54 protein-coding genes (2 of these 54 cut by a window edge) are annotated in these 57,671 nt (G+C 65.6%); 22 read left to right on the top strand and 32 right to left on the bottom strand.

The features are described 5' to 3' along the window. The first annotated feature begins 382 nt into the window (after positions 1-382). From ACH49N_RS28030 to ACH49N_RS28015, 4 genes are all read left to right on the top strand, one after another. Positions 383-1,360: a hypothetical protein gene (locus tag ACH49N_RS28030; RefSeq protein ID WP_358275877.1), complete on the top strand. Its 978-nt coding sequence runs from the start codon at positions 383-385 to the stop codon at positions 1,358-1,360. Further along, positions 1,357-2,523 carry a phosphotransferase family protein gene (locus ACH49N_RS28025; protein WP_358275875.1) on the top strand — a complete coding sequence of 389 codons (1,167 nt, stop codon included), beginning with the start codon at positions 1,357-1,359 and terminating at the stop codon, positions 2,521-2,523. Before ACH49N_RS28030 ends, ACH49N_RS28025 begins: the two co-directional genes overlap by 4 nt. Before the next feature lie 3 nt (positions 2,524-2,526). Next, positions 2,527-3,060, top strand: a complete 534-nt coding sequence (locus ACH49N_RS28020; RefSeq protein ID WP_358275873.1) for a hypothetical protein — start codon at positions 2,527-2,529, stop codon at positions 3,058-3,060. A gap of 121 nt (positions 3,061-3,181) precedes the next feature. Beyond that, on the top strand, positions 3,182-4,267 hold the full coding sequence (locus ACH49N_RS28015) for a phosphotransferase (protein WP_358275871.1): 1,086 nt from the start codon (positions 3,182-3,184) through the stop codon (positions 4,265-4,267). On the opposite strand, the gene ACH49N_RS28010 is transcribed toward ACH49N_RS28015, so the two are convergent. From ACH49N_RS28010 to ACH49N_RS27995, 4 genes are read right to left on the bottom strand one after another with little or no spacing between them, the layout of a single operon-like run. After that, positions 4,264-4,626 carry a hypothetical protein gene (locus ACH49N_RS28010; RefSeq protein WP_358275869.1) on the bottom strand — a complete coding sequence of 121 codons (363 nt, stop codon included), beginning with the start codon at positions 4,624-4,626 and terminating at the stop codon, positions 4,264-4,266. The two genes, ACH49N_RS28015 and ACH49N_RS28010, sit on opposite strands and share 4 nt — an antisense overlap. Then, positions 4,616-6,769 (bottom strand): integrase, encoded by a 2,154-nt coding sequence (locus ACH49N_RS28005; RefSeq protein ID WP_358275867.1) that lies wholly within the window; start codon positions 6,767-6,769, stop codon positions 4,616-4,618. The genes ACH49N_RS28010 and ACH49N_RS28005 overlap by 11 nt, the downstream gene beginning before the upstream one ends. Beyond that, a complete protein-coding gene (locus ACH49N_RS28000) occupies positions 6,766-8,532 on the bottom strand; it encodes a hypothetical protein (RefSeq protein WP_358275865.1) in 1,767 nt (588 codons plus the stop codon). Before ACH49N_RS28000 ends, ACH49N_RS28005 begins: the two co-directional genes overlap by 4 nt. A 1-nt stretch (position 8,533) precedes the next feature. Then, positions 8,534-10,057, bottom strand: a complete 1,524-nt coding sequence (locus ACH49N_RS27995) for a site-specific integrase (protein ID WP_358275863.1) — start codon at positions 10,055-10,057, stop codon at positions 8,534-8,536. Positions 10,058-10,167: 110 nt separating this feature from the next. On the opposite strand from ACH49N_RS27995, the gene ACH49N_RS27990 reads away from it, so the two are divergent. Genes ACH49N_RS27990 through ACH49N_RS27980 form a run of 3 tightly spaced genes read left to right on the top strand, consistent with a single transcriptional unit; the run spans position 10,168 to position 13,731 of the window. Beyond that, on the top strand, positions 10,168-10,587 hold the full coding sequence (locus ACH49N_RS27990) for a hypothetical protein (RefSeq protein ID WP_358275861.1): 420 nt from the start codon (positions 10,168-10,170) through the stop codon (positions 10,585-10,587). Beyond that, positions 10,520-11,644, top strand: coding sequence for a tyrosine-type recombinase/integrase (locus ACH49N_RS27985; protein WP_358275859.1), 1,125 nt, complete (start codon positions 10,520-10,522; stop codon positions 11,642-11,644). Before ACH49N_RS27990 ends, ACH49N_RS27985 begins: the two co-directional genes overlap by 68 nt. Next, a complete protein-coding gene (locus tag ACH49N_RS27980) occupies positions 11,641-13,731 on the top strand; it encodes a tyrosine-type recombinase/integrase (RefSeq protein WP_358275857.1) in 2,091 nt (696 codons plus the stop codon). The genes ACH49N_RS27985 and ACH49N_RS27980 overlap by 4 nt, the downstream gene beginning before the upstream one ends. A 6-nt stretch (positions 13,732-13,737) precedes the next feature. Here ACH49N_RS27980 and ACH49N_RS27975 read toward each other — a convergent pair whose 3' ends face one another. Then, positions 13,738-14,700: a recombinase family protein gene (locus ACH49N_RS27975; RefSeq protein ID WP_358275856.1), complete on the bottom strand. Its 963-nt coding sequence runs from the start codon at positions 14,698-14,700 to the stop codon at positions 13,738-13,740. 2,067 nt (positions 14,701-16,767) lie between these two features. On the opposite strand from ACH49N_RS27975, the gene ACH49N_RS27970 reads away from it, so the two are divergent. From ACH49N_RS27970 to ACH49N_RS27935, 8 genes are all read left to right on the top strand, one after another. Further along, a complete protein-coding gene (locus tag ACH49N_RS27970; RefSeq protein ID WP_358275855.1) occupies positions 16,768-17,763 on the top strand; it encodes a hypothetical protein in 996 nt (331 codons plus the stop codon). A gap of 243 nt (positions 17,764-18,006) precedes the next feature. Continuing rightward, positions 18,007-18,483 carry a hypothetical protein gene (locus ACH49N_RS27965; RefSeq protein WP_358275853.1) on the top strand — a complete coding sequence of 159 codons (477 nt, stop codon included), beginning with the start codon at positions 18,007-18,009 and terminating at the stop codon, positions 18,481-18,483. A gap of 40 nt (positions 18,484-18,523) precedes the next feature. Beyond that, complete coding sequence (locus ACH49N_RS27960; protein ID WP_358275852.1) at positions 18,524-18,955, top strand: hypothetical protein; 432 nt, start codon at positions 18,524-18,526, stop codon at positions 18,953-18,955. Positions 18,956-19,451: 496 nt separating this feature from the next. Then, the gene (gene nrdH, locus ACH49N_RS27955; RefSeq protein ID WP_358275851.1) at positions 19,452-19,685 is read left to right on the top strand and encodes a glutaredoxin-like protein NrdH; all 234 of its coding nucleotides are present in this window, start codon (positions 19,452-19,454) and stop codon (positions 19,683-19,685) included. 58 nt (positions 19,686-19,743) lie between these two features. Further along, positions 19,744-20,298 (top strand): DnaB-like helicase N-terminal domain-containing protein, encoded by a 555-nt coding sequence (locus tag ACH49N_RS27950; protein ID WP_358275849.1) that lies wholly within the window; start codon positions 19,744-19,746, stop codon positions 20,296-20,298. Beyond that, complete coding sequence (locus tag ACH49N_RS27945; protein ID WP_358275847.1) at positions 20,295-20,483, top strand: hypothetical protein; 189 nt, start codon at positions 20,295-20,297, stop codon at positions 20,481-20,483. Before ACH49N_RS27950 ends, ACH49N_RS27945 begins: the two co-directional genes overlap by 4 nt. Positions 20,484-20,615: 132 nt before the next feature. Then, entirely contained in the window at positions 20,616-20,774 is a 159-nt protein-coding gene (locus tag ACH49N_RS27940) for a hypothetical protein (protein ID WP_358275846.1), read from the top strand. A 348-nt stretch (positions 20,775-21,122) separates the two neighbouring features. After that, entirely contained in the window at positions 21,123-21,455 is a 333-nt protein-coding gene (locus ACH49N_RS27935) for a hypothetical protein (protein WP_358275845.1), read from the top strand. A gap of 124 nt (positions 21,456-21,579) precedes the next feature. Here ACH49N_RS27935 and ACH49N_RS27930 read toward each other — a convergent pair whose 3' ends face one another. After that, a complete protein-coding gene (locus ACH49N_RS27930) occupies positions 21,580-21,810 on the bottom strand; it encodes a cold shock domain-containing protein (protein WP_358275843.1) in 231 nt (76 codons plus the stop codon). Positions 21,811-22,011: 201 nt separating this feature from the next. Next, complete coding sequence (locus ACH49N_RS27925) at positions 22,012-22,494, bottom strand: DUF4429 domain-containing protein (protein ID WP_358275842.1); 483 nt, start codon at positions 22,492-22,494, stop codon at positions 22,012-22,014. Between the two features lie 268 nt (positions 22,495-22,762). Here ACH49N_RS27925 and ACH49N_RS27920 point away from each other — a divergent pair, with 268 nt between their 5' ends. Further along, positions 22,763-23,440, top strand: coding sequence for a hypothetical protein (locus ACH49N_RS27920; protein WP_358275841.1), 678 nt, complete (start codon positions 22,763-22,765; stop codon positions 23,438-23,440). Positions 23,441-24,012: 572 nt separating this feature from the next. Beyond that, on the top strand, positions 24,013-25,014 hold the full coding sequence (locus ACH49N_RS27915; protein WP_358275839.1) for a DUF4192 domain-containing protein: 1,002 nt from the start codon (positions 24,013-24,015) through the stop codon (positions 25,012-25,014). Positions 25,015-25,192: 178 nt separating this feature from the next. Here ACH49N_RS27915 and ACH49N_RS27910 read toward each other — a convergent pair whose 3' ends face one another. From ACH49N_RS27910 to ACH49N_RS27900, 3 genes are all read right to left on the bottom strand, one after another. Further along, entirely contained in the window at positions 25,193-25,372 is a 180-nt protein-coding gene (locus ACH49N_RS27910; protein ID WP_358275838.1) for a hypothetical protein, read from the bottom strand. Between the two features lie 42 nt (positions 25,373-25,414). Continuing rightward, positions 25,415-25,924, bottom strand: a complete 510-nt coding sequence (locus tag ACH49N_RS27905; RefSeq protein WP_358275836.1) for a hypothetical protein — start codon at positions 25,922-25,924, stop codon at positions 25,415-25,417. Between the two features lie 210 nt (positions 25,925-26,134). Continuing rightward, positions 26,135-26,617 carry a hypothetical protein gene (locus ACH49N_RS27900; protein ID WP_358275835.1) on the bottom strand — a complete coding sequence of 161 codons (483 nt, stop codon included), beginning with the start codon at positions 26,615-26,617 and terminating at the stop codon, positions 26,135-26,137. A gap of 316 nt (positions 26,618-26,933) precedes the next feature. Here ACH49N_RS27900 and mobF point away from each other — a divergent pair, with 316 nt between their 5' ends. Continuing rightward, positions 26,934-31,631 carry a MobF family relaxase gene (gene mobF / locus ACH49N_RS27895; RefSeq protein ID WP_358275917.1) on the top strand — a complete coding sequence of 1,566 codons (4,698 nt, stop codon included), beginning with the start codon at positions 26,934-26,936 and terminating at the stop codon, positions 31,629-31,631. Positions 31,632-31,755: 124 nt separating this feature from the next. On the opposite strand, the gene ACH49N_RS27890 is transcribed toward mobF, so the two are convergent. Then, entirely contained in the window at positions 31,756-34,812 is a 3,057-nt protein-coding gene (locus tag ACH49N_RS27890) for a Helicase associated domain protein (RefSeq protein WP_358275833.1), read from the bottom strand. Between ACH49N_RS27890 and ACH49N_RS27885 the strand changes: the two genes are divergently transcribed. Beyond that, positions 34,811-35,041 (top strand): hypothetical protein, encoded by a 231-nt coding sequence (locus tag ACH49N_RS27885; protein ID WP_358275832.1) that lies wholly within the window; start codon positions 34,811-34,813, stop codon positions 35,039-35,041. The genes ACH49N_RS27890 and ACH49N_RS27885 overlap by 2 nt on opposite strands. 11 nt (positions 35,042-35,052) lie before the next feature. Here ACH49N_RS27885 and ACH49N_RS27880 read toward each other — a convergent pair whose 3' ends face one another. The 20 genes from ACH49N_RS27880 to ACH49N_RS27785 all read right to left on the bottom strand — a co-directional run bounded on the left by ACH49N_RS27880 (position 35,053) and on the right by ACH49N_RS27785 (position 54,597). Then, a complete protein-coding gene (locus tag ACH49N_RS27880) occupies positions 35,053-35,859 on the bottom strand; it encodes a Fic family protein (protein ID WP_358275831.1) in 807 nt (268 codons plus the stop codon). 7 nt (positions 35,860-35,866) lie between these two features. Further along, complete coding sequence (locus tag ACH49N_RS27875; RefSeq protein ID WP_159928264.1) at positions 35,867-36,064, bottom strand: antitoxin VbhA family protein; 198 nt, start codon at positions 36,062-36,064, stop codon at positions 35,867-35,869. Between the two features lie 100 nt (positions 36,065-36,164). After that, positions 36,165-36,602 carry a DUF4913 domain-containing protein gene (locus ACH49N_RS27870; protein WP_358275829.1) on the bottom strand — a complete coding sequence of 146 codons (438 nt, stop codon included), beginning with the start codon at positions 36,600-36,602 and terminating at the stop codon, positions 36,165-36,167. 91 nt (positions 36,603-36,693) lie between these two features. After that, positions 36,694-37,440 carry a hypothetical protein gene (locus ACH49N_RS27865; RefSeq protein ID WP_358275828.1) on the bottom strand — a complete coding sequence of 249 codons (747 nt, stop codon included), beginning with the start codon at positions 37,438-37,440 and terminating at the stop codon, positions 36,694-36,696. A gap of 52 nt (positions 37,441-37,492) precedes the next feature. Next, on the bottom strand, positions 37,493-39,301 hold the full coding sequence (locus ACH49N_RS27860) for a TraM recognition domain-containing protein (RefSeq protein WP_358275827.1): 1,809 nt from the start codon (positions 39,299-39,301) through the stop codon (positions 37,493-37,495). Positions 39,302-39,364: 63 nt separating this feature from the next. Beyond that, a complete protein-coding gene (locus ACH49N_RS27855; protein WP_358275826.1) occupies positions 39,365-39,943 on the bottom strand; it encodes a hypothetical protein in 579 nt (192 codons plus the stop codon). Positions 39,944-39,953: 10 nt separating this feature from the next. Next, complete coding sequence (locus ACH49N_RS27850) at positions 39,954-41,594, bottom strand: peptidoglycan DD-metalloendopeptidase family protein (protein WP_358275824.1); 1,641 nt, start codon at positions 41,592-41,594, stop codon at positions 39,954-39,956. Further along, positions 41,591-41,890, bottom strand: coding sequence for a transposase (locus tag ACH49N_RS27845; protein WP_109336454.1), 300 nt, complete (start codon positions 41,888-41,890; stop codon positions 41,591-41,593). Before ACH49N_RS27845 ends, ACH49N_RS27850 begins: the two co-directional genes overlap by 4 nt. Then, complete coding sequence (locus ACH49N_RS27840) at positions 41,887-43,713, bottom strand: ATP/GTP-binding protein (RefSeq protein ID WP_358275822.1); 1,827 nt, start codon at positions 43,711-43,713, stop codon at positions 41,887-41,889. Before ACH49N_RS27840 ends, ACH49N_RS27845 begins: the two co-directional genes overlap by 4 nt. A 16-nt stretch (positions 43,714-43,729) precedes the next feature. Further along, entirely contained in the window at positions 43,730-45,232 is a 1,503-nt protein-coding gene (locus ACH49N_RS27835; RefSeq protein ID WP_358275820.1) for an SCO6880 family protein, read from the bottom strand. Continuing rightward, positions 45,229-45,972 (bottom strand): hypothetical protein, encoded by a 744-nt coding sequence (locus ACH49N_RS27830; RefSeq protein ID WP_358275818.1) that lies wholly within the window; start codon positions 45,970-45,972, stop codon positions 45,229-45,231. Before ACH49N_RS27830 ends, ACH49N_RS27835 begins: the two co-directional genes overlap by 4 nt. A gap of 60 nt (positions 45,973-46,032) precedes the next feature. Continuing rightward, entirely contained in the window at positions 46,033-47,571 is a 1,539-nt protein-coding gene (locus tag ACH49N_RS27825) for a hypothetical protein (protein WP_358275817.1), read from the bottom strand. Next, on the bottom strand, positions 47,568-48,380 hold the full coding sequence (locus ACH49N_RS27820) for a hypothetical protein (protein WP_358275815.1): 813 nt from the start codon (positions 48,378-48,380) through the stop codon (positions 47,568-47,570). The genes ACH49N_RS27825 and ACH49N_RS27820 overlap by 4 nt, the downstream gene beginning before the upstream one ends. Next, positions 48,380-49,018: a hypothetical protein gene (locus ACH49N_RS27815; protein ID WP_358275813.1), complete on the bottom strand. Its 639-nt coding sequence runs from the start codon at positions 49,016-49,018 to the stop codon at positions 48,380-48,382. Before ACH49N_RS27815 ends, ACH49N_RS27820 begins: the two co-directional genes overlap by 1 nt. 17 nt (positions 49,019-49,035) lie before the next feature. Beyond that, on the bottom strand, positions 49,036-49,305 hold the full coding sequence (locus ACH49N_RS27810) for a hypothetical protein (protein WP_358275811.1): 270 nt from the start codon (positions 49,303-49,305) through the stop codon (positions 49,036-49,038). A gap of 5 nt (positions 49,306-49,310) precedes the next feature. Next, positions 49,311-49,616: a hypothetical protein gene (locus ACH49N_RS27805; protein WP_358275810.1), complete on the bottom strand. Its 306-nt coding sequence runs from the start codon at positions 49,614-49,616 to the stop codon at positions 49,311-49,313. A gap of 49 nt (positions 49,617-49,665) precedes the next feature. After that, a complete protein-coding gene (locus tag ACH49N_RS27800) occupies positions 49,666-50,325 on the bottom strand; it encodes a hypothetical protein (protein WP_358275808.1) in 660 nt (219 codons plus the stop codon). A 91-nt stretch (positions 50,326-50,416) separates the two neighbouring features. Further along, positions 50,417-52,117: a cutinase family protein gene (locus tag ACH49N_RS27795; protein ID WP_358275806.1), complete on the bottom strand. Its 1,701-nt coding sequence runs from the start codon at positions 52,115-52,117 to the stop codon at positions 50,417-50,419. A gap of 70 nt (positions 52,118-52,187) precedes the next feature. After that, positions 52,188-53,171, bottom strand: coding sequence for a hypothetical protein (locus ACH49N_RS27790; RefSeq protein WP_358275804.1), 984 nt, complete (start codon positions 53,169-53,171; stop codon positions 52,188-52,190). 85 nt (positions 53,172-53,256) lie between these two features. After that, entirely contained in the window at positions 53,257-54,597 is a 1,341-nt protein-coding gene (locus ACH49N_RS27785) for a hypothetical protein (protein ID WP_397504805.1), read from the bottom strand. A gap of 388 nt (positions 54,598-54,985) precedes the next feature. Between ACH49N_RS27785 and ACH49N_RS27780 the strand changes: the two genes are divergently transcribed. The 3 genes from ACH49N_RS27780 to ACH49N_RS27770 all read left to right on the top strand — a co-directional run. After that, a complete protein-coding gene (locus tag ACH49N_RS27780; protein WP_159928230.1) occupies positions 54,986-55,696 on the top strand; it encodes a helix-turn-helix domain-containing protein in 711 nt (236 codons plus the stop codon). Positions 55,697-55,702: 6 nt separating this feature from the next. Further along, a complete protein-coding gene (locus tag ACH49N_RS27775; RefSeq protein ID WP_358275800.1) occupies positions 55,703-56,137 on the top strand; it encodes a hypothetical protein in 435 nt (144 codons plus the stop codon). Between the two features lie 571 nt (positions 56,138-56,708). Then, positions 56,709-57,671, top strand: partial view of a hypothetical protein gene (locus ACH49N_RS27770; RefSeq protein ID WP_358275799.1) — the 5' portion only. 21 nt of this gene lie beyond the right edge of the window; 963 of the gene's 984 nt are visible here — the first part of the coding sequence; the start codon lies at positions 56,709-56,711; the stop codon falls past the right edge of the window. Beyond that, positions 57,670-57,671, bottom strand: a 2-nt sliver of a protein-coding gene (locus ACH49N_RS27765) for an SAM-dependent methyltransferase (protein WP_159928222.1). The gene runs 850 nt beyond the window's last position; just 2 of its 852 coding nucleotides fall inside the window; the start codon falls outside the window, past its right edge; its stop codon straddles the right edge of the window (only 2 of its three bases are visible, at positions 57,670-57,671). The two genes, ACH49N_RS27770 and ACH49N_RS27765, sit on opposite strands and share 23 nt — an antisense overlap.

Here is a 57,671-nt window from a genome sequence, read left to right as displayed (position 1 = left end):
CGCGTGGATACCGCCGACGGCACGGAATGGGTCGCCGATGCCGAACCCACCGCACAGTCGCCGGACCGAATCCACCGTCGAGCCAACCTCGAGGTGTGTACTCGGGGCACGGTGCGCTGATTCAGCGGGATCCGTTCGCCGACCCCGCGAACGTTGAAAGCATCTCGGTCCGACGCCGCGTGCCAAGGAGCCACCTCGCAGCTCCCGAGTACGGTGTCAGCAAGCCCACTGATGTGGTTAAGGTCACTTCACCCTATGTATAGAGAGCTATCGCACATCGGTGTGATGTGGATCATCTTCCCTCTTGGCACGCTGACAAGACGTTCATTCGGAACGTTCCTTACGAGCGCAAATTGGCGCAAGCACGTCTGAAGGAGATGCAGTGATAGCCGCGGAAGATGTTCAATTCCACACCCCTGCTGACGTTAAACACGATTGGGCCGAAACCAATTGGTTCTCGGTGTACCTTCCGGAGCCGAACATTGCTGCGTGGGTATACACCATCGCCCGCCCTGGCGTCGGCGCGATGGTGTGCGACATCGAGGCGTTCGATCGGATCGGCGACAGCCCACTCGATGCCCTCTACTACGATTTTCAACAGCATTTGCCACTTCCCGACAAGCTACAGAGTTACTCTCTGCCCAACGGACTCTCGTTGGAAACCTCCAATGAGCCTCGCGACTACTACATCCGCTACATCGGTCACGATGACACCGAATTCGATTGGCACGTCCACGGGATCATGGAGCCCTACGACATCCAGGACCCCAGCATGGATCCGCTCGCCACCGGCGACCGATCTCAAAGCGGTTTCGGAATGGCCTATGCCAACCATTTCGACATGACCGTGCACGTCACCGGCACCGCGAAGATTCGTGGACGGACCTTCCCGGTCGACTGTGTGACGGTGATGGATCACAGCTGGGGTCCGCGCAACGAGCAGCTCATGGGCAGCATGGGGTGGATCAACGCCGCGTTCGGTCAGGACTACTCCATCAACACCATATGGTCGCGGGATCTGAGCAAGGAAGGCTGGGACGGGTTCACCTTCGCTCACGGGTACGCCCTCGTCGACGGTCGCGTCCGCGGACTCAAATCTGGCCGGCTCCGCGCAACTCGCGGCCGGTTCCAGATGCCGGTGAGCTACGAGCTGCAGGTCGTAGACGTCGACGACCGCGAGCACGTGCTGGTCGGCACTCCTGTCGGACAGCATCCATGGACCCCGTACAGCAACAGCTACGTGCCGCACAGCAGCGTGCGCTGGCACGCCGGCGACCGGGTGGGCTTCGGGCTTGCCCAGGAAAATTGCCCGCTCGACCGAATCACGAGCGGCCCGTATGTGCCGAGGAGCGGGTCGTGACCGCGGCCGAGAAGGTCAGCGACATCCGTCGGCAAACCAATCTACTCGAGCCCCGTGTGGCCGAACTGCTCGGTGCCAAGATCGCACGGCGTGAACAGGGGCCGTACCAACCCTTGACCGCCCTCGACGTGGTTGAACGGGTGACAGCGTTGGTGCAAGCGTCGGGGATTACCGAGTTCGATCTGGACGGCGTTCAGCGGATGCCCGGCGGCGCTTCGAAGGAGCAGTTTTCCTTCATCATGACGGTGCCCGGCCATGCACCAGAGCAGTTGGTGTTGCGCCTGGATCCACCCGAGAGCATCGTCGAGACCTGCCGCTACCGTGAGGACGAGGCGTTTCGAGCGCTCGCCGGGGTCGTGCCCACTCCCACCACTCGCTTCCTCGATGGTGACGGAACCTATCTCGGCCAACCGGGCATTATTACCAGCTTCGTCGACGGCGTGACCAAGCCCCCGTCGGATGCGATGGTGGTCTCGGGTGTCGGTACGTCCTTCACGCCGCAGTGGCGGGCCCGGCTGGTACCGCAGTTCATCGACAATCTCACCAAGATCCACGCGGTCCGCTGGCAGGAAGCGCAACTGCCTCACTTCCAGGCCCCCACCGGACACCCCGGCGAGGCTGCGCTCTGGCAGGTCAACTGGTGGAGCCGAGTGTGGCACGACGACTGCGTCGACCCGTATCCGCTGATCACCCTCGCTGAGCAATGGATGCGGGACCGGCTACCCGATACCGATGAACTAGTCCTGCTACATGGCGACTTTCGCACCGGAAACTTCATGTTCGATGTCGAATCCGGGCAGTTCACCGCAGTACTCGACTGGGAACTCGCGCACATCGGCGACTACCACGAAGACCTCGGCTGGATTGTTCAACGACTCTTTGCCGGCGCATCGCAGGACGGTGAGATACTCGTCTGCAACCTGCTGACCAGGGACGAGCTCATCCGCCGGTACGAAGCAGCGACAGGGCGCCAAGTCGACCAGCAGAAATTGACCTTCTACGAGATGCTCGCCGCCTACAAATGCGCCGTCATGAACCTCGGGACCGGCTGTTCGGCCGCCATCCGCGGGCACAACCACCAAGACGTTCTGCTGTCCTGGATGGCTCCAGTCGCGCATACCTTCCTCGGCGAAATCGCCCGCATTCTCGAACAGGAGGGCTGATCCATGACAACCCCAAGTATGGGAATCCGGTTAGCCACCGTCGCCCGCGCGCTGGAGCAGGTGATCATTCCGGCACTGCCCCCCGAAGAAGTGCTCGCACGTGAACAGGCCACGCTCGCCATCGTTCACCTCACCACGATGGCGGAACAGTACCGGTACATGGCCGAATACGAGCTGGGAAGCCTTGCCGACATGTCGGCCCTGGCCAATGACCTGCTGGCGGCCACCGAGGGCGGGCCCGTAACCACTGCCGCAGCAAAGGCCCTTCGCCAGATCCAGGACGAGGTCAGTACGTCGACATCCCCGTCGACCGCACACGAGAGGCGCAACACAATTGCCGGCGGCATCGACGCGCTGGTGCGGGCCAGCGCCGAGGACGGCCATCTCAGCTCCCGGACCATGCAGCACCGGTTGATCGTGGACCACGGCAGCCGTCAAGCGACCCGAGACAGGGCATGGTTCCGCGGCCACGGCACCGATCCGGACGCCGCCACATTGCCAAGCATTCCGGAATTGATCTCCAGCGCAACACGCTGACCCACCATCGGCATCTCAAGCGCCGAAGACAGCGGGCGGGCGGACTGACAGCCGTCCGCCCGCCCGAGCGAAACCCACCATCCGTGCCTCACGTAACGTCCAGAACACCGAAGGAACTCCTGTGACACCCTTCGCACCAGTGGTCCCCGTCGACGCCATCAGCCCTGAATGGCTCACCCACATGCTTTCGTCCGCCGGCGTACTGCAGTCCGGTCGGGTCGTCGTCGTCGACCGCCAGCCCTGTGGGACCGGCCAATTGGCCGACAGCTACCGCTTCACACTCACCTACGACCCCGTCGCCTCAGGCCCCGCAACGGTGGTAGGCAAATTCCCCTCAGCCGACGCAACAAGCCGTGAATATGGCAGACAATCGGGTTTCTACCGGAGTGAGATCCGGTTTTACCAGGAACTTGCTCCGGACCTGCCGATCGCCCGCCCTCACCCCTTCCACGCTGCCCTCGCTGACAACGACACCGACTTTGTGTTGATGATGGAGGATCTGGCCCCAGCTCGCACGGTGGATCAACTGGTCGGATGCACCGCCGACGAGGCTAGCCTCGTTCTAGAACAGGCAGCGAGGCTGCATGCCGCGTCCTGGAAGAATCCCGGCCTGACCAGCAAACCCTGGCTTCAAGCAACCGTCGATCAGTTCGTCAAAGCGACCGACGGGTTTCCCTTCATCGTCTCAGCCTTCCCTGAGGAAGTCGGCGACCTGGCATCGGAGGCTGATCTGCAAGAGGCAGCCAAGCTCAACGACCACATCGAGACATGGAAAGAGGTCTTCTCCGAGCCCCGTTGCCTCTGGCACAACGACTTCCGCGCCGACAACATGCTCTTCGCCGTCAAGAGCGACGCGCGTCCGGTGACCGTTCTGGACTGGCAGGGCGTCGGTGTCGGTTGCGGCACCATCGATATTGCGTACTTCCTCGGGGGCAGTCTGACCACTGAACAACGACGCATCCATGAGCATGATCTCGTTCGTCACTACCACGAGAATCTCGTCGCGTTCGGAATCACCGACTACACCCTCGAGCAATGCTGGGATGACTACCGAGTACTGGCCATCCACGGTCTCCAAGTCGGGGTCTACGGCGCGGGTGCAGTCAAACGCACCCCCCGAGGAGACGAGATGTGGCGCACCTGGATCAGACGACACGCAACGCAAACACGGGATCTCGACAGCTTCACTGCCCTCGCCAGACGCTAATGTGAGTCGCGGCGGAGATTGTCGTTCTCGATGGTCAGCACGTGCATCGCGCGAGCGAACGTTTCGCTGGTCAGGCGGTAGCGATCTCGTTCGTCTTTCAGCGACTGGTTGGTCCTCTGTAGGGCGGTAATCTGCTCGCGGAGTTTGACCTCGTTGTCGGGGACGCCGTCGCGGGTTCGCCGCTGCGCGTAGAAGAGATCCTTGAGGTCGGTGTGCTTGTGGATCAGCTTGTTTCGTTTCACCCCGGCTTCTTGCGCGAGGGTGACGATGTCGAGCTTGCCCGACGAGCACAGCGGTGTTCCGGCGAATAGTCGTTGCATGGCCGCGGTGATGGCACGCCGGTCGTCGTCATCGGTCAACGTCGGTCTCCTTGCAGTGCGTGATGCGGGTCTGCTCGTGCTGCTCGACGAGCTTGTGCAGGTGGGCTGCTCGTTGGCCTAGGCGTTCCCGCAGCGGCATCGGGGTGGCTGGCTCGACGATTTCTTCGCGGAGCCGGGCGATCTCGGTGCGCAGTGCGGCGATGTGGGTGTCGGTGCGCGCGATGTTCGCGCAGGCCGGGTCGCACCGGTCGATCGCGGGGGATGTCGATCGCCCGGTTGGATGGGTGCGGTCCGGGTGGCACAGCGCCTTGGCTGGATCGTAGTTGCAGGTGAGGAACGCTTCGGGGTTGTCATAGACGTGGAATTTCGGGACGGCGAGCAGTGCGCGCGCCTGCTTGGGTGTAAGGAACATGCCCTCGAATCGGAGCTGGGCTCCGGTGGCGGCGCCGATCAGGCGGCGGGCGGCGGGTCCGGAGACGTGTTCGCCGCGGTGGAGGCGATCGGCGACGGTGTCGAGGTAGTCGGCCATGGCTCGTGCGGTTTCGATGTCGAGGATCCGGCGTAGTCCGTCGCGGGCTCGTCCGGCGTAGCCGTCGGTGACCGTGGAGGCGCGCAGGTGCCCGTACTGCACGGCGAGCGCGACGCGGCCACCAGGCAGGCGGGCGATGTGCCAGGCGAGGGTGCGCCGGAAGCGGTTGACGTGAACCGGGCCGTGCGGATCGTCGGGGATGCGTTCGTCGGGGCGGGTGCGGGCCGCGTAGTCGTTCAGCCAGTCGGTGAAGGCCGCGATCCGACTGTTGGCGCCCTGACAGGTCAGGGCCTCCCCGCGCCGCTTCCGGGAGCCCGTCGTGGTCGCGGCCCAGGCCGTTTTCACGGGGAACAGCAACGGCCCGTCCGCCATTCGCTCGAGTACGCGTACCGCGCGGACCACCGGCGCGATCGCGGTCCAGGGTGTGTCCCGGGGAAGTCCACCGATCACGTGCTTGCCGGCGTCGTCTCGGGCGCCCTTGAAGTAGTTGCCGTGGATCTGGTGGCCGTGGGGGCGCGGGTCGTCGGGTCCGGGTTCCGGGCAACACCCGACGCGCAGTTCGAGCGCTTCTCCGGGCCTCATCCCGGTCAGGTACAAGAGGACGATCAGGCAGGCCGTGGACAGTCGGTGCATGAGCCGCGGGGCCTCGTGGAAGGTGATGTACTCGAGCCACGCTCGCCCGGCCAGGCGCCCCCGAATGAGGCTGCTCAGCGGTGCGTCCTCCGCCACGGGCAGGTGCGGTCCGTAGGCCCGGACGGCGTGGCTGGCCTGCTCCTTGCTGGCATTGGCGCGGCCCGCGAGGTAGGAGATCGCGAGCATCGGGCGCCCGTTGTGGATGCAACCGGGCAGCGGCCGATTCTCGGCGGCGTACTGTTCGACCAGGTCCCGCATGGCCGCGGACGCCGCGGGGTCGGCGTGCGGCCGGATCCGGCCGGTCAGCGTTTGGTGTTCCTGCCAGGCAGCGAGGATGTCGTCGGCGAAATCGTCGACGAAACGCATCGCCCAGATCAGCAGTGGCGACATCACCGCCGGGTGGATCGGGGAGATGCCGTTCTCATTGGTGGTATCGGAGCGCCGCAGGTAGTCCCGTAGGCCTTCGGCGTGCCAGGTCGGCATCGGAATGCGGTCGCCGGGCGACAGGCGCGGGGCGAACCCCCACAGCAGAGTGACGGCGGCGAGGCGATTGCCCGCCGTCGTGGTGGAGATCCCGAGACGTCCGACCTCGACGGCGTAGTCGGCAAGGTCGTCCACGGTCAGCGCACCGAGTTCGGTGATATCGCGGGCGAGCAGCCACTCCGCGAGTTGGCACCATTGGCCGACGACGTTGCGCATCGAAGCCGGGTGCAGCCATTTGCGTCGGTGAGCATTGCGACTTTCCAGTAGCACCTCGGGGGTCGGGAGGTTGACCAACGCCCACCCGGCGCGTCGGAACGACGCCCGTAGCGGCAGCGGAAACAGCTGCCAGTTCAGGCAATCGTGCACCTGGTGGTCGTTGGTGTTCAGCGGGGACAGATCCCACCGCAGGTCACCGAACCGGGACACGGCCCCGGCGTCGTAGGTGTCGGGCAGTCGATGCGGATCGAGGAAGGGATCGGCGTCGTGTACCAGCCGGTGTCCGTCGACGCCGGGATTCGATGCGCCCGCGGTGGTCATGCGTCGAAGGTCCTGCGGAGCAACCGGTCGATGGTCGTTCGGTCCGCATCGGTGACCCGGGCGCGGGCGTCGGATCGTTCGGCTGCGGTGGTGTGGGTGTCCAACAGCACGGAAACCCGCTCGAAGTGCTGCTGCCACTGCCGGCCCCACACGGTGGTGTCCAGCACGGCGTGTAGTTCGGTCATCCCGTCGTGCAGGTGGACCAGGCGCGGCAGATGCCGTCGGGTGGCGACCGCGTTCGGGCAGGCCAAGCACAGCAGGAACGACGCGGTGCACGGCAGGCCCGGGTCGTTGTGCGGGCTGTGGGTGAAATCGGTGCAGGCCGCGGTGGCGGTGTCGAGGTCGCCTCGTTGGATGGCGGCGGCGAGCTCGGGATCGTCGGACAGCTCGACCAACGTCTCGGCGTCGCCGCCGAGGACCAGCCGCATCGCTCCGATGAGGTGGGCGTGCTCGGCGGCGTCGGTGAGTCCTCGGGCGATCGTCTCGCCGGCGGCGGCGCGGCCGGCGGGATCTCGCAGCATGTAGACGGTGTCGTGGACCTGTGGGGTGTTCTGGGCGGGTTCCTTGCGGATCAGCACCTGCACGGTGCGCCGCAGCCGGCGCAGGCTCACCGATTCAGTCCCGACCGTCAGGCTCTTGGCGATGCCGAACGCGAATTCCTGCCCGCAGCGAGACGGACACGCGGTGCGGTAGACCAGCAGCCGGTCAGTGGGCCGGCCCAGCACCGCCAGGGTCTCCCGGGCCGGGTCGGTGGCCTCGATGACGTGGCGCAGCAGCCGTCCCGCACTGCTCGGGCCGCTGTCGAGGAGGTTGGCGCTGGTGTGTCGCAGCCGCACCGGTCGGCGGGGCTTGTCGAGGTGCACGGTGAAGACGTCGACGTCATCGGCGACGGCTGGGGCGTGATCCGGGATCCGCATCCGGTGCAGCACGGATTTGTTCCACGATTCGCTGGCCACCAGCAGGATCGCCGCCGCGAATACTTCGCGGCGACTGAGGAACAGACGGCCCCAGGTCTGCTGCGGTGCACGACCCCCGAGGGCGCCCAGATGCCGGCGCGACGGCCGTCGCCCGCAGTCCGGCCGGGCCGCGAGCAACGGCACGTCACCCCTGCGGGCCACACAATCCAGCGCCTCACCGAGCAACCAGTCGCTGCTCGCCGCCCGGAACTCGCCGGCCCGCCAGCGGCGCAGATGTTCGCGGTTGTCCCGGATCCGGATCAGGGCGCTGTTGAAGACGGTCGCCGCGGCTGAGCGGATGCGCAGAAATTCCTGGTAGGTGTAGGCGATCTCCGTCGATGCCGGCGCGGGATCGATGCGCCGATCGACGATCTCGAGTGTCTCGGACGGAAGCTCGCGCGCCTGAGACAGCAAGGCCCGGAGGGAGACCAGATGGTGGCGGGTTCCAGGGGTCGGGGGAAGCGACATCCGCCAGGAAATCCACACGGCGGGGGTGATCTGCGCCATCGTCTCCGGCGGCCGCTCCAAGGCGGCCAACCCGCGCAGCAGCAACCGCACACTCTGATAGCCGCAGTAGCAGGTGCCCCACGCACGCCACGGGCCGTCCGGCCCGATCTGGCGATCGAACGCAGCCGCGAACTGTTGCCGGAGCACCAGAGTGCCCGGCAGTGAGGTGAAGTCGAAAACACCTTCGGCGACCCCGTTTTCGGACCACAGGGTCACCACCAGGCCGGTGCTGTCCAACGAGGCCGGACGTCGATACTCCGCGGCGGGCAACACCGCCCTGCTCCGATGTCGGCTCGGCACGCTAGGCTCCCCCGTCGGGTGCGATATCGACGACCCGGCCGGTGGAGGCGGAGACCCGCGCGAGGACCGCGCTGAGGTCGTCGCTGCCGTCCAGGATCATTCCGAGGCGCAGACCGTTGAGCGGTTCGAGGTAAATTTCCCGGGTCGTCTGTTCGCTCCGGTGTCCCAGTAGGTCTTTGACCAGTGTGAATGCATTCCCGTAGACGTTGCGCAGGTGGTCTCGCTCCGCCTCGTCCAGGCCGGACCGGGCATCGAGCCCACGCTGCAGGGTGACCAGCATCTTCAGCGCGAAGGAATGTCGGCAGCTGTGCGGAGTGATGCCGATCGGTTTCCCGAACCGTAGGCACCGGGCGTTGGCCGCGGCGAACACCGCCTCCCAGGATCGGTAGTCCATCGGCAGACCGGCATCGGTGAGCCACAACTGCAGCGGCTCGAGCCCCGCCTCGCCCTCGACGAACAGTCGACGCCGCTGACGCTCATCGATCGCGGTGACGGGGAACTCGCCGCGGCGCCCCAACCCGTCTTCCCAGGACAGTCGGCGCTGACCTGCCGACGCCTTGGTGACGATCAGCTTCCCCGCCAGCCGGTCGTATCGGCCCGCCCGCTGCGCACGCCGAACCGCGTCACGCCGGGTCGTAGCGACGTAGCCGGCGATCCCGCTCAGCGTCTCGACCGGGACGTAAAAGCAGCGTTCCCGGCGCTTCGCGGTCGCGGCCGCCACCGGGCCCTCGCAGTAGCCCTGGCCGGCCATCGGGACGGGAACCTCGACGGTGAGCAAGCAGCCGCCCTCCCGCAGGCGCAGTCCGGTATCGAACAACAGATCCGCGAAGGCTGCGTTGCGGCCGTCGTTGCGGCCCCGCCAACCCGGCTCCGGCACACCGTCGCCCGAGTAGCCGCGCAACCCGATGTCGCGCCACAGCCGATAGGTTCGAGGGGTCACCCACTTGACGTTGGCGACCCGCACGTCCTTCGGTCGGCTGTCGGCCACCTCGACCACGGCGCCGTCTCGCCGGCGGACCGTGTGTGTCGCCACCGGGCTACGCTGCACCGCTCCGGTGGCCACCGCCCAGTCGAACAGCAATTTGAAGGCGGCCAACTCCCGAGCCCACTTTGCTCCACCGACCCGCCGCGGGTTGTCCGTCGACCGGCGTCGCCACGCCTCGTAGTCGCCGGCGTCGTCGTAATCGGCCTGATTCCAGTACTTTCCGCGACGCCACAGGAAGCTGAAGAACAGGCGGTAATCCTTCACATACGACTGCCGTGTTCCCTCGGCGAGAAACGCGAACCTCGACCGACGGAAGAACTTCGCCAGTCGCGGGTCGATCCGACCGACCGGGTCGATCAGGATCGGCGTAGCCTCGTCGACGCCCAGCGCCCGCTCGCGGGCATCGATGTCCACCCACCCGTCCAGTACATCGTCGAACCCGACGGGCACCTCGACACCACGAGTGGTCCAGTACAACATCCACTCAGCGCCATCGGGCCAGTCCGAATTACTTCCGGAAACAGCGTCCGCTGTGGGCACCCTGCGAACGTAACTCCGTCAAACCTGATCTCGGCTGCAACACGCCCAGACCTTCGAGGGAACGCGTCCTCGCCGCGCGCCAGGCCGCCCTCGCTTCCATCCCGGTACTCGTGCGCCCCGACCGGGCAGCCGACGACAAGACGCGCGAGTTCGAGCGGATCAGTCACCAGGTCGTCGCGAACGATCAGCGCGAGGACTTGACCGCCGGTGACCGTGCCGCCGCCGTCGCGGACATGCTCGAGCTCGGATTCTCCGTCACCAAGGTCGCCAAAGCGGTATCCATGCCCCGCGAGCAGGTCAAAGCGAACGGGGTCATCGGCAAATCGGAAAAGGCCCGCGCGGCATTCGAAGCCGGACAACTCGACATGGAAAAGGCCGCGATCCTCGCCGAGTTCTTTCTTATGTGGACAACTCACGGCGAGTCGGCACAGCGATCGGATCAACTGGTGGTGGGCTGGGGTCATGCACGTGCAGACCGTGAAGACGGGCGGGATCGTGTCCTCGGTGGTCCTGGTCGGAGCCGATGGTGAGCCGGTGCCGCCGGTGACCCGATTCCTGCGGTACGTACTGGATTCCGGCCGGAGCCCGAACACGGCGCTGGCGTACGGATACGACTTGCGGCTGGTGTTCGAGTTCTTCGCCGAACGCGGAATCGACTGGCCTGAGTTCCGACCCGCGCTGGCCTTGGAACTGCTCGGGTGGCTGCGTCACCGTCCGGTGCGCGGACCGGCCCAGCGGTTGGGTCTGGCACCTGTCGGGTCCGGCGGGCGTCTGTTGGCGCCGGCGAGCGTGGCGCGGGTGCTGGCCGCGGTATCGAGCTTCTACGACTGGGCAATCGTCGCCGAACTCGTCACCGGCGAGAATCCGATGCGCCGCCGCCGCGATGTCGCGTTGGCGATGGTCGCCGAACGCCACCGCCCGTTCACCGGGAACGCGAGTCGGCAGCAGCCGGTCAGCCGGGAGGTGCGGGTCCGACTGCCGCGCCGCTTGCCTCGGCCGCTGAGCGAGTCCGAGGTGACCGCATTGCTCGAGAGCATGACCTGTTTGCGGGATCTGGCGATGATGCTGTTGATGCTCGACGGTGGCCTGCGTCCGGGAGAGGTTCTCGGGCTTCAGCTCGTCGACATCGCTTACGGCCGACGGCGGGTCACGATCCGCAAACGCGACGACCATCCGCGAGGCGTACGTGCGAAGTCGCGCCAAGAACGGATCGTCGACCTGCTCGAGCCGCGCACGCTGGATGCGGTGAATCGGTATGTGCTCCATGAACGTCCGGTCGATGCATCGAGTCCGTTCGTCTTCCTGGTCGGCGGCCGCGGTGCCCGCTGCTGCGAGCCGCTCTCGTACGACGCGTTGGTACGGATGTTCGCCCGGCGGCTCGACACGCTCGGACTACGTACGGCCGACAAGACCCCGCACGCCCTGCGACACACTCATGCGACCGCGATGTGGGAGGCGGGCATGCGGGAGTTGGCGTTGCAGCGTCGTCTCGGGCACGCCTCCCCGGAGTCGACCCGGATCTATACCCGGGTTTCCGATCAGCAGGTGCGGGACGAGTACTCGATCGCATTACGGGATCGCCGTTGACCAGGCCGGCGACTGCCCGGACGGCATCGGTCCCGCCTCCGCGGCGGCACGTCGACGAAGGCGAATACCAGGCGTGGGTGGACGCCCACGTGCCCCAACTTCCGGCCAGGTGGGAGCGGATGGGTGCCTACCGTCGGTTCGTCGAGCGCTGGCCGGACCTCGAAACATGGTTCACCGAACCGCTGCTGGTGCGGCTCGGTTTCGTCGGCGAGGGCATGCGCTCGAACGGGCGGACCGACTCACATCGCGCCAGCGGCTACCTGGTGTATCTATCCATGGTGCAGGGAGTCGGCCTGGACTTCGAGTTCCTCCTCGCCCGTAAGTACGCCCGTTTGCTCGACAAGCGTGGTGGGGGAACCGGCCTCGGCGTCGATCTCGCACTGCTCGAGCAGTGGGTCGGGCGGCTGACCGAACTGGGCCATTCCTCGGTCAAGGCGCGTAACAGCCTGATCTGGTGTCTGGGCCGGCTCATGCTCCACCGCGGCGACCCCGATCTGACCGCGGTCACCTCGGCAGATCTGTTCGCGTTCGGGTCGGCCATCCGCGCCTTCGCGGCACGTGAGGATTTCAATATTCTCCGCCGGACGCTGTTCGCGAACGGCCAGTTCCGCGACGACCCCGATGCCAATCTCGTTTTCCTCCGCAACCACCTCGCGAATCTCCACGGCACCCATGTGTTGCTGTACAACGTCGGCCAGGTCACCACCGCGCCGCGCATCGGCACGCGCACGATCGCGAACTGGACCGACCGACTGCTCCCCGAGCCGTGCCCGCCCAAGATCCGGGCGGTCATCGAGCGGTACTTACAACTGCGGCTCGACGCCAAGCTGGATCGCCCGCAGACGGTGCTCCACGTCCGGCAGGCGCTGCGCCGGTTCGTCAACTGGCTCGGCGTCCACCATCCCGAGATCACGAGCCTCGCGCAGGTCGATCGCGCGACCATCGAGGAATACATGCGGTGGCTGCCGACCTGTCCGAGCCAACACACCGGCCAGCCGCTGGCGACGACCACGGTCAAGCACGAACTCAACGGGATCGCCGGGTTCTGCCGCGACACGGCGGTCTGGGAGTGGGACGAGGTTCCCGGCCGGCCGTTGCTTACCTCCCGTGACACACCCCGGCGCCCGGAGTCGATTCCCCGGTATCTTCCTCAACACGAACTCGACGCGATCATGACCGCGATCGACGAACTGGCCGACCCGCTGCAACGGGCTGCACTTTTGTTGCTGCGCTGGTCCGGGGCCCGTCGCGACGAGATCCGTCGACTGACTTGGGATTGCCTCGACACCTATCCGGGCGGACATCCACGGCTGCGGATCCCGGTCGGAAAGGGACACAGCGAACGAATCGTCCCGCTGCACCCGGACGCGGCCGCTGCCCTCGAACATGCCATCGACCTGGCCCGGGCCCAACGCCCAATATCCCGGATCGACGAGGTCACCGGCCGCCGGGTCGATTACGTCTTCGTCCGTCGCGGCAAGCTGCTCTCGGTCAAAACTCTCTTCGACGAGGCGTTCCGGACCGTGTGTGGCGCTACGGGTCTGGTCGATGACCGCGGATCTCCGACCGTCAGCGCCCATCGGTTGCGGCACACCCTCGGCACCCAACTCGCCGAGGGCGGCGCCCGCATCCAGACCATCATGGCGATACTCGGACATCGCAGCGCGACCATGTCCATGATTTACAGCCGCATTTCCGATCCCGAGATCCGGCGCCAGTACGAGAGTGCGCTCGCGGACGGGCACCGGATCGCCGGCCCGGCCGCCGACGCTCTCCTGCACGACGCCCTCGACGACGCAACCGTGGACTGGTTGAAGACGAACTTCCTCAAGACCGAGCTCGAACTGGGGCACTGCCTGCGGCTACCCGCGGAAGGACCGTGCGAGTGCGACCTGATTCTCACCTGTCCAAAGTTCCTCACCACCAGCGAATATGCGCCGCGGATCAGGGCCCGCCTCGCGACCGAACAGGTGCTGATCGACGACGCCCGTTCGCGCGGTTGGGACCGGGAAGTCGAACGGCACGAAGCGACCTGCCGGCGGCTGCAGCACCTGCTCGACGATCTCGACGACGACGGCGAGGCATGATGATGTTCAGGAATGGTTGGGGCACAAGAGGTCCGGTACCACCGACCAGTCGTGGTGTTCGAGCCAGTCCCGGACCGGCCTGGGAACCTCGTCGGTGTCGGGATCGGTGCCGGTGACCAGCGGCCCGTCCCCGCACCGGGAGCAACTGATCACCAGGACGTGGCTGTGCGGCTGACAGTGGGCGCAATGGCGCGCCTCACGAGGATGGCCGAGGTCGTCGAGGTGTAGCCAGACGGTGGCGAGGTCGGCGCGATGCGGAATGAGGTCGCGGCGCGTGGTGGGCTGGTATCCGCAGGTCGGACATGCAAGGGGGTGGGCGGCCGACGGCAGCGTCACCGGAACCGTTGACGTCGAAGACCTCTCCTCTGCCTGCGCGGTTTCGGCGGTAGTCGTCTCCGACGGGCGGGGTGGCAGATGTCGGTAGAGGGTGGAGCGGGTCAGTCCGGTCTTGTCGGTGATTTCGGCGATGGTGGCGCCACCGTCCCGGAGTTGGGTGGCGTAGGCGAGTTGGGCGTCGGTGACCACGCTGGGTCGGCCGGTGCGGCGGCCTTTCTCGGTGGCCACGGTGCGGGCGTGGGCGGCCCGCTCGACCGCGTAGGTGCGTTCCATCTGCCCGAACAGGGCCAGTAGCACCACCGCCAACTGGCCCATCGGGTCGTCCGGACTGGTGGAGTCGATCCGGATCGGATCGGCCAGGTTCCGGAAGCCGATGCCGCGCCGGTGCAGGTCGTGGATCAGGTTGAGGGTGTCGCGGACGGTGCGGCCGAGCCGGTCGAGGGTGTGCACCACGATCACGTCGCCCTTGCGGGCGTAGCCCAGCAGCGCCTGCAATCCGGGACGTTCGGTGGTGGCCCCGGACTTCTTGTCCACGTAGATGTTCGCCTGGTCGACCCCGGCCTTGCGGAGCGCGTCGATCTGCCGCGTCAGGTCCTGCTTGCTCGTCGACACCCGGGCGTATCCCAATTCCACCTATGGAGCGTACCGAAAGTCAGTTCTGTACGGCTGTTTTGACACGAAGTTGTGGAACTAACTTTTGAGACACTGTGACCTGGGGGTTTGTGGTACCCGGACGCGGTGCCGGGGGCGTCTCATTTCCAACGATCTGACATCAGGCAACGGTGGTGCGTCGTATCCGACCTGAAAAGGGAAGTAGGACGTTGGCCGCCGGCCACATGTGCGGTGCGCCCTTTGCTAGCGGACATGCCAGCCTCCCTGTAGGGGGACACGTTCGTCCCTGCTGACGGACAGCTGATCTCCCTGTCGATGAACATGTGGCCCGGCGGTGTGTCGGTCCTGAAACGCCCCCCTCCGGGGTTTGCTCGAGGTCTTCTACCACCTGCGAGCGAACTCCACCGCGACCGTCCGATAAGGCTGCAAGTGAGCGGCCGGTGGTAAGGACGTCGCAGTTGTTACTCGGTAGCATCAGGATCGCTTGGGCCGTGCAACCGTTCCTCTCGGGAAGCATCCTTGTTGCGGACTTCCCACCCTCGGTGGATATCGAGCACTGACTCCTCCGCCAGTTCCTCCTCTCCCGCACCGAACAAGACGTACACTTTGTGGTTCGCCCTAAGATTCAAGGTGCGAGAGACCCCGTCGCGATCTGGGGCTTTTCCGGTTCGGAGAACGACTCCGGTCGAAGGAAGCACACATTCGACGACCCTTCCCCACGGAGCCCATTCCAAGTCTATTGAGATGTGAACCTGCTCCTCGCGATCTGTGGGCAGGACTTTCATCCAGACCATCCCGCGGTAGTCCGCCGGCCACGCAAAAGAGTGATAGCGCTGAGGCCACTCCTCGGACCATGGATCCCACTTCAGGCGCCACAATCTGTGTATCGACAACATCAACCATCCTTCCGTCGAATAGACCCGGTCGAGCGCTTCGGCGTACCGAAGTGGGGGTAAGTGCATACCGTGCTCGTACCGACTGAGCGTTGACTTGGTGAGCGGATGCTCCGTTCCCTTCAGTTCCTGTTCGATCGCACGAAGGGAACGTCTACCTCTGCACCGCTTCATCCATACACCTAGTTCAGTCTCGTTCTCCGCGAACTGACCGCTGCGACTCACCATCTGTTTGTCCCGTTTCTGTCCCGCGCGGCGATCGATCTTCCCCGCGAACTGAAACTGAGAGTAAGTCCAGCACCCTGGGCGACCCCCGTAAAGAAGCCACCGCTTCCGACGAGAGAGATCGAGCCATGAGCACCCAACAGCCCACCGATCCCACCTTGCCAATTGCGAGCCCGAGCCGAATCGGCTCGCCCACATTGGCTCTCGCGCCAGCGTCGAACACTAAGAATCCGATCTGGGCGCGAATATTCTTCGCACTTGCGGCTTCCTTGGTGGTCTTCTTTGGAGCCAACGTCGCCTTAGCCACACCTGCCCAAGCCGCGCCGACTGGGCCGATCCCGGAGTACTACCAGTTCTGTTACGACCGAACTCCGCCCCAGCAGCTGACCTCAAGGACGGGTGCAACACCGAGGCACTGGTACAAGAACGCCGTTGCCCAGTCCAGCGGCGTCTCGTGCAAGTACATGTACGCCGCATACGGAGGGTTCTGGCCCAAGGAAAAGTCGGTGTTCTACAGCTGGTCGCAGGTTTGCAAGGCCATGGGCCTCGGCACGAAGGGCTCTCTGGACCAACGCAAGATCCCTCACTGCTACCGATAGACGGTGCGACTCGGTCGCGGACCTGACCACAAAGCGCCTCACCTCATACCCGAGGTGGGGCGCGCTGTTCGCCTAGTCATTCACTACACCACGGTAGCTCGGGGTGTGCTCCGTGCGTCGTCCCAGTGCCGCTGCGCCAGTCCGCCATGGGCGTCCGGATTTCACCCGACGGCATCGACGGCGGGGGTGGGAGCGCAGCGAGAGAAGCGCCGCGAAAACCGACCGTGGACCCGGGAACACGATTTCTTGAAACTGACAGCTGTCTCGTGAACGACGCCACGCACCGGAGACGTGGCCCCCGTAGCCGCGCTTGACCCAGCCGGGTTGTCCACATAATCGAAGCTGCGGGCGACAGCGACGCCGTCGAGGAGTTGCTGAGCAACGGCCGGTGGAACTTCCGCTTCACCGCCGAGCGCCTGCGCAACGACCGCGTCGAGAAGGCCGCACGCGCCGACGCCGCCCAGCCCTACGCGGTGATGGGATACACGATCCTCACCGAGGAACCCGACTACGCCCGCGACTTGCTGCTCGCGGACCTGGTCCACACGGAAGGCGGCGAGGTCACCGAAGCCGACACCGAGAACGACCCGACCAAGTGGGCGGTGTGGCTGACCCAGGCCGAACACTACGTCGATACCGCCAGCGGTGAGGAGATCGACGCCGAGAGTGTCGATTGGGAAACCGAGGACGACGACGAGGCCACCCCGGCAGAGGGCTACCGACACGCGAACACCGTGCAGGTGCGCCATATTTGGGTGCCGGAGTACGTGTGCCTGGATTCAGAGAGTGCCGGGGTGGCACTCTCCCCGATCCTCGCCGCCGCCCGCACCGTCGCACCCGCCGAGGATGGTGTGAGCGGCGAGGACGCGGCCGTGGCAGCGGCCCGCCGAGAGACGGAGGAGAAGGCGCAGGCCCGCAAGGAGCGTCGGCAGGTCATCGCGTTGAACAAGCAAGCCGTGGCGGCGACCACCGTCCGCCGCGACTTCCTGCGGACCCTCCTGACGCGGAAGACCCCACCGAAGTCGGCAGCGAAGTTCGTCGCGGCGACTCTTGCCGCCGATCCGCGATTGCTGACCGAGCACAAGGCCGGTGAGGTAGTCGGGGAAATCCTCGGAAACTCCGGTATCGCCACGTCCGAGGCGCTCGTGACGATGGTGGACAAGGCCAGCGACAACCGCGCCCAGGTGATCACCCTGGCCCTGGTCCTCGCCGGTCTGGAAGCGCGGATGGTCAAGGATGCGTGGCGGTGGCGTCCGCAGGGCAGCGCCGGATACTTCGCGTTCCTCGCCGAGAACGGGCACACCCTGACCGAGGTCGAGGAAGTCATCGCCCGCACCCTCACCGCCGATCAGGTCACCCTCGACTGACCGACCCCCCACCGGCCGGGACGGAACACCACCGCCCCGGCCCGTGGGCCAGCCGGTCACCACGAAAACGCGGTCGGCCACACCCCGCGCCGAAATACCCCACACCACTCACCACCGGCACCCGGCGGCGCGGGGTGTGGCCGAAGAGACGGACTCCCGCATTCCGCCGGCCACCCGCTCGGCGCACCCCAACAACCCGGGCCGCTGTAAGCGGTCCGGCTCCGAACGAAAGGTCCCTCTCACATGGGCACATCAACATCACCCGTGGCTCCCACCGTGGAGACGTCCGAGCTGCTCGACTACCCCCACTACGGCACCTTGGAGGAAATCTACGCCCGCGAGCTGACCCGACTCGCGGCGATCGGCGTCACCGATCCCGACGTGGCCTCAACCGGCGGCAACTGCTACGCCCTCACCGGCAATGCCGGTTACGCCCCCGATGGCCGGTCGATCTACCTCCTTGCCACCACCAACGGTGATCCCGCCGTGGCGACCGGGGAACCCGTCACGAGCTGGGCCGTCGGCCTCTACGACACGCGAGGCGACTCGGTCGCCCTGGCAATGGGCGAGGCCAGCGTCGACGCATTCGGCAACTCTCCCGATGCCCTCGGCTGCGCGGTCACCCGCGCCCGCACGGCACTGCACCAGTACACCGGCGGTGCACCGGCCGGGAAGACCGCCCTCATCGGAGACCAGGGCGTGACCTGGATCCCCGCATAACAACCAACACCGCACTCATTCCCGAAGGAGAACGAAAGCTATGTCGAAGAACATCTTCCAGGCTGGCGACCGCGTCATCATCGACCCCGCGGTCGCGAACAAGGAAATGACCGGGCGCGTTTTCGAGGTGGTTCGCCAGTTGAAGGTGAACTACGAACTCACGCCACTCGACGGTATCGGCCCCGGAGTGCGGGCACAGCCAGAAGTGCTGATGCCCGCGCCCGAGGAACTTCTGGCGAAACCGATCGTCGCGGTCGCGCCCCTGTCGACCGGGTCCACGGTGCGGGTCAAGCGCGCCCGCAATATCGATCCGACCACGCTGTTCGTGGTCCTCTCGAACGGTGCCACGGTGAAGATCGCCGAGCTGGGCGGCGACGACGGCCGGTACTGGAATGTGCCACGAACCGCGCTGGAGAAGGTCACGATCGACATCGCCGCCGCCGCGGCCAGCGCCCAGATAACCGACGTCTGACACAGGATCAGCCCACAAACGCGGTGCATGGCGGGGAAGCGTTACCGCCATGCACCGCACCACCGAAATAAATGGTCCAAAAAAGGATAAAACGCCGAGAGGTCAGAGAAACACAAAACAATTCAGGCACCATCCCCTTATTTTTCTCATTCTCCTACCGGTGCGACCACGCATCAAGGCCGCTCGCAAAACTTCTCCACGCGGTCGCCCGCTCCCTTATATCGCGGAAAACTTTCCCCGCTCACCTTGACGCACCGCCGCCCCGCCAGAACATTCGCCAGTACCAGGGGAAAGCGGCTCCGAGGTCAGGTGAGAAGGGGGTAGATCCCCAGGTAAGCGCTGTTGGGGAAGCGTGCTGTCGGTGCCGAAAAATGGTGCGGGAAGTGTTATATGAATTGTTGGTGTAATTACCGAAATAATTACTTCGGAAGGCTTGGATATGGGCGCTCAATTCGATAAGATAAACGTAATTGGAATTCAGACAGAGGGGGAAGTTGTGACAATCACTGTGTACACCAAACCGGGCTGCGATCAGTGCAACGCGACGTTTATGCAATTCGACAAAGCGGGGATCGAGTACACGGTTGTCGACATCACCGAGAAACCCGAAGCCCGCGACTACGTGCAGAGCCTCGGCTACCTCCAGGCGCCCGTCGTCGTGGCCGGCGACCAACACTGGTCCGGCTTCCGAATTCGACACATTAAGGACGTCATCGCGGCCGCTGCCTGAGACCGCAATCCCATGATCCCGGCCAGCCGACACCATGCCCACACGAAAGGACCGCCCCGTGAGCGCAGCACTGGCACTCGTCCCCGGACAGACGCAGGCCGCCGACACCGAGCCGCTCCAACCACAAGACTTCGCCGACGACCTCCACGCAGATGTGGAAGCGCTCTTCCTGTGCGCACTGTTGTGGGCATCCCCGGCAGCTGCGAAACACTCTGTCGGCATCCTCGAACCCACCGACTTCGCGCGCCCCATCCACCGCGAGTTCTTCATCCTGATCCGCGGCCTGATCGAGAGCGGGGCACCCCACAATGCGGCGATGGTCGGGGCAGCGCTCGAGCGATCCGGTGACCTCGCCGGTCATCACGGATCCGAACGCTCCCGCCACCTCGCCAACATCACCACCCTCGGCGCCGAACACGCCGCGATCGATCACTACGCCCGCGCCCTGTTCAGCCAGGCATACCGGCGCAGCTTCGCCACCGCAGCAACCGCACTCACCCAGGCTGCTCGGGAACTTTCCGAGGACCAGCTCTACGCGCACATGTGCGACCTTGGCCGACGCCAACGCGCACTCACCGACCGCCGCAACGCCATCGAAGGAGACAGGCAGTGAGCATCCACCCCGACCTGTGCACCGACGACGAACGCGACGCCTTCCAACTCCACAACTCCGGACTCACCTGGACACAGGTCGCCAGGGAGTTGGGATGCACCGAAGGGACCGCGCAAGCCTTCGCCGCCGCCTACCAGCAACGCACCGATGACGCCGCCGCCCAATCTCAGATCACCTTGTTCTGACGGACTCCTCATGCACCCACACCCACACCCACACCCACACCCATACGCATGGCCGACGCGCAGCGGTCGGGCACCACCAGCAGTGCTCCGCGATCAGCCACGACGCGGCCGGTAGCTCAACCGGAGGAACCTGTGACTGACACCGCGCACGACCCCCATTCCCAGCACGAGCGGATCGACCTCACCACCGCACTCGACACCGAGGGAAACACCATCCTGATGAACTTCCTACGCGCACATCTGCTTCACTCCCTCACCACCGGGCAGGACCACCACAACGATGACCACTGAACAACCTTCAGCAGATCGACGGAGGAGCCGTCCCGTCCGGCGGTCCCCGATCCCGTGAACAGCCGAAATCTGGGTTCGACGACCACACCGAACAAGCGGATACGGGCACCGACAACCCCATCGGAATCGAAGCGAACCCGATCTCCTCCACCATCGACGGACTCGTCGACGGCGTCGAGATATGGACCTACGGCCAGAGCGTGATCCTCGACCGCGACGACGCCTTCACACTCGTGGATAGGCTCCTCGACGCCCTACGCAACGCGCGATAAACACCGACGCGATCGCTTAGCCCTGCAGAACTGTGTGAGCCCGCCCCACATAAATAACCCCAGAAAGGGTGCCGCAATGGGAGCACTAGCACTCGCCGCACTTGCTGCATGGGCCGTGTGGGTATTCGGCTCCGGACTCGCCCGATTCGCAGGAGCCGTCCTCATCCTCGTCAGCCTCCTCCGGCTCGCAACCCACACAGCCGATCCACGAGCGATCCCCACCCTCGCGGCCGGTATCGGGTTGTGGCTCGCCGGACACTGGCTCTGGGCGATCAAACACAAGCTCTGGCGATCCCAGCTCGCCCTGAACGTCTACAGCCTCCCCGGGCTACACCACCTCGCCCCCATCGCGACCAACCACACACGCAGGCCCTCCAAGTGGGCACCCGAGCGGCAGCGAGAGTCCTAAGCGGTCAACGACACCACCTGGCTCACACACCACGGCAGCAGTTGGTCGGTTCTGGACCCTCCGCCGCCGGTGAGAATGGCAGCTGCCCGGCGGCTGGCCACCTGCGGTATCCCCAAGGGGATCGCTAATCGACCTGGACGGGTCGTACCTGAGTGGCCACGAATGCGAAGCCCTCTACCGGGCCGGTTGGCTTCTGCCACTCGAAGTCGACCTCTTGGCCAGGGTCGAGCGCTCGGAATCCATCGATTTCGACCTCACTGAAGTGCACCCAGCAGCCACCCGGGGTCTGCACACAGTCGATGGCGCCCCACCCGTCTTCTCCCCTCCAGAACCGGACAATGCCCCATGAAGTCATCTCCCGATAATGCAGGAAGTTGCGCCAGTCAGCGATCCGCTTTCGGAGTGACCACCGGCTTCTCGATCATCTTTCCCCCTGATTGCACTGCTGATTCCTCCCCGGACAAGTGACCCGGTCGAGCTACTCGACGCTTCGCGGAACGGACCCTTCGCGCGCGAATCAGCATCATGCCTCACGGTACCGACAATCGAATGTCTGCTACCCCATTGGTGCGGTGTGCTCAGTCCATTTACTTCCATCCCAGTACCGGCGAACCTGAACACCATCGGGGTCGGGATACCAATCAGCGGGGACAACTGGTGGCGGTGGAGGAGGAGGAGAAGTCGGCGTCTCGAAGCTAGGAATCATGGGCGCGACTCGAGCCTCGTCGATTGCGTCACGTAACGCGAGCATGTCGCTGACGTGCTTTCGTTCGAGCGTCACCGCGTTCTCGCTCTCGGCTGTTCTGGCCGATGCCGACTTGAAACTGGAGTTCACTTCGTTTCCACCGGGGATAGTGAACTCGATGTAGCCCAGCACGAATGGGCTCGGTCTCTTGAACTGTATGGCTTGTATCGAGGACAGCGGGATTCGTTTCTCACCCCTGCCGACGGATAGACGCGCCATGAGGCCGGTGCGCTCGATGGTGATGTATCGACCGTCGAAATGGACAGTTCCATTGAAGCCCCGAGCTGAGATCACGTTGCGGTCCTTTCTTCAGACAAGGTCGGTGTCGATGAGCAGCAGCGGGGCCACTTGGAACCCATCGTCTCACCCATTGCTCACAAGTGAAGAGAGACTTCGCGGTGGGACGGACTCGCCCGCGCACAGCGTCCGGTGGCCGTTTCATACGCATCAGTGTCCTGTTTGCCGATGCACCAACGGCCACCAGCTACCTGCCACCGGGAGCGGGGGTCCACTCCCTGGCAATGGAACCTGGTGAGCGCCGGTTCGGTGGCAGGATGTGACCATGCGTTGGACCGAGGAGCCGCTTGACGAGTCCACCCCGGGGGCACGGCGATTCAACTTCGGCTTCGTGGGGGAACCGCCGCCGGAACTCGCCGCCCATATCGATCGTTTAGCGGATCTGCACACGAGAGAACGACAACGCACACTTCAACGTCATGACGTCCCCGACTTCCGCAAGCCGCCGAAGAACGATCGACAGATTCTCTTCCGGTCCACCGATACGATCCCGTTCCCACTGGACCCCGACCTCGACGTCCGACTCGAACTGGCAAACATCCGTGGCTACCCGACGGGTGTGGCGTTTGAGCTAGTCGCCCGAGAATCCGCGATGCACGCCTCCTTCCTGGGAGAGCGGGTGAACGTCAGCCACCGGATCAAGGCCACGCACATAGGCCGCGTCTACTTGGGAGTGGTTCTCCCGAGCGGCAAGATCGTCACCAACAAGACCTGCACCCCACCCCAGGCGCCGGAGGATGACGACCCTACGACACCCTGGTTGTACGGCGGCCGCGGTTACAGCAGCCAGTCGGAGACGGGCGCGACTTACTTCATCAGCCCGCGCCCCGAACCGGGTGGGATCGTGACGTTCACCATTTCGTATCCCCTGCTCGGGATCGATACCGCGTCGACGATCGCCGTCGACTCCACAGAGTTCAGACCCACCCGCCCGGCTGAGTAACAATGCCTGCGCGCCATCGGGCGAGACCGGCGCCGAGCACATAGGGGCAGCGGCCGACACCCGTCCCGAAGGCGGAACCATCACCGGCACGTCCCGGAAGCGGCCGTTGACCGGAACCCCTTGAGCAGCGCGTTCCCGTTTGGCCCGTCCGGTTGATGATGTTGCTTTCGGGGCGTCAATCGGGACACCTACAGCCGGACATTCGAGGCGGCCCGATGCCCCGATTCACGGGCGGGTCTCACGTAGGGGTGGCGCCTGCCCGGCGGCCGGCCACCTGCGGTGTCCCCCAAAAGGAGCTCCGCTGCGCTCCGCCCGGGAAGAGCATTGATTTGTTTCCCTTCTGGCCTTCCGATTCTGATCGGCGGTGACCTGCGCGCAACCCCTGACTCCGCTGCGCTCCGGCCTACGGCTCCGGGAAACTTCTCTCGACTCGCTGCGCTCGACGAGAAACTTTCCCGGCTCAGAAGTTGCACTCCGGCCCCCTCATGCCGATCCGATTCTCCTTCGCCAGAAGGGCAAAAAAATTGGCGGGGCCACGTGGCTCGGTCACCGTGTTCGATCGAAGGAGCGTCATGCAGTCCATTCGCCTCACCACCGCCACCGATGTCGTCGCGTCGATTCCTGCTCTGCTCGGTTTCGTTCCAGTCTTCTCGATCGTGACGCTTCTGCTCACCGAAAGCGTCGTGGACGATCACACCGAGACGCGGATTCTCCTCGTCGCTCGCGCCGACGCCGACGACCGGGGCATCGACCGTCACAGCGGAACACTTGCCGCGATTGCGCACCGGGAGAGCGTCACCGGCGCGATCACGGTCGTGATCGTCGACGGCTCGCCCGTGGTGATCGACGAGGCGATCAGTAACGCGCTCGCCGTGCGCGAGCACCTCGCGCACCACAACATCCCCACAGTGCGGATGCTGCACACGGCCAACATCGAGGAGGGGGCAACGTGGACCGACCTCGACACCCTCGAAATGGGCGTGACCGTAGATCACCGATTCAGCGATGTGTCCGTGGCGGCAGTGCTGTACGGCCGCAACGTCGCATCATCGGCCGCCGCCCTCTACGCCCGCTACGGTCTCGCGGCCGAGGCTGACATGCGCGCCGCCCACACCACCAGCATCGAACAGGGCGACGACTTCGTGCGCGCTACCCTCGCCGAACTGCTCGAGGTTGTCCGCACAGGAGACCAGCCGAGCGCCGACCTCGCCGGACGCGTCGGAATGGTCGCGACACTGGGCGGCGAGCGCCGCGATGCGATCATCGCGGCCGGTCGTCACGGACTCGAGGACGCCACCGCCGCGACCGTGCACATTTCCCGTCACCTGCGGGGCGTGGCTCGCGCCCACATGCTCACCATCGCCGGACTCTTCGCCTACATGGCCGGACACGGCGTCGAGGCCCGCATAGCCTGCGAGCGCGCCGACTCCGCCGCCGGTGGCCACGAGCTGGGAATGAAGTTGCTGCGACTGCTCGAGCACAGCATCCGGCACGGGCTGAACCCCGTTCACCTTTCCGAACTCATCGACATCGGCGTGGCCAAGGCACAAGAGCTTGGTGTCGACATCGACTGACACACAACACTCACCGGTGCCCTGCCCCTTCACCGCGAAGAGGCAGGGCACCGGTGCGTGCGTCGTTGTGGTCGCGCGGGTCCCGACCCCTGTGGTGGGTTGACGGGCATCGAGCCCGACAACCCACTGCGCGACACAGAGCCCACGCGGCTACTTGTGGCGCGGCCGGACGTGAGGGTCAGTACCGGAAGTGCCGACTTGTTTCTGCCGGCGGGTACACCAGGTCGACCGTCGGCGCTTCGGGCCGGACGTCCTCGATTGGTGTGCCCTCGACGATGGCGGTCAGGTCCGCCCCGCTCGGGTTGGCCGAGTCCACGACCAACGCCCGGAGCCGGGTTTCGATCTGCGATTCCTCCACTGCACACTCTCCCCATCATCGGTTTTCATCGTTGGTGTTCTGTCAGAACAGTGTTGGTTCATCCGACATTCGCAGCGCTGCCTGTACTGCATCGTCGTTCCACCCGTCACGCACCGCATCCCGTAACGCCCGCGACCGAGCGACCCGCGCTGAACGGTCCGGCCCGTACCAACGCCATGTCTGCCCGCGGCCGCCACCACGACCCTTTGCGCCCATGCCGGCGAGATTCTGTGCCTGCGTTCCCAGCACCACATGTGGAGGACCTAACGCTTGCGAGGACGCCCGAACGCAGATCGGGTTGTCACACACTTCGTGCAACGCGACCTCGTCATCGGTGAGGGGACGCCCGAGCTCGAGGGACAGGGCGTACCGGTGCGGACGAACCACCCGCTGTCGCCCGCCACGCATGAGCCAAAATCTCGCGTAGGAATCGTCAGCCACGGCACCCCGCCACAACCAGCAGTCGGTCGCCCTGGGTCCACGAACAACGAAACTCTCGAACCTCGCCAGCTCCGGGTCACCCGGCGCCGGAAGCGTTAGGGGCTCAGGCATCAGGGTTCCATTTCTCCGCACCTAACGTTTCCGGACTCCACGACTGCGGCGCGGGCGGTTGCCCCCAATCGGGGACAACGACATCCCTCATGTGGATGCCCGAGATTCCTGGCCCGCTCCGCTCGATCTCAGGCACCGCACAATCGGTCGCTGACACCCCACTGGGGACAATCGCGTGCGGGTCGACATCGCATCATTCGTAACTGGTGGTCAGGATGCCACTGCGGACGGAGTCTCATCGGACGAGCGCTCCGAAGGCTGTGATGCTTCCGGATCGGTGGCGGCTGTGGTCGGAGGCGTGTCACCGCTCGCGCCCTTCAGTGGCCGCGGACCGTCGCCAAACTCCGCGGCCGCGCTCTGACGCGCTATCTTCAGTAGCCGGTTTACCTCCGAGCTCGACAGTCCCGCCATCTCAGCAATCGCGGCCACGGACTCGCCACGGTTCTTCAATGCGAGCAGCGCCAGCGCTTGAGTGGATTCCGACTGAACCAGCTTCGCCTTCGTCTCGTCGCGGATCCGCGCAATTCGCGTCTCGGCATCCGACTCAACCTTCTCGCTGGTCTCCTGCGCCTTGAAGAACGCAGCGAGGTCATCTTCGTTCTGCTTGTTGCGTTCCTGCTCGCGAGCAAGGCGCGCGGAAGTGACGGAGCGAGCACGTTCTCTCGCGCTTACTTTGTTCGCGGTAGACGTCATGTGCATCATCCTAGACCGCTTGGTCTCAATCTTCCTGGTGCACACGCTCTACTTCGTGCCTCAGCTCTACTTCGTGCCTCAGCTCTACTTCGTGCCTCAGCTCAAAATCTCAACCGACGAACCGTACACACCATTTGCACTTGCCGTGGGCCTAGGGGAAGCTGTATCTCATGATGACGCTTGAGTCGCTCTCCGGCGGTGCCGGTAGCGCGGACTTGGGTGGCGTCAAAGATGACCGCAGTCGGCTCCCGCGACCGTTCCGTCAGCGTGCCGAAGGGCGTGTTCCGCGGCGTGGTTTGAGCGTGATGTCGTCGTGATGACGCTGCACCGGCTACATGCCGGCGATGGCTATACCTACCTCACCCGGCAAGTCGCGAGCGGTGACCGTGAGATCGGTCGAGGCCAGAACTTGGCCGACTATTACGTCGTCGAAGGCACGCCACCCGGCCTCTGGATGGGCAAAGGAATCGACGACCTCGGCTTGTCCGGGCAGGTCTCGGAAGAGCAGATGCGCGCCCTGTTCGGCGAAGGACTGCACCCCAATGCCGACCTACTTTTCGATCAAGCCATCGCCGCGGGGATGGCCCCGCACGCTGCGCTCGAAGCGCAGAAACTTGGTCGCGCCTTCCCGAGATTCAAGAACGATGTCCCCTTCGTCAACGAGCTGAATACCGCCCTGGACGCACACCGCAAAGAGACCGGCAAGGCGCCGACCCGCGACGAACGCGACGCAATGCGCTTCCAGATCGCCGCGAAATACTTCCACCAGCAGCACGGAGAATCAGCGGCGACCAAAGGTGAACTCGTCCGCTTCATGGCCGCCCAAGAGTCGAAGATCCGCCAGCCCGTCGCCGGATACGACCTCGTGTTCACACCAGCGAAAAGCGTCTCGGTCCTGTGGGGACTCGGCGACGACGACGTACGTACCGCCATCGAGAAGGCCCACAAAGAGGCGGTCAACGAGACCATTGCGTGGATCGAATCCGAAGCCGCGCTCACCCGCCGCGGTACCGCCGGCGTCGAGCAAGTCGACACTCACGGACTGGTCATCGCCCAGTTCGACCACTTCGACAATCGCAACGGCGACCCCAACCTGCACACCCACTGCGCCGTCTCGAACAAGGTCCGCGGCAGCGACGGAAACTGGTCGTCCCTCGACGCCAGACCCCTGCACCGTATCGCCGTCGCAGGCGCTGCCCGCTACAACCGCATCGTTGCGGACAAGATCAGCCGGGCACTTCCCGTCGCGTTCGAGGACCGCTCACGCGGCGAGAACAAGCAACCCGTCCGCGATATCGCCGGGATGCCCCAGGAGCTTCTCGAGGGATTCTCTCGCCGCCCACAGATCATGGAACGCGCCAACGAACTGATGGCCGAATACCGCGCCGAACACGGCAAGAATCCGTCGAAAGTTGTGCAGGTATCCCTGGTGCAACGCGCCACCCTGGAAACCCGATCCGGCAAACAAACCCCCAAATCGTTGGCCGCGATGCGCGAGGAATGGCGTCAGCAGGCCGAGAACATACTCGGCCCCGGCGGCATCGACACCGTCCTCGCGGCTGCCCTCTCACAGGACGAACCGTTCATCGACGTCAACCAGTTCGACGCCGACGACATGGCCACATCCGTCGTCGAACGCGTGTCCCTGCACCGCAGTACGTGGACCGAGGCGAACGTCCGCACCGTCGCCGAAGACATGCTCGCGCGCGTGAAGTTCCCGTCCGAGCAACAAGCCAGCGCAGCCGTCGAGATCGTCGTCAACCGCGCCCTGCACCGCGACTCCCTCCTCGTCGACATCTCCCTCGACGAGATGCCCACGGCACTGACCCGCGCCAACGGTGAGTCCACTCTCACCGATCACCAGAAGGCCCGCTACACCAGCAACGCAATGCTCGACGCCGAGCAACGACTCCTGAACGCCGCCCACACCCCGACCGTGTTCACCGTCTCCGACACCGCATTCGAGACCGCCCTCGCCTACCGCGAAGACCTCGAGGGCCGCCCCTTCAACAAGGGACAGATCGCCCTGGCACGTCACCTCGCGACCACCGAAACGCTGCTCGCCGTCGGTATCGGCCCCGCGGGAACCGGCAAGACCACCGCCATGAAAGCGGTCACCGACGCATGGCAGGCGCAGGGCCGCGAAGTGATCGCGCTCGGACCGTCTGCAGCAGCGGCGAGCGTGCTCGGAGAGGACATCGGAGTACGCGGGCGCACCATCGACGACATCCTCACCCGCGCCCGCAACGGCGTCGACGTCCAGATCAGCCGCGGCACGATGCTGCTCGTCGACGAAGCCGGTATGGCATCGACACACCAGCTCGACACCCTCGTCCAGATCGCCGCCCAACACGGTGCCGTCGTCCGACTGATCGGTGACCCCGCGCAGCTGTCCGCCGTCAACGCCGGCGGCGCACTCGGCCTCCTCGCCCGCGACACCCGAGCACCCGAACTCGAAGAAGTCGTCCGCTTCAGCGACTCCGACGAACGCGAAATCTCCCTCGCACTGCGCAAGGGAGAGCACTCCGTCATCGGATGGTACGAGGACCGTGGCCGCCTCTTCGGGGGCAGCCGAGACGAACTGCTCGACACACTCCTGCGCGATCATCTCGCCGACACCGCCGCCGGATCGACTTCGGTGATGCTCGCCCCGACCACCGCCGACGTGCAGTCCCTCAACCAAGCGGCACAGGCGATCCACCTGGTCGACGGCACCGTCACGCAGGGGGCACACGCAGCTCTCGCGGCAGGCGACCACGCCTACGTCGGGGACATCATCGTCACCCGCCGCAACGAAACCAGCATCACCTCGGCGGGTGGAACCCGCCCCGGCCGCCGCATCGAGAACGGTGACCTGTGGACCGTGCAGGCAGTCACCGAGCACGGCGTCATCGCCGTCCACAAACGCCACGGCGGTACCGTCACCCTCCCGAACTGGTACCTGGCCAAGCACACCGAACTCGGCTACGCGCACACAATTCACCGCGCCCAGGGCATGACAGTCGACGTGGCCCGCTCACTACTCGGAGCCTCGGTCACCCGCGAAGCCGGCTACGTCGCCCTCACCCGCGGCCGCCACGGAAACTACGCCTACCTCGTCACCGACGAGCTGCCCGAAGGCGACCTCGACCACCAACCGGACCCCGTCTCCACCCGGGGCGGTGTGTTCGCCGAAATCCTCGATCGCCGCGGCGAGGAGATCTCCGCGACCGAACAACTACGCGAAGCACTCGACCGCGCCAGCGACCCCGGCCGCTTCCAGACCTATTACGACGTGGCCGCCGTCAAACTGGGCACCGACTACGCCCTGCACCTGCTCGACCGCACCTTGCCGGCGACCGTCCTGGCCACCGCGAAGAAGCAGGACGGCTTCGATTCCCTCGTCGCACGGGTGCGGGAACTCGCCACCCACGGCGCGGACATCGCCCCCATTCTCACCGCGGCCACCGACCGTGAACTCGCCACCGTCGGAAACGTTCCCGGTGCCCTGCTCGGCCGACTCAAGAGCGTGCCGACACCTGAACTCGCCGACGACCAGCTGGCGATCCTCCCGCCGACCCACCGCGGCAGTGATCGATCCCTGCGAGAATTCGCCGCCTGGATGCGCGACCAGATCGGCAGCTCCCCCACCGTCACCGCGACAGACTTCGACGGCTTGCGCCCCGTCGACCTCGAGTACACGCACCCGCAGCAGGCCGCCTACAACGCTGCCCTTGCCCGTATCGCCGAAGGTGACGCCGCGACACTGCTCGAATCGGCGCTCCCCGCTCACGTCGTCGACGCGATCCGCGACGACGGACAGTGGACCCCACTACTAGCAGCCGTCGCCGACGCAGAGATCCACGGCGGCCGCGACCCCCACACCCTCGTTGCCACCATCACCGAACAAGGCCCCGAGCGCCTCGACGGCTACGGAACCGCACTGCTCGAACGCATCCGCACCCTCGACAATGCCCCCACCGCGGCTGCGCAGCCCGCCACCCGGGAACCGATCAGCCGCACCGACCGCGCCCTCGCCGCCTACGCCACCGAGCTACGCGACTACCTCGACACCCTCGACACACCCACCCCTGCACCGCGGCCGGAACGCTCGCCGGAAACGACGCGCACCGCCGCCCAACCCGAGCCCGTCGAGACCGCACCCATCACCCGACGCGGGAAAACGCGCGCCGCACCGGCGCAGCGCGACCACGAGACCGAACCCACCGCGACCCGGGAACCGCGCACCGCAGCGGCCCACCAGCTCACCGGCCTACGCGCACTCAGCGGAGCCAAACTCGTCGCCGCCCGCCGCCATATCGCCGCGAAACAAGGCCACCTCGAACAGCTCCGCACCCTCACCGCTGCGACCCGCGCAGCAGCGATCGCGCGCAGCCGCACCGAGAACGTGCGCCGCGAACACAGCCGCATCACCGCGCCCGCCCATGCACTTGCCCAAGCCCGCGCGGCGATCGAAACCCGCACCGAAGCAGTGCGCCGCGTCGACACCGAAATCGACAGCGCCCGCACCGAACTCGCCGGCACCGGACGCCTCGCCCGCAGCAAACGAGCCGAACTCGAAGCTAAGCTCGGCGCTCTCGCCGCCGAGCGTGCAGCCGCAGTCGAGCAGCTCAAAACCGCCCGCAACAACGCCGCAGCGATCGCACCCGCTCACCAATGGGACCAGGTCGCCGTCGCCGCTGCCGAAGCGGACAAGCAACTGCCCGCGGCGCTCCGCGAAGCCGAAGAACACGACCGCCAGGCCCTCAACACGGCCGACAAAGCCCTCGAACGGATCGACACCCAGCAACAGCAACTCGCCGGGCAGGACACCGCGATCACCGCCGAACAAGAACGCCGACGTGACCTCACCCCCGAGCAGGCTGCGGCCGAGATATCCCAGCGCGATCAGACCGCCGAGAAGGACACCACCGGGCCGAAGGCGAAGGAACGCAACAACCGCGCCATGATGCTCGCCCGCCAACGCGAACAAGCCGACCAGCACAAGCAACGCGGCCACGACCTCGAACGCTGACCGGCCCTCAAAGGACCTCCGAACGGATGTTCCGTTCGGGGAGAGACGATCGCGGCAGGGCATCACTGGATCAGTTGATCCTCGTACCGGTGAACAGGTAGCGCCTGAATCCAGGCTCGAATCTCTAGTGCCCCGCCCAGGTCCAGCCCGGCAGGGCCTGTAGTCGACGTGCGCGGTCGGCGCCCAGAGCGCCGGCCTTGCGTCTGGTGCGTTGCTTGGTGACCCACGCGCCGAGTCGGTAGTCCTCGACGGTGTACGACCGTGGGACTCGGGTGTCGCCGAAGTGGGCGGCATAGTCCACGAGCCGGCGGAACCCCTGCTCCCACTGATCCGCGAAGGGGTCCCACGCCCACCCGGGTACCGCCTCGAGTCGGCGGGCACGGCGGGAATCCAAGTGGCCATCGGCGTGGTGGCGGCGTTGGATGCTGACCCACACCCCCAGCCGGTAGCTCCCCGTGGTGCAGGCATAGGGGACGCGGGCGTCACCGACCGTTTCCACGTACGTTTCCAGTCGTCGAAAGCCCTCCTCCCAAACCTCCTCCCATCGGTCCCCGGCGCTATGCCACGCCCACCCGGGTACCGCCTCGAGCCGGCGGGCACGGCCGGGATCCATGGCGCCGCGTGCGAACGTGCGGCGCTGCTTGTGGACCCAGTGACCGAGCTGGCAACCGTCGACCGTGTAGGACTGCGGGACACGAGCGTGACCGTGGTGGTCGGCGTACTCCGCCAGTCGGCCGAATGCCTCCTCCCACCGATCCGCGCCGGGATCCCACGTCCACCCGGGCACCGCCTCGAGTCGCCGCGCCCGGTCGTCGCGCAACATCCCTAGGGCGTAGTGACGGCGTTGCTGGCTGACCCAGCTGCCCAGTCGCGAGCCATAGGGCAGAACCCGGGCATGCCCCTGGTGGTCGACGTACTCGAGGAGTTCGCGGTAACCGTTCTGCCACTGATCGGCCCGGGCGTCCCACGTCCAGCCCGGCACCGCCTCGAGTCGGCCGGCGCGGTCGGCGCCCAGGGCACCTCGCGTGTACTGGGTGCGTTGCCGATTGACCCACGCCCCGAGCCGGTAACCATCGACGGTGTAAGACACCGGGATACAGGCATCGCCGTGGTGGGCGGCGTAGTTCAGCAGGTGCCGGTAGCCGGCCTCCCACGGGTCGGCGACCGGGTCCTGTGCTGTGCTGCCGGACAGCGCTGCGAGTCGGGTTCGGCGGCCGGGTGCATCGTTCCCGTCCGGCGGACCCTGTCCCTCGACCCACCCGCCGAGCGGAGCGGCATCGGCGGTGCGCTCGAGCAGGTACGCCGTGAATGCGCGGGCGAACGTTCTGCCGATTGTGGCCGGCAGGTGCAGCCGGATCTGGGGAGGAAGCCGGGGCTGGTGCCTTTCGTGGCCCCGCAGGGGTCGGAGTTCATCGAGTTGGTCGGCGAGTCGATCGTCGATCGAGCGCAGTACCGTGAGCACGTCCCACACCGACTCGAACGACGAGTCCTCTAGGGCGGTGGTGGACTCGGTACCGGCGTCGAGGAAGACGGGCAGCACGATCGTGCCGATGGTCTTGCCCGGGGCGGGGCGGACCGCGTGGCCGACGGCCACGGCGGTGTCGGCGGCCGACTGGCACGGGTCGATGAACGCCACACTGTCCACGGCCGGTACGTCGACGCCGAGTGGCCGCGCGGTAGCCAGCAGTCCTCGCCCACGGTTGCCGAGGCCGCAGAGTTGGTGCCCGAGCATGTGCAGCTTCCGGGCTGGCATTTCGCCCGAGGCGTAGTCGGACCACACTCGACCCGTGGGCCGCGTGGGCATCGTCGCGATCACCTCGGGGAACCAGCGGGCGAACTGCTGGGCACGGTCCACGGCCGAGTGAACGGTGAGGGTGCGGTGCAGGTGGTAGCGGTGCATCGCCTGGGCCACGCCGATACCGGCCAGCACGCGGGAGTCGGTGGCCTCGGTGCCGTCGGCGGCGACGGATGGATTTCGCTGCCGGTGACGGTCCGCGCCGCCATCGACAACGATGACGACCACCCGGTAGTCGGTGAGCAGACCACGCTCGACCGCCTCGGCGACGCCGAGGCGGTGGAACACCGGGCCGAACACCTCCCGGTCGTCCGCGGCATAGGCCGGGGCGTCGGCCTCCTGCGTTTCCTGTGTGTTCCGCCTCACGCGGGCGCCGGGGGCGGTCAGGAACAGTCGGCGGCGCGCGGTGATGGCACCGGGGTCGAACAGGGTGGCGCCCCCGCCGTGTCCGCGGTCCTGGGCGTCGTCGGCGATGGCCAGGTCGAAGGCCGGCACCTTACCGAGCCGGAACGCCCGGGCGATCGCCGGAGCGGACCGGTAGGTGGCGAACACGACCCGTGGGCCGGAGCGCCGCCGCAGGAACGCCGCGATCTGCCCTGGGTCGGTCGTCACCGGCAGGCCGAGATCACTCGTATTCGCCAGCACCGCCGCCGGTTCGGCGACGGTCCCGTTCGCGCACACGGCAAGGACGTCGAATCCCACGGTGGTGTCGGCGGCCCAGGTGCGCATCGTTCGGGCCAGCAACGACAGCGTCGGCACCAGCACCAGTGTGCGTTCGACGGCGAGTGTGTCGCGGATCAGCAACGCCGTCAGAGTTTTTCCGGTCCCGTGGGCCATCATCAGCTGACCCCGGTCGGCCCGCGCGAAGCCCTGCACCACCGCCTCGACCGCGTCCCGGTGATGACGGCGCGGCCTGGTCGGTGCCGGCCGCCGGGCCCGCAGCTCCGCGGGGTCGGCGGGCCACTGCACCGCGGCGTCGAGGTCATCGAGGAGCACTAGACCCGCCGGCCTGCGCTCGGTCGCGATCGAGTGCCGGGCCGCCCGCCCGATCAGGTTGGTCGGGGCGATGAACAGACGAAAGGAGAACTCCGCCCGATCCGACGCCGCCAGGAAATTCGCCACGTCACGGTGGGTGACCCAGGCGGCGTCGCTGCACGCTTTCACCCCGATCGCCCACAGCTGTCCGCGACGGTCCTCGGCGACGAGACCGATACCGGCATCGTCACCCCACCGGCCAGGCCACTGCGACCACAGCCACACCCGGCGAAGCGCCAACGCGTAGACCGGATCACGGGTCAGATACCACTGGCAGATACGCTCGAATTCCAGTCTCCGCCGACCCGGCTCGCGATCACACCCGGCCAGAAGTTCACCGAGCGCCGCCATGAGCACCACACTAGCGAGGCGACGCCCGGTTCGACGCCGGAATCCGGTACGACCCCGCCCTCGGATGCCGGCGCAGGTCAGCGCGACCGCCGTGGAGTCGGACGGACGAATACTCGCCGTAGCCGCCGCCGCTGCCACGATGCTCGTCCTGGGTCGCCGGGACAGTCCGGGCACCGCCGACTGGGGTGTCGGTGGCCTCGCCGCCATCGTTGCCGACGTTGCCCTGTGACTTCGGGACCGTCACGTTTCGAGTTCGTTCTCCGAACCCCTACGCAAGCGCTTGCGTGCCAAGCGTTCCAACGCGGTCGGCGGCGCATCACCCAGTGACCGCGCGGGAGGGACGATTTCGGTGAGCGCCTGGTCCAGCACGGCTTTGAGACGATCCGTCTTCGTGGTGGCTTGGTTGTAGAAGCGCGCCCACACGAATTCGGTCCGTAGGGGTGCGTGCTCGGCGAACTGCGTGACGTCGAGTTCGTATCCGGCCTGACGGGACAGTTCGGAGAAGAACACGAACTGTGTCCGGGTGTTCCCTTCCCGGAAACTGTGGATGGTATTGATTTCGCCCCAGTGATCGGCGAGGCCGGCAACGAACTCTGCGCGGCCGCGGCCGCGCAACAGGTTCTCGGCAGCCAGCTTCCGGAACTGCCTTTCTGCTGCTTCGCGGATCTGCTCACCCACGCCTGGGTAGTAGCCGTAATTCACAATCGGCGCGTTCGGATCCCCCGGCGCGAAATGTACGACATCCGGGCCGCTCTTCACCATCGGCTGATCCGGTCCAACACGTTCCTGACCAGCCCATTCGTACACATCCTGGAACAATTTCCGATGGATGGCCTTGAAGTGGTCGTAGTCGAATTTCCCCTCGATCGGGGTCCTGTTCAGTTCGGTCATACGGAGCAACGAAGCCTGTTCCTCGTATCGACGCAGTTTCTCCGCGTCCGGCGTCCCGTACGGGTGCGCAGCGCTGACCAGCTTGTTCCGTAAAACAGTCGTTCCTGGGATGAAGTAGTCATCCCAGGAACGGAACTGTGAAGTTTTCGCAGGCAACGGACGATTAGAGCTCGAGTTCCTGGCGCAACGCCGCCAGCTCTTGCTCCGTAGTGCTCACACCACGAGCAACGCGGCGCGCAGCCGCCTTGTCGGCTTCGGTGACGGTGCCGCCGGCAAGACGAACACCCGCGACCGCGAACTGCACCGACTCTTCGACACCGCGTGATGCGGTGCGTGTGGTGACCTTGTGTGCAGTGGTCATGCGGCCCAGCCCTCCCCGTGCGATACGTTCGATCGCTTCCATCACCTTACAGGAAAATGCCTATAAATGCAGCTCAACGGCACTTTCCGGGGCGCAGACGTCATCGCCGGGCGGCAATGTCGTCGCTAACCCACTCCCCCAAACCGTCCAGGTCATCGACCACTTCCGGCGCGTTGAACGAGCACTTCGAGTCCGAGCACCGCTTGTATCCGGCCCGGACCGCGAGATCGCGCAACGTCGGCCAGAGCCACTGCACATGGAACGCTGCAAGCTCCGATCCCGGCTCGTCGAGGGTGTAGGCGCTCTGGTGCGCGACCATCAGCGCCGTCAACTCCTCGACCGCCACAGGATGGCGGAACCAGCACGGCGGAATCACCGCATCCGAGCCGGCCACGGCATACCGGCGCCGGAACCACCCCACCCACGCGATCAGCTCCGCCCACAGCTCCGCCGCCTGCTCCCCGTCGAGATCGGCCCACCGGTACACCCGCGTAGGGACATCGTCCTCGAGCTGCTCGTCGTCGAATTCGTCATCCACCGTCTCGACTCACTTTCCGTTGCAGGGTGGCCCGTGCACGCCGACCTGGCGTGTACGGGCATCGTCCTGTGCCGCAACAATATCCGTACTCTTACTCGATGGTCTCGTCGTTGTCGTCGACCGTGTCCGTCTCGCCGTGACCGGTGTCTTCGCCGGTGTCGCGGGCGAGGAGGCGTTCGAGCTTCGTTTCCCGCCAGGACTTCGATCCCAGTTCGCGGCACCAGTCCAACGCGGTGGTGTCGTCGTCGACGTCGATCTCCACCACCACTCCCGCGCCGAGAGCTGCCCGCATGAGGTCCTCACTGCGAACGTGATGATTGAGAACGTGAATCCGCACGGTCAGTGCGTCGACCTCGAGTTCTTCGCGGACCTTGCCTGCCAGGAACACCGCTTTGCCGGCGGCCGAGAGGTCCGCCGAGTTCTGATCGCCTTCCTTGCGGATCTTGTCGCCGGCGAAGAACTCTCCGTACCAGGCCACGAATCCCTCCGACCCGCACACCGCATACGAGGAGACCTCGTCGTCACCGGCCGCCCACAGTTCCACCAACGGACCGTCTACGGCGGCTGCTTCGATCTGTGCGAGGCGTTCACGCTGTGCGATCGACCGCAGTTCGTCGTAATCGATGTCGAGCCGCTTGTTCAGCTCGGTCTTGAACTTCGGGAACATCGACGCGGTCGCGAACTTGTGTTCCTTCGCCCACTGGTAGAGCTGTGAGTGGGTGGTCAACGCACGCAGCTCGTCCGCGCCGGCCTTGACTGCTTTACCGACTTCGTCCCACTGCTGTGACGACGAGGACGAACTGCGTGACTTCGTGCTACTGCGACGACCTTGAACCATGAGCACAACTCCTTCTTCGGCTAGGGAATTCGATGGGCAAGCGAGAAATTGTTCAGCTGATCGGGGTGACCTCGATCGGGGCGGACGGGGACACGAAACCCTGCTCGATAACGACGGCCGCCTGCCTTTCCGACGCGGCGACGACCTCATTGATCTGGGGGTCCTCCCAGAAACCGGGAAGGTCGAGCATGACGGCTTTGTTGTTGCGGCGAATCATCAACGCCGTGCCCTCTTCGAGCTCGCGGATCGCCGATTCCTCCATCACCTGGCGGCGGTGCAGGCTTCCGCCCCGCGCAGCGCCCATTCCCCGCCCACGCGGCGTCGGCGCCGAGAGCACGAACTCTTCGATGGACCCGAGCAGCGTCGAGACTTCCTTGAGCGTCGCGGTGTCGAGCAGACCGGGCAGAATCAGCCGAATATTGGCACTACCAGCGAGTTCCTTCGCCCCTTCGCGGCCCCACCGACGTTCGGTCTGCGAGAAGTTGTGGGTGAACGCGACCAACTGAATTCCGCGGCCCCCCGAGTCCGACATCTTGGCGGGCAGTTCCGGAATCGGCGCAACGTTATTGAGTTCGTCCAAGACCAGACGCAGCGACGGGTCCAGCTTGCGGCCGGCTCGGCGTTGCGAGAGCTTGTTCGCCACGAAGAACACCTCCGCAGCCAGCGCGGCCGCGAACGGTGCCACCGACCCGTTGCCGCCTTCGGAGAGCACATACATGGTGCCGGTCCCCTTATCGACGAAGTCCCGCACGTCGAACGACTCCGCGGCCGGGCAATCGACCGCCGCCAGCAACGACGGCGAGGCCAACGGCTCCATCACCGAGGTCAGCACCATCAGAATGCTCGACGTCGTCTTCTCCGACTTCGCATCCAAGATCTCGGCGAGCGTGCGCGCCCACTCCGGATGACGCTCGTCGAGGATTGCCCGGGCATCCTCCGCGTCCGTGGACTCGCACCACTGCACCACGTCCGAGAGGCGCATGCCCCCGAGCGCGGCCGCGTGCAAATAGCACCGCAGCAGGGTCGCTGCCTTCTGATCGAAGAAGTCCCCGTCCCCGCTCGACTTCGCGGTCTTCGGCTTCGCCGCCACCAAAGCGGCAGCGCGGCGGATCGCCACGTCCGCGTCCTCACACCCGGCGATCACCGACCATGTGATCCGATCCGGCCACCCGGAAATGTCCTCCGGATCGAACACGACGACCTCACCGCGCAAAAACCGCGGCAGCCAGGTCTGATGCAAGACGTCGACCTTCGTCGACGTGATCAGGCAACCACCGGGAGCCGAGAGCACCATCGGAACCGCCAAACGGGACGACTTACCCTGCTGTGCTGCACCCTCGACGTAGATCGCGTCCTTCGTCGACACCCACACCGGGTGCTTGGAGTTGTGCAGGAAACCCAGGCGCAACGCCAACTCCGCGGTCTCGATGTCCTTGTCCGAGATGCCCTCGAGTGAGGGGCGCAGGAACCGGCCCTCCTTACGCGCCGAGGCTTCGTCGAGCTTGGCGACCCGCAGGTCTTTCAACGTCGCCAACCCGACCGGCGTCTTGCTGCGGCGCTTGGACCTATGGTCCGCCCACCACCACGAGCACACGCCGATGACAACGAACACGACCACCGCCACGGCGGCGGCGATCACGGTTGCCTGCACCGGCCAGATCAGTTTGCCGTTCATCACGGCAAACCCGGCGTCGATCGGATTTCCCGGCACCTGCTGGTCGGTACCGGCCCAGGACGATCCCACCCGCACCGAGATCCCGATCACCGAGACCGCGGAGACCGCGACCCCGACGAGACCGCCGACGAGGTAGATGCCGAGATCCGACTTGTGGGGATCGCGGGTGTGCAGTTTCTCAGCCATGAGTCACTTCCTGTGTGCATCGAGGGCAAGTGGGTGAATACGTGGCAGCTACAGCGGCATTCGTCATCCGGTTTCTTCGATCCGGTAGTTCGCGGCCCGCCAGGTCCCGGAAGCATCCTTCTCGAGGGTCACCTCCGCGCCCGAGGTCTTGTACGGCGTCGATCCGCCGTCCGGGTGAAGCACGACTTGCCGGATCCGGACGTCGACCGTGGCGGTCGTGCCGTTGACCCCGGGCGCCGATTCCGCCGTCGCCGCGGCGGTGAGGGTGTCCCCGCTACGTGACCACGCCGCCCACTCGGCCGCCGGCCTCGGAAGCGGGGTCGGTTCGGTGGTGGCGGCTTCCGCGAGCACGCCGGTCAGCAGATCCGCTTGTCCGGCGCGGTTCAGCGCCTCCCATCCGGACCGGTCTCGGGCCGGTTGCCAGGAGAAGATCATCGACATGGCGTTGGTGGACACGGTCTGCGGATCCGCGTGTTCCGGGGACAGCGGGTCCTCATGGTGGTGGTTGGAGTCGTGGCCTTCCGCGGCTGCGGGGCCGGCATCGTTGCCGACGCTCTGACGGACCGCGAACACCACTCCGACGATCAACACGAGGGCCACCACGACACCGATGACGATCGTCATGCCCTTGTTCTCTCTCATCGCTGTTCTCCTAGTTCTTGCCCGCGAGGGCGGCGTCGTAGCGGGTCATGCGTTCTCTGATGTCGACGACATACGCCTGGGTTTCGGCGTACGGGGGAATCCCGCCGTACTGCTCGACCGCACCGGGCCCGGCGTTGTAGCCGGCGAGCATGGTGTCGATCGGATCTCCCGTGACCTGCCCACTTCCGTGCAAGGGCCGTAGGTAGTCGGCGACGTAGCAGTCGTAGGCGCCCTGGGCCATCACCGCATCGGCGATGTCGTTGGGATCCCCCGCGCCGGCTGGCCCGCTCCGGTTGCCGTTCTCGTCGACCGGATACCCGAAGGCATTCCAGGTTTCGGGCATGAACTGGGTGTAACCGGCGGCACCGGCCGGGCTGATCTGACCTGGTTTGAAGTTCGATTCCTGCTCGAGCTGACCAGCCAGCAGCGGTGGGGTGATCTCCCGGCACTGCTGCGCGCTGATGACCAGCCATTTCTCGAACTCCGGCGGCACCGTGCCCGCCGCGAGATCTGCGTCGCCCAGATCGGCGCCGCCGATCGTGCAGTCTCCCGCAGCCTTCGGGGCTGTGGAGCCATCCACGTCGGGGGCAGGCCCGTAGCTTTGACCGGCGGTGGGCATGCCGTGTCCGACCGTGGTCACGTGAACGTGATCGAAGTGATTCTGTGTGGGGCTGCCCCGGTCCGCCATGAGGTTCGGGGTGCCGTCGGATGGAATGTATTCCTGACGCCAGATCATGTACTCGATCTGGAAGTACTCGCGATGGGCCCAGAGGTAGTCCTTGACCGCGTCGCCGAGCTTGCGGCCCTCGCCGCTGGAGTAGTTGTCGATCATGATGTCGGCGCCGCGACCGGACGGATGGTCAGGAAAGGAGTCGACCGGGCGCCATCCGCCGATCGCCGTCAGCTGCGGGAACTTCGCGTGCACGGCCCGGGCGACACGGACGGTGTCGATCTGCCAATGCTCTTCGGATCCGACAGTGGTCGGCAGCGCCGCCATTTCTGCCCCCGGAGGCGTGGATGGAGTCGACGGACCCGGGGACGTCGGCGCGGTGGGGGCGGGGCCTGCGGTGCCGGGTTCGGCGGCGGCTTGGTAGTACGGCATCGGGTCCACGTCGTGGCCGCCGGTGAGTCTGCCGCCTTCCCACACCTCGAAATGCAGGTGAGCCCCGCCGGGGCCGGGAGGGGACACTTCCCCGTTGTAGCCTTCGTTGGCGATGTGCTGACCAGCCTTGACCTGGTCCCCCGCCCCGACGAGGACGCCGTCGTCGTTCATATGCCCGTAGACGGTCGAGAACATCTTTCCGTCCATCTGGTGATCGATCACGATCCACTGGCCGAATCCCGTCGCGGCACCTGCGGCGGCGACGACCCCGTCGGCGAGCGAGAAGATCGGTGCACCGACCGCGCCCGCCAGGTCGATGCCGTGGTGATCAGGCCGGTCCGGTGTGCGCCATCCGGAGGTCAGGTGAGCGTCCACCGAACGCATCGGCTTTGACATCGACCCCGCAGGGACTCCCTGCGCCACCGACGATCCCGGTGCACCGCCTGTGGGGACGCAGTCCGTCGACGTCGGTTCCTCCGAGGTCACGACGAAGATCACCACGAGGAGCGGCAGGATCAATACCAGTGCCGCAGCGAGTCCCTTTTTCACGCCAGCCCGAGGGTTCTGCCGGCGATGCCACGGCTGGAGGCGAGATCGTGGTTCTGTCGGCGTAGCCGCTGCACTTCTTCTTCCAGGGCCCGCATTTTCGCGGTCACTTCCTCCGGCGGTGCCTGACGTGCGGGTCCGTAGCTCTCACCGATCCACCGCGACACCGTGTTGACGTGTGCGCCGAGAACTTTCGCGATCGCTTGGCAGCATTCGAGGCGGGAGTTGTACTGATGGCGGGTTTCGGCGAACGTCTTCTCCGCCCAGGCGCGGGTCTCGTCCCCGTACCGGCTGCTCACGCCACTCCCTCGAGTTCGAACAGTTCGGTGAAGCGGGAGTTGGTGTCGTGCAACTTCAACTCGATTTCAGTCTGGGTGAACACCGTCTGCACGGGTATGCCCGGCACGTTGTCCTTGGAGATCTTGATCATGAATTTGCCCAGGCCAGGAGGGTTGCGGCGCGGACCACGCCTGGTTCGGCGCATCGGTGCGCCGCGAGACCAGGAGGTGATCATCGAACGCTCAGCCGTGGTGAATTCGAGGACGTCGGAGAGTCGGTCGAGCTCACCGGACGGCAACCCACCGCAGATGACCATTCCGGAACGCTCGATGAAGCCCTTGGCGATCTTGACGTCGACCTCGGTGGGCAGCGTTTCGAGGTCACGGCCGGTGTGCGTGATCTGCAGCAGGCCCGTTCCGTCGCTGCGGTTGAGTCGGGTGAGTTCGTCGATGCGGTTGACCATGCCCGCGCCGGCGCCGAGCACCTGCCAGAGTTCGTCTAAGATGGCGAGGAAATATTTCTGTGGTTCGAGGCCGGCGTCGGCGAGCAGATGTGCTGCCTCCATCGACCCGTAGGCATCGGACCAGCAGCTGAGCATGACCGCTGCCTTGAGCTTCTTGTCACCGCGACTGATAGCGGAGACATCGATGCAGATCGCCGTCGAATCCAAGTCGAGCCGAACACTGGTGTGATCGGCGAAGATGTCGCCGAGCGGCCCGTCGAGCAGCGCCTCGAGGGACTGCACCAACCGGGTGATGATCTCGATGTAGTGCTGTTCGGACTGGGCGAAGACGACCTTACGAAGACGCGGCGACCCCGCGATGATCGCCTTCGACAAATCCTTGACCAGAGGCGGATCGACGAACGAGAACTCGCCGCCGTCGCGCAACTCCCGCAATGCCCGCGAGAGCAGTGAGCTTTCGAAGTCCTTGATCGACTCCTGACGAATCAGTTCGATCAGCGCGGTGATCATCTGCAACTGGCGCGAATGCACGACCAGCTTGGTTTCCTCGATCAGCGACTCGATGTGCTCGGCGCTCACCCGCTCCCGGCCCGTGAACGGGTCGATTGCCGACAGCGGCTGCCCGGTGGCAGCGGCGCTCTGCTCCGCGATGCGCAGTCGCGTGAGGTGCTGCTCGAGCCGTGGGAGAACGGCGCCCATCGCCCCGGCCGAGAGCGGATTGAGATGGCCCTTGCCGTGCCCGAGCGTGATGACCTGACCACCCATCGCCTGGGTAGCGCCGACGTACTCGCCCTTCATGTCGCCGGCGACGATCGGGCACTGATTGCGGGCCACGGCACCGTGAAACATCTTGCGGATGAACGAGGACTTACCCAGACCTGGCAGGGAGAGCACGAACGCAGACGGGTTCGTGATCAACCCCTCGGCGAACCAGGTCAGCACATCGCATGAGGCGGAATCGCCGGTGATCTGATGCATCCCGATCGGAGTGCCGAGCGTAGGGGCCGTGGCACCGATCATCCACGGATTGAGACCACAGGCGTGCATCGTCGACACCTGGTATTCGACCGGGGCGAGCACGGTCTCCATCGCGCCGCCGCCGTCACTGTGAATGTAGCTGTCCCGGAACCCGCGCCGAGGCAGAGCCCTGAACGCACGCCGCCAGGACGGGTCGGGAGTCTGCTCGTCGGCGTCGTCTCTCTCCTCGTTGACCTTGCGCCACTTCTTGAGAGCACGAGCCTTGGGTGAGAGCGGGAACGGCGCGGAGGCCGCACCGTTGTCGATCGCTTCGGCCAGGGCCTCGAGCTCGGCGAACTCCCACTTGCCGATGATGTTTTCGGGGTCGTCGTCGGTGACGGCGTCCACGGTCTTCCACTGCATGTCGAATCCTCTTCCTTCAGCCGTTGCGGGCGATCTTCGAGGTGGTCGTGTGCTCACCCAGCAACACCCCGACACCGAGTCCTGCCGCGAACGCGGCATCTTGCATTCCGTAGGCGCGAACCAGCTTCAACATCGCGCGGGCGGACAAGGATTCGAGGATCGACGACGCATTCGGTACCTCCGACCCGGTGGCGCAGGTGATCGTCATCAGCGCTGAGTAACGCACCAGACCGGCACCGCGGACCTGTTCCTGGCGGGCCTGCTCGGTGGTCTCCACCCGCATTTCCGCCGCCGCCGACACCAGACCCGACTTCTGATTCACCGCGGCGCGGGCATCCTTGTGATCACGGTTGACCTGCTTGGTTGCATCCCCAGCCGAGAAGGGGCGGTAGATGAGCGCCAAACGCTTACGATCCAAGTCGTCGTGCGGCCGCAACAGCGGCTTGAGGACCTCGTCGGTGAACACCGACTCCGGCGGCGCCTTCATCTCGTACACGACCGAAACGACACCGTTGTGCCGGTAGTAATCCCACTTCGTCACGGCCGCAGCCGGACCGGCATCCTCCCAATCGATACCGTGAGACTCGTCCAGGATCTCGAGTTCCTCGAGCTCGCGCTCCGCGGACGGGTTGTAGCTGCGGTGCACGAACGCGACGATCTGCTCAGCAGACATCGGCGAGGCTTCGACACCGGCATTGAGCATGTCCTCGTACGCGGCGGGCAGGCGCCGCGCCAGCTCGGCCGCCATTTCCTCCGGCTCGGTGCGGCGTTCGCGCGTCGTCGCCTTGAACGTGATCGCCAAACGGCACAACGTCTGAGACCTACCCGAGGGGAACTCCACGGCGGCTTCGCGCTGAATCCGCGATGCGATCTCCGAGCGGGACTGCTTGATGGACTGCTCGACCTCGAGGCCCAACCGGTATCCCGTGGCCGGAATCGATTCGACGATCGCCACCGCCGCGACGATGTCACCGGGCAGGCCCAGACCGGCGAGATAGGCGCCCCAGTCGGCGGTCATCAAGTCCTTTTCCGGCGTCGTCAACGCTTCGTCGCCGCCGGGCCAGCATTCGAGGACCACCGTGTACTCGGCACCGCGGCGCCGGTAGATCATCCCGAACGGGTTTCCCAACCGGTCGACGCCGACGTGCAGCGTCGTCGATGCCAGCAGGCCGGGAAGGCGGAAGCGGCCCCCCGGAATCCGCGAATGCGGACCGGACCGGTACACGGTCGACCCCGTTGCCGCACGCTTCCACCACTGAATCTTCAACTGCATCACCTCGTACATAGAGCGGTGACCCCACCGGATCACCAAGGGGGCGATCACTACCGCGAACACCGCGGCCAGGATGAAACCTTTGAGAACATCTCCTGAGCTCACGCCCACAATCAGGGAGGTCAGGAAGCCGACGGCGGCGAACGAGGTCGCCCAAATCGACAAACCGAAAATGCCCGTGCGACGGGGAACCGAGCCCGACCCGTACAGCGGACGTTCATTCGTCCGCTCGGCCACGGCGCTCATCGGGTCGTATCCGTGGTGCCAGTTGCTGCACCGACCACCCGATCGGCAAGCGGGTCGAGTGCGCGAGCGTCCCGACCGATCGTGATCGGTGTCCCGACCGGCAGCTCCGTCAAGCGCGTGTACCGCTTCGGAGGAACCATCCAGCGGCGCTCGGCGTACACCGTTGTCCACATCAGAAACGCGATGACCACTGCCGATTCCCACACGGGCACGGCAACCAGATGACTGGGTTCGCCGGCAAGCTGCGCCAGAATCGCGCACGCCAGCAATACCGCGAACACCTCCCGAACCAGGCGGCGTGGGGGTCGGGCCAACGAGCTTGTGACGGTCATATCCTGCCGCTGCGAGAGGCGGATCGACACCGCAGTGAAGACGGCCGCCAGTAGTGCGGCGATCCATGCGGTCCACAATGCGGAGCTTGCCGCCACGCTGCTCGACCCGATCGCTTCCGCCGCCCGCATCACGGCGTCGCAGGCATCGACGATGCTCAGCAGCGTCGGATGCGACGTACCGGCCTCGGAGATGTCGCCGCGGACCGTGCCGAGGGCGGCCCACCGAGAAAACCCGAGCACGAACGTCAGGAGGGCCACGTGAGCGGCGAACAAGACGACGGGGCGAAGGGTCCACCACATCTCCCGGATGAACCCGCCCACCGAGGAATATTTTGCGCTCATCAAGGCTGCGGACAGGGAATCGATTCGGGTTGCCAGCGACGATCGGGCAGAGGCCTCGGTACTCATCAGAACTCGCTTTCTGAGAAGGAAAAGGAGAAGGATCGGCGAAACAGGGTGAAAGAACCCTTATCTCGGAATGTGACCGTGGTAATTGCCGACAGCGCCGCCAGCGATGTTCGCCGCTGCTGCCGCGCCTTGGCTCGCCGCTTGACCGGCAACCGCAGCGCCGCGGCCGAGCGCTCCCGCCGCGGACGCGGCCGTTCGTGTGCCGGCGCCGACAGCTCCGGCGACACCGGAACCCACGCGGCCGAGGGAACGACCTGCCGCTGCTGCGGAGCTGCGAGCACCCGGCGCACCACCGGACGACTTCCCGCTACTGAATCGGCCGCCGTACGACGACGCCGCACCGGAGGCGGGAGAACCCTTACCGCCGCCACCGCCGGTCGATCCGCCGCCGGCTCCCCCAGCGCGAACACCACCGGATCCGCCCCGGGTCCCCAGTGCGGCCGCACTGCCGAGCACCGCGCCGGTTGCACCGGCCATCGCCGCGGCCTGCTGCGCTCCGCCGCCACCACCTGCGCCGACAGGTCCAACAGCCGCCATGAGCGAGGGCAGCGACAAACCTGCCACTGCCAGCAGAACCGAGCCGATCACCGCAGCGGAGGCGACGTTCGATGACGAAGCCCAGAAGGCGAACACGTAGAACAGCGACGCGACCGGCTTGAACAGCAACGCCGCGACGACGAAGCCCATCATCGTTGCCCAACTCTGACGGCCCGTTCCGGTCGCCGACTGCGCCGCCGCTACCGGAGCCAAACCGACAACAATCGCCAGCACAGCCTCACGGACGAGCAATGCGATCAATTGCGAGACGGACCCGAGTAACCCGAGACCAGTGAGCACCAGGGCCAGAACTGGTCCCAGACCCGTCTTCTCGTCGATCCACGCAATGGCCGTGACCTTGGCACCCAGGTCTCCGCCCGATGCCTGCTGAAGGACCCAGGTGGAGAACACGTCACCGGTGAGATGAAAGATGATGACGAGCGTGGGGAGCAGACCGGCCGCGAAGATGGTCCGAGTCAGCATTTTCGCGGTTTCGTCCGCACCCTCCGCGACGGCCTGCTGCCGGGCGATCGCCAACTTCGCGGCCGCGACGATCATGCCGACGACGAACGCCACCAGTTGGATCTCCCAGGTGATGTTCCGGATACCGGTCATCGCATCACCACCGGTCAGCCCGGGAATCGGGACGGACATCCAAAAGGTCATGACCGTGGAGAATGCGGCGATGTTGCCTTCCATCACCGCTTTGGCGAACTTGCCCACCGGGTCGTCCCAGAAGGTCGATGCGGCCGAGGACAATGCGGTGGAGAACGCGGCACCCGGATGATCCGTCGATGCCTTGTCCAGGCAGAACGCCTCGCTCAACAGGCCCCCGGTAGCGTCGTCGAGCCATCCTGAGGGTCCACCCATGTGGTCCTCTTCCAGGCACTCCCGCCGCGCTTGTTGGAACTCGTTGCCCTGCGCTCCGGTGTCGTCCGGCAAGTTCAGTGTCGGGCCTTCCGATGGAGGGGGAACGCTCGGCCGGTCCTGGGCCGCAGCGACACCGACGCTGCTCAACGAGAAGAACAGCAACGCAGCAACTGCCGCGACGATCCGCTTCACAGTGACCACCGGGTCCAGGTGCCGTCCAACCCGGAATAGGTCTGACCGGCGGAGATCGACTCGCGGTTGAACTGTGCTCGCCAGTCCCCATCGCGCCAGAGCAGGTTCGTTCGGATGCCCTTCCAGATCGGGGAAGGCAAGGCACCGTTCTCGTCGACGGTGCGCTTCATGCCCCACTCGACCGAGACGAAGTCCGGGTCACAGCTCAGTACCCGGAACGCATCCGGGGCCTGCAACGATTGGAGGTTCTTCGGGTCGGCGCCCTCGCGATCGGGATTGTCGAGCAGCGCGTCGAGTTCCGGGCTCGGGACACTCATCTGACGAATCGAATCGACGCTCACCTGTCCGCCGACGTACGAGCGTGCGATCACGTTCCACCCCGCCAGCGCCGCACCCTGCGGAGTCCTCGAGTATCCGGAGATCACGTTTCCGTCCAATGTCGTCGGGCCATCGGTTTCGGAGAACAAGGTCGCGACATTGAAGGTGCGTTGAATCATCACTCCACCAGGTGAAGTGGTGGGCTGATCTGTCGAGCACTCAGTGCGCGGCCCGGGGTCGCGCTGCGGAAGGATCATTCCCGCAGGATTGTTCGGAATCATCACTTTCCGACCGGCCAGATCGGTGGTGGGGTCCCCGAATCCGGTTGCCCCGTTGTTGCCCTGCGCTGAAGGCTCGGGGCTCCGCGGGGCGGCTACCGGTGGTGTGGATTCGGTGGCGTCACTGCCGGCGAACCAGGCGAACGCGGCCGCGACGAGTACGACGACCAGAGCGAACGCCCCGCCGATCATCCATTTCTGTTTGGCGTTCATCAGCTCTTCTCCTCGATGAGGGTGTAGCCGTCGAGGCTGTGGGCCTCGCGGGCATCGACGTTCTCTGCGGCCGTGGGAAGGACCAGCCGCCAGTCCCCGATCCACTGCAAGGCGACCGGGTACACAAAGCGGGCCGGCGGGGAACCGATTTCCTGCACGACGTCGACAGCGGCGGCGGCGGAATCACCGGGCGTGTACTCGGTGACCTTGAAGGCGATGAACTTCGGTGCCTGCGCGGCTGGGACCGGGCCGGTGACCGAGACCAGCGCCCGGTTCGCCGCGAATTCGTCGCGGCCAGGGCCAGGGGCGGTGACAACCGAGACCATCTGTCCCCAGCTCGTATCCGGGGTGAGCGCCAGGTACGCCTGTCCGCGGATCGCGGCCAGGGCAGCGCCTTGCGGGGTATTGGAGTAGCCGGAGGGAATCGTGGAGGTGGTCTTCGGGCCGTCCTCCGGTGAGCGAGGCAGCCGAACACCGTTGTAGTTTTCCCAGCTCAGATGGGCCGGCGCGGTGGTGGTGTCCACCGGCGGCACGACGGGGTCGGACGTATCCGGGTCCGATCCACATCCCGCAGAGGCGGCGAGCACGGTCGCCGCCAGGACGAGCGCGGCAACCGAGCGGCGACCGATAGTGCGCATGGTTTTCTCTTCTCTTCTCAGACGATGAGTCGATTGGCGATGGCGGCGGCAGAGCCGACGAGGACCGCGCAGCCGCAGATCCGGAACAGGGTTTTGTCTTCGAGGATTTGGCTGGTGGTCACACGCTGGTAGGCGAGCATCGCACCGAAGGTGACGAGGGCCGCGATGCACGCGACGATGCCGATCCAGCTCACATACCGCACCACCAGCATCAACGGCTCCCACGCTTCGGTGGGGAGCCGTTGCCGATCGGCAGGAGGCTGGCCGATCAGCACCGCTGTGCTCATCACGGTCAGCTGGCGAGTTGATTGATGACGGCAGGGGCGAGACCGATGACGACCGCGCCGATCATCGCGCCGACGATCTTGCTTTTGCCGTCGCCGTCGCGGGCGCCGCTGCGCTCCATAGCGAGCATCACCCCGCCGATGACCAGGCCGGCGATCGCGAGGACGACGCCACCCCATTTGACCCAGGAGAGCAGCATGAGGAACTTGTCGACGCCGGGCGGCGGCTGCGGGGGCTCGGTGCCGATTTGTGCCAAAACATCAACGCTGGCAGCGTGATACCCGACCTGTACGGAACTGAGGACTGCAACCATGAGAGTGCCTTTCTTTCGGAGAGGGGTGAACTTGAAAGGGGTGAAAATTTCAGGGGGCTTGACGGGTCGCAGCGAGGCGGGCGGCGTCGAATATCTCCGCCCCGACCTCGACGAGTTTGGGGTCCGGGTATTCGGTCGGGTCTGCGCGCCGCAGCTTCGAACCTGGCGGCGGTGCGGGATCGTTCGGTGACCACACCGGCATCTGCTTGTAGGTCAAGGTGCGGTAGTGCGGTAGGTACGGCAGGCGCCAGACCCGCGGGGCCGCCGATTCGACGACGTCGAGCTGGCGGCGCAGCGTGGCGGGCAGCTTTCCGGGGGCATCGGGCACGCTGACCAGTCCCAGCAGGGCGCAGCCGCCGGTCAATCCGGCGATTGACTGCAAGAGCAGGTCGTGAGCACTCTGCAATCCCTCACGGTGCGTGCGGGCGACGACGACCACACTGCGATAGCGATCCGCGGCCGGCCATCCCATCCGGGAGTCACCGGCAGGTGCCCAGGTACGCGTCAACGTCGCCACACCGGCGGCGGTGTCGTGCGCGCCGAGAAGCCAGAACGCCGGCCTGGGAGTTGTCGTCGCGATCGCCGCATCCCACACCGGAGCCCTCGATTCGGTTGGTGGAATCCGCAGTCCAGCGGGAACGACGACCCGACCGGTCACGCTGCCGGGGTCGTTGCCGGGATCACCCTCACGGGAGAGCGGTGAAGCCATCTTCGTGTCCTTCCATCAACGGGGGTGCCACCACCACCGCGAACCACTGGCCGGGGGAGAGGGACACCCGGGGGTGCCCCTCACCTGCGGCTCAGTTGATTCCGGCTGGGGTCGGTGTCGCGGTGACTGTCGCGGAACTCGGCGAACTGGTTGCGAGGCTGCTCGGCGAGGTGGAGGTCGTTGACGGCCTCGTCGACGATGTCGAACCCGCAGTGGCGCTGGTTCCGAGGATTTCCGATGCCGAACGGCTCTGCTGTCCGATCGCTGCCAGCAGTGGCCCGGACTGATCGGGTGTCGTCGACCCGGTACGGCGGACCTGGTCACCGGTCAGATCGTGGGCGAGCGCGACGATCCATTCCGTCACCAACTCCACCGGGGTCTGGCCACCGGTTCCCACGGGGACCGTGGTGTAGCTTCCGTGCTTGGCGATGGTGTCCCAGTAGGCGGTGTCGGTCGCCATCTTCGCCAGACCCTTGTTGTCCGCGATGCCGGACTTGACCTCGTTGAATGCGAGGGTGACGGCCTTGTCGACCGTGGCCGGCGGGACGAGCTTGACGGTCGCGGTGAGGATCTTGGCACCCAGCACACCGATCGCCGCCTGCGGCCCAGCCACCCCGGCCGCCGCGATCTGTGCGATGGACTGCGGCGTGAGGACATCCTTGGCCACGGTGACGGCCGCGGCGATGCCCATACCGGCGATCTTCGTCACCGCCGACACCGCTTCGCTGATGCCGTCCGCCCGCTTGGACGGATCACTGTAGGCGACCATTCGATTGAGGACCGTGGTGCCCGAGTCCTTGACAGTGAAAACGCCTGCCTTGGAATCGAAGTTGATGTTGTCGTTGACGACAGAGGCCCCGGTGTAGATCACCGACTGTCCTAACGCGGCACCCACACTGGTCAAGATCGCCACCGGGTCCTGCGTGTTCATGTTGGACTGACCGGCGATATTGGCCACCATGCGCGCCAACGGGGCGTCGGCAGGGGTATCGCAGGCAAGATCACCCGGCGTGCAGAACGAGGCAACCCGATCCGCGACCTGGCCGAAGGACCTCTCCCCCGTCGTCTCCGGAGCGATACCTCCACCGGCCGGGGTTTGTATCGCAGAAACCTCGACCGATTCGACCGAATCACCCTTGGCTCCGGGTGCGGCCGCAGGAGCTGTCTGCGACGACGACGCGAAGACCGGCGCACCTGCAGGGCGAGTCGGGTCCGAGAACAATGCTGCGCCGGCGAACCTGTCCGCCGAGATAGGCCCCTCACCGGCACCGATCTCACGGACAAGCGCCGAGGCTACTTGTCCGCCCTGGCTGTACCCGCCGATGAAGACCTGGGTGTCCGGGCACTTGCTCGCCAAATCAGTGAGCATCGCCGCAGCATTGGTGATTCCCATCTGCACGGACTGCTCGTAGGTGTCCGTGGACTGATCACCAGGTTTGCCACCGAAACTCGCCGAGTAGTTCACGTACGAGCGATCGATCACATTCTTGCTGCCGTTGTCGCCGTTCGCCGCCAGCAGGGCCGGGATCGCGACTTGAGAGAAGAAACCACCGTCCTGATCAGTCGGCGCAGTCGGTGAGGAATCGGTGGTCCCGTTGACCAACAGCAGATGCAACGGTGTGCATCCCGAATCTGTTGCTGACGCAGAAACCGGGGTCGTGGTCGTCGGTGAGGATGGAGTCGACGTCGCAGGCTGCGCTCCTGCGGCGCCGGTCCCTGCCATAGCGACCAGCATCAGCGCCGTAGATGCGGCCGCGGCCGCGCGCAGAAGAGTCGGTGAATGAATGTGCATATCTTTACTGCCCCTCTCGAGGATTGATGGCAACAATTCGGGCACCGGAACCGTCCGGATTCGTCACGGGCTACTCCCCTGTCCTGACCGTGATCGCTGTGATCAGCGCCCCGCCGTTCGGTCCCGGCGTAGTCGCCACGTTCTGCGGGTAGTGGGCTGAGGCACCGCCGGGTGGGCGCACGAACAGATCGACCACGTACGCACCGCCCCCGCGCGCCGACGCGAGTAGGCAGTGCTCGGTGCCCGGTGCGAGGGTGGCGAGCGCTTCGGTCATCTGCTCGACCGTTCCCACGACCGCGCCCTCCGCCACGAACGAGCGGGCCTTGGCGGCATCGCGGTCGACGTAGTACGCGGCCTGGAACCTCGCGATCGCCGCTTCGCCGGCATCCGGGGACGACCCATCGATCGGCTCTCCCCCGGTGAAGCCGAAACACCACGGGCGAACTCCGTCGGCCGCTGCCTGCGCCGGAAATGATGTGACTGCTACCGTCGGGCTCGCGGTGATCACCGCACTGATCGGCAGAGGGTTATCGGGGGCTGAGAATGCGGCCACCGCGGTCGCAGCGACACCGGCGAGGACAGCGACGGCCGCCGTCATCGATCCGCCGACCGACACCGCGGTGCGGTGACGAGACAACCATGACCGGCCTGTTTCGTCCGCGGGCTTCGCTGCGGTATCCGCCGGGTGCTGTTCCACCACCCATGAATCCGGTCCCACGCCGTCAGCGGCAGGGTCCGATGGCCACCGCTTCCCCATGGTCGAATCAGTGTCGCTCCCCACCGAGCCGCCCTGCTGGTGCGGCATGGGTTCAGTCTCGGGTCGGGCGCCGAGAATCGGGCTGGTCACCTCGAACCAGTCGTCTTCCTCCGCGTTCGCATCCTCGAGCCCGTTGCCGCCTTCTACGACGGAGAATGCCGTCCTGCCGACCCCGTCCGCGGGGTCGGCAGGAGCATCATCGGTGTTCCCGGAATCCGGCGACGGCGGCGCGGTGAACCAGTCTTCGATGGCACTCTCGTCCAAACGGTTGTCTCCATCGAATCGCGAATCCACCATCGGTCCATCTCCTGTTCGGTGTTCGTCGTCGGATTCCGGTCACCCGGGCACGCCCGAAGCGGGGTGCCGGTTCCTACTGCTGTGATCAGGCGTTCAGGCCGGCGACCACGGCGCCGGCGAACGCTGATGCTTGCTCGATCACTGGTGCGGCCGCGGCCGCCGCGTTCGCACCGGCCTGGTCCGCCGCGGCGACGACCTGGCCGCCGCCCTGCTGTGCCAGCGCCGCGCCACGCACCTGCGTGAGCGTCGAGTTCACCTGCGGTGCTGCCTGCTCGACGTACGCCGGCGCCGTTTCCGTGAAATCGCGTGCCTGCTCGACAACCTCTGCACCAGCGGGGAACTGTTCAACCTGCTCGACCACCGCCACCGTCTGTGCGGTGACAGCGCTGGTATCGATCACCGGTGGTATCCACAGCGGAGCAGGTGCGGCCGGAGCTGCCTCGACGGCAGGGACCGCCGGTGCCGGTTCCTCGATCGTGAGGTCCTGGCCACCGAAGACCGTGGCACCGACCAAAGCGCCCGCGGCACCACCCACCCCGGCACCGACCGCGGCCGCGGGCAGCCCTATCACGGCCGCGCCCACACCAGCGCCGATCGCCGCACCCGCACCCACACCCCAACCGCCGGTCGGGGCGGTCACAGCGGCACCGATACCGGCACCCATCAGCGCACCGCCGCCCGCTCCGACAACCGCGGCGGGCCCGCCCAAAGCGGCGAGTCCGATACCCGCACCGAGTAACCCGCCGCCGATCGCACCGCCGGTGACCCGATCGGCCTGCGGTGCGTCGACACCAGCGTTGATCAGGGCGTTACCCGCGTCGGCCTGCACGGCGGCGATCGTGTTCGTGATCCGATCCCGGTCCGCGTCCGGCATCCACCGCGGCTGCTGGATCAACCCGGCACCGGTGAAGATGTACCCCTCGGGTGCATCGACCGGAGCGATGACCTTCCGCTTCACCATCGGAACCGGTGGCGCAGCCGGGGCCGCTTCGGGCGCGGCCGGTGGTTCAGTCCACTGTGCACCCGGATTCCCGTAGTACTGCTCCTGATAGGGAGCAGGCTCGTAGTAGGCCTGCGGATACGTCGGCTCCGTGTAGATCGGTGCCTCGACATACTGATTCCCGTTCTGGAAATCCTCGTAAGACCGGCCCGGAGAAGCTGCAACCTCCGGAGAGGGCTGATACCCGGCCAGATACTCGCGCTGCGGCGCCGGAGCCGATGCCGGTGCGGGTGTCGACACACCCGGCTGCGACTGCTCACTACTCACACCAGGCTGAGCCTGCTCCACCGACACACCCGGCTGAGCGTCCGGTTCTGCCTGAGCAACGCCGCCCAACGTCAAAGCGATAACCACCGGAATAGTTCCCGCGACCGTCACTCGCTCCATGCGGTGACGGTGGCGGCCGCCATATCTGTTATGCGTCATCTTGTTTCCTTCTCTTTCGGTGGTGCAACCACCATTGGGCTGCTAGGAGAACGAGGACGGGTACTACGGCCCTGCCCATCTCGAGGGACGAGCTGCTACAGACCCCAGGCAGACAGGCTCCGGAGCCACATCGTGATCCGCCATCAGTCGATCTCCTTCTCATTAACGTGCCGCCGCTTGTACGTGATAACGACGCGGGGTCGAGCCGGTCTCGCAGTGGAAATAGGGCCGCAGGGCTGTGTCGATAGGGACAACCCCTGCGTCAAGTTACCCCACAGAAGCAACGTTTGGTATATTTACAAGCATCATATAGGCATCATACGGGTGTCGAATGGCTTCTTCGGCGGGTGGTTCCTTCTGGGGCCGGGTCCGCATTTACTGTGAATGCATGCCCAACCACCGTGAGCTCGAGAAATTCGGCGCTGTCGTCGCTGCACGGAGAAGGTGGTTGGGTCTGACTCGGGACCAGGTACACGCAGCTGGCGGTCCCGCCGACACGACCCTGGCGCGAATCGAGAATCCGACCTCGAAAACGGCCCCGCCAAGGGCTCGGACCCTGCGGCGGTTAGACGAGGGGCTGAGGTGGGCCCCCGGTAGCGCGGCCCGAACACTGGCGGGTGGCGAACCTGATCCACTCGATACCGAGTCAGCAGAGAACTCAGAACTCTCTGCGCCGGCAAATCCGCTCAATTTCAGCAAGCTTGAGATTTCCGTCGAACTCGTACGAGGACTGCTGACCACGTCCGATGTCGTCTACGACGTCCTTACCCGCCAGGATCTGCCAGCATCCTGTTTGCCGACCGCCGAGAAGGCCGCCGACGAACTGGCTAGCATCATCCGAAAACTCAGTGCCGCCTACGCGACAGAGGTTCTCGAACGCGCTGGAGGGCCAGGTCGCGTGCTTACTCCAGCTGTCGAAATGGCCTACCGTGAGCACCTCTCCAGCTCAGTGCAGAGCGCTGACCCCGAGGTAGCAGAGGAACAGCTCTACCGCCGTTGGCTCGCAGGCAAGGAACAAGACCTCGACGAGGTCACCCGCGACGCGTTCCATCAGCGCTGGAATGCCAAGCAGCGAGTACTACAAGCAAGAAAGAGCTGAAAAACCATGAGCAAATATCGTGAAATCCCGTTGTTTCAACGCCTCGATCTGTTGTTCGTCCTGTGGTGCAAGAGCGCGGACTCCCCGGCACCGTACGCAGATATTGCCGCAGAAGTGTCGCGACGTACCGGCATGGCGTTGACCGCCGACGAGGTCGAAGACATTCGCATCGGGCACCGCTTACCTGATCCCGCAGTGGCAATCGCTATCGCGGAAGCGCTCGGCTGGGATGAACCCGTCTACCTTTCCGATGAACCGGCGCAGTACGTCGAGTACTTCAACAATCTCGAGACCTTGCTAGTGCAGCGTGACACGAAGACGGTCCTAGTCGGGGGCTTCCGTTCGTCTACCGAGGATCTCAGTCCGGAAGCGCGAGACGAACTCCACGAGCTACTTGGCGAGATCGAGGCCGCCGAAGATGGCCGCCGAACAACCAAGTAGACGACGAGGGAATCGTGAACGAACTTGCTGGCGAGGACGAAGATAAAGAGATCGCCGAACGTGCGGTCGCCAGGATGCCTATGCAGCGGCCGTGGTCACTCGACCGGCTCATCGCGGAACTGAGCCTGCAACGTGGTCGGCCTATCGTCATTGCTCCACTCCAGCGCAAGCCGAAGCTGAGCGGGGAAGTGTCGGGACTGTGGGTTCCACGCGAAGACCGTGACCTCGTCTTTTACCGTGCTGGGGCAACGGGAATGCAACGCAACGCAATCATCTGTCATGAGCTGGGCCACATCGTACTCAGCCATGGTCGTCTCAGCCGTGAGGCCGTCGCGCGATACAATTCGCGTCTCAACTGTCGTCTGCCGCGAGAGATGATCACGCGATTCTCGACTCCTCTGTGCCTGATGAGATCCCAATACCAAGAGCCGGTCGAGCGGCAAGCCGAATGGTTCAGTCGGATTCTCCTGGAGAAGGGGTCGGAGTTGACTGCGCCTCTGGTACCAGAGGATGCATCACCTCGGCATCGTCGGATGCTCGAACGTGCTGCGCGTGCCTTCGGATGGGACCAATGACGATCCTTATCACTGCCGTGATCTCGCTAGCGGTGCTCGCCGTCGCTTCCTACCGGATTGTCGTCGATGGTGCCGCAACTCGAACTCGTGGCCCTCTGGCGGGACTGTCCAATCCTGTGACTCAGCTCCTCCTGTGCCTCGGGTTCGCCAAACTCTGTCGGGTACCCGTGATCACGGACGACATCATCAATCCACGACTCCGCGACTTCACAGGCGTCGCCAACATCATGTCTCTGGTTGGTATGACGTGGGCGGCGTTGATTGCCATTCCCTTAATGGGTATCGCTGCCTACATCACAGGCGGCGTGCAATTCTCGGCACGGCTGCAGATGCTCCAGGCCGGCCTCATCGTCGGCGTGATGACCATCGCCTTTCTGTATTCGCCGATGGCCGACCAGCCCACCTCCTACATGACCAGCGATTTTCCCGTCACCGGCTCGGTGCTGTTGTACTGGTTGGCGTTCCTTCTACCGATTCTCACATCGTGTGGTGTGACCGCCTACCACTGTGCGGTATCCCTGTTCCTCGTACGTAGAGGACTACTGGCCCGCGCCCTGGGCGCATTGTTCTGCGCAGCAGCGGTCGGGATTCTCTACTGCTCTCACAAGGGGGTCGACCTGTTCTTGCAGTATTCGGGGATCGACAACGCATACTCGCATAACGCCAAGGCCATATCGCTGGTACTTGTGCTCGCGGCGCTGGCATTCGCGGCATTGGCCGCCGGCATCTACGCCGGCGCCCCACTGCCCCAGCGACTCCAGCGCTACCGCCTCTTGCGCAAATACGGCCGCGACTGGCTCACAGCACGGGCAAACACCCCAGTAGTTGTCTTGGACCGCTCACACGAGCTGAAATACACCCGCTGGGCTTGCTGGGCGGCCGCGAGAACACCGACCGCCGCATTCCATCTCCAGGTAGAGCTCGCAGATGCCTCGGATCTAGCTCCCAAGCAACCCGTC

Origin of the sequence: Rhodococcus sp. NPDC019647 (assembly GCF_044389235.1) — a bacterium.
Classification (GTDB): domain Bacteria; phylum Actinomycetota; class Actinomycetes; order Mycobacteriales; family Mycobacteriaceae; genus Rhodococcus_F; species Rhodococcus_F oxybenzonivorans.
The sequence above is the reverse complement of the archived record's forward strand: the minus strand, read 5'-3'. Positions and strand labels throughout refer to the sequence as shown.

Bases quoted from the DNA above. Each gene is read 5' to 3' on its own strand.
- ACH49N_RS28020 (WP_358275873.1), top strand. From the start codon at position 2,527: ATGACAACCCCAAGTATGGGAATCCGGTTAGCCACCGTCGCCCGCGCG.
- ACH49N_RS28005 (WP_358275867.1), bottom strand. From the start codon at position 6,769: ATGACCACCGCGGGCGCATCGAATCCCGGCGTCGACGGACACCGGCTG.
- ACH49N_RS27985 (WP_358275859.1), top strand. From the start codon at position 10,520: ATGCACGTGCAGACCGTGAAGACGGGCGGGATCGTGTCCTCGGTGGTC.
- ACH49N_RS27965 (WP_358275853.1), top strand. From the start codon at position 18,007: ATGGGCACATCAACATCACCCGTGGCTCCCACCGTGGAGACGTCCGAG.
- ACH49N_RS27960 (WP_358275852.1), top strand. From the start codon at position 18,524: ATGTCGAAGAACATCTTCCAGGCTGGCGACCGCGTCATCATCGACCCC.
- ACH49N_RS27935 (WP_358275845.1), top strand. From the start codon at position 21,123: ATGGGAGCACTAGCACTCGCCGCACTTGCTGCATGGGCCGTGTGGGTA.
- ACH49N_RS27930 (WP_358275843.1), bottom strand. From the start codon at position 21,810: ATGACTTCATGGGGCATTGTCCGGTTCTGGAGGGGAGAAGACGGGTGG.
- ACH49N_RS27920 (WP_358275841.1), top strand. From the start codon at position 22,763: ATGCGTTGGACCGAGGAGCCGCTTGACGAGTCCACCCCGGGGGCACGG.
- ACH49N_RS27915 (WP_358275839.1), top strand. From the start codon at position 24,013: ATGCAGTCCATTCGCCTCACCACCGCCACCGATGTCGTCGCGTCGATT.
- ACH49N_RS27905 (WP_358275836.1), bottom strand. From the start codon at position 25,924: ATGCCTGAGCCCCTAACGCTTCCGGCGCCGGGTGACCCGGAGCTGGCG.
- ACH49N_RS27900 (WP_358275835.1), bottom strand. From the start codon at position 26,617: ATGACGTCTACCGCGAACAAAGTAAGCGCGAGAGAACGTGCTCGCTCC.
- mobF (WP_358275917.1), top strand. From the start codon at position 26,934: ATGACGCTGCACCGGCTACATGCCGGCGATGGCTATACCTACCTCACC.
- ACH49N_RS27885 (WP_358275832.1), top strand. From the start codon at position 34,811: ATGAGCACCACACTAGCGAGGCGACGCCCGGTTCGACGCCGGAATCCG.
- ACH49N_RS27890 (WP_358275833.1), bottom strand. From the start codon at position 34,812: ATGGCGGCGCTCGGTGAACTTCTGGCCGGGTGTGATCGCGAGCCGGGT.
- ACH49N_RS27875 (WP_159928264.1), bottom strand. From the start codon at position 36,064: ATGACCACTGCACACAAGGTCACCACACGCACCGCATCACGCGGTGTC.
- ACH49N_RS27865 (WP_358275828.1), bottom strand. From the start codon at position 37,440: ATGGTTCAAGGTCGTCGCAGTAGCACGAAGTCACGCAGTTCGTCCTCG.
- ACH49N_RS27860 (WP_358275827.1), bottom strand. From the start codon at position 39,301: ATGGCTGAGAAACTGCACACCCGCGATCCCCACAAGTCGGATCTCGGC.
- ACH49N_RS27855 (WP_358275826.1), bottom strand. From the start codon at position 39,943: ATGAGAGAGAACAAGGGCATGACGATCGTCATCGGTGTCGTGGTGGCC.
- ACH49N_RS27840 (WP_358275822.1), bottom strand. From the start codon at position 43,713: ATGCAGTGGAAGACCGTGGACGCCGTCACCGACGACGACCCCGAAAAC.
- ACH49N_RS27835 (WP_358275820.1), bottom strand. From the start codon at position 45,232: ATGAGCGCCGTGGCCGAGCGGACGAATGAACGTCCGCTGTACGGGTCG.
- ACH49N_RS27830 (WP_358275818.1), bottom strand. From the start codon at position 45,972: ATGAGTACCGAGGCCTCTGCCCGATCGTCGCTGGCAACCCGAATCGAT.
- ACH49N_RS27820 (WP_358275815.1), bottom strand. From the start codon at position 48,380: ATGAACGCCAAACAGAAATGGATGATCGGCGGGGCGTTCGCTCTGGTC.
- ACH49N_RS27815 (WP_358275813.1), bottom strand. From the start codon at position 49,018: ATGCGCACTATCGGTCGCCGCTCGGTTGCCGCGCTCGTCCTGGCGGCG.
- ACH49N_RS27810 (WP_358275811.1), bottom strand. From the start codon at position 49,305: ATGAGCACAGCGGTGCTGATCGGCCAGCCTCCTGCCGATCGGCAACGG.
- ACH49N_RS27805 (WP_358275810.1), bottom strand. From the start codon at position 49,616: ATGGTTGCAGTCCTCAGTTCCGTACAGGTCGGGTATCACGCTGCCAGC.
- ACH49N_RS27800 (WP_358275808.1), bottom strand. From the start codon at position 50,325: ATGGCTTCACCGCTCTCCCGTGAGGGTGATCCCGGCAACGACCCCGGC.
- ACH49N_RS27795 (WP_358275806.1), bottom strand. From the start codon at position 52,117: ATGCACATTCATTCACCGACTCTTCTGCGCGCGGCCGCGGCCGCATCT.
- ACH49N_RS27790 (WP_358275804.1), bottom strand. From the start codon at position 53,171: ATGGTGGATTCGCGATTCGATGGAGACAACCGTTTGGACGAGAGTGCC.
- ACH49N_RS27785 (WP_397504805.1), bottom strand. From the start codon at position 54,597: ATGACGCATAACAGATATGGCGGCCGCCACCGTCACCGCATGGAGCGA.
- ACH49N_RS27780 (WP_159928230.1), top strand. From the start codon at position 54,986: ATGCCCAACCACCGTGAGCTCGAGAAATTCGGCGCTGTCGTCGCTGCA.
- ACH49N_RS27775 (WP_358275800.1), top strand. From the start codon at position 55,703: ATGAGCAAATATCGTGAAATCCCGTTGTTTCAACGCCTCGATCTGTTG.